This is a genomic window from Nonomuraea longispora (assembly GCF_004348345.1).
In the GTDB taxonomy this organism is placed as follows: domain Bacteria; phylum Actinomycetota; class Actinomycetes; order Streptosporangiales; family Streptosporangiaceae; genus Nonomuraea; species Nonomuraea longispora.
Genome location: NZ_SMJZ01000025.1, coordinates 1 through 56,229, shown reverse-complemented (window position 1 = coordinate 56,229; position 56,229 = coordinate 1). Strand labels below are relative to the sequence as shown.

The following is a 56,229-nucleotide window of genomic DNA, read 5'->3' as shown; positions in this document are numbered from 1 at the left end:
GCACGGTGAGACCCCGCCCATCAGCTCGACGGGCCCTTTGGACGACCCGCAGCGGGCCTGGGAGTTCAATCCCGACTACCAGCGTTTGGTCGTCGCATGGAACACCGTCCTGCCGCGGCTTGAGGAGCTCAAGACGGTCCTGGACAAGGCGTACGCGCTGGCCAAGAGCCCGCAGACGTGGGAGGCCCCGGTGGGTGAGCGCTACGTCAAGGACATCCGGGAGTGGCGCACCAGGCTGTCGGCCTACCGGCATGCCGTGTTGACGGCGATCAGTGATGAGGCCGCGGACACACCGAGGTGGGTCCAGACGACGGCGAACGCGCCGCACGCGTTCCAGTGACGGGGGAGTGCGGGCGTCTTCTTTCGTGAAGGTCGTACAGTGGGAAAATGGGTGCGGAACCCTACTACGGTCCCGACTTCGGGCTGCTGCGCAGGCAGGATCCCGAGCTCGCGCAGGTTCTGCTGGACGAGCTCGAACGTGTGCGCGTCGGGATCCAGCTGATCGCGAGCGAGAATTTCACCTCTCCAGCCGTGCTGGCCGCGCTCGGTTCGACGCTGACGAACAAGTACGCCGAGGGCTATCCGGGCAGGCGCTACTACGGCGGTTGCGAGGTCGTCGACCGGGCGGAGCGGCTGGCGATCGAGCGGGCGTGCCGGTTGTTCGGCGCCGAGCACGCCAACGTCCAGCCCCACTCCGGCGCCTCGGCGAACCTGGCCGCCTACGCGGCGCTGCTCCAGCCGGGCGACACGATGCTGGCGATGGCGTTGCCGCACGGCGGCCATCTCACGCACGGCTCGAAGGTGAACTTCTCGGGAAGATGGTTCGACGTCGTGTCGTACGGTGTGCGTCGTGACAACGAACTCATCGACTACGACGAGGTGCGGGACCTGGCGCTGCGGCACCAGCCGAAGCTGATCGTGTGCGGCGCCACGGCGTACCCGAGGCTGATCGACTTCACGGCGTTCCGCGGCATCGCGGACGAGGTGGGGGCGTGGTTGCTGGCGGACATGGCGCATCCGATCGGGTTGATGGCGGGCGGCGCGATCCCGTCGGCGGTGCCGTACGCGGACGTCGTGACCTTCACCACGCACAAGGCGCTGCGCGGGCCGCGCGGCGGCGCCATCCTGTGCACGCGGGAGCTGGCCGGCCGGATCGACCGGGCGGTGTTCCCGTTCGTGCAGGGAGGGCCGCTCATGCACGTGGTGGCGGCCAAGGCGGTGGCGTTCGCGGAGGCGGCGCGGCCGGAGTTCGCGGGTTACGCCAGGAAGGTGATCGCGAACGCGCAGGCGCTGGCGGAGTCGCTGGACGCGGAGGGCATGCGGGCCGTGTCCGGGGGTACCGACACACATCTGGTGCTGGTCGACCTGCGTGGGGCCGGGGTGACGGGCGTGGAGGCGGAGCGGAGGTGCGCGGCCGCGGGCATCACGCTCAACCGCAACGCGATCCCGTACGATCCCGAGCCGCCGGCCGTGACGTCGGGGATCAGGGTCGGCACGCCGTGTGTGACGACGCAGGGCATGGGGCCCGAGGAGCTGAAGGAGCTGGGGTCCCTGGTGGCCAGGGTCGTGCGTGATCCGGGCGCTGCGGAGGAGGTCAGGGCAAGGGTGGCGGGCCTTCTTGCCATTCATCAGCCATATCTCAGCGAATTTTGAGCGGGTCTGTGTCGTTTTCCGGTCACAGCGGGCCGGAGCATCCGGGAAACTAGGTTCGTGCGCGAATACCTCTTCATGGCGCTCATCTCGGCAGCGGTGACCTACTTGCTGGTGCCCCTCGTGCGCCGCCTCGCCATCGGCATCGGCGCCATGCCCGAGGTTCGCGAGCGCGACGTGCACACCACGCCGACGCCCAGGCTGGGCGGCCTGGCGATGTACGGCGGTCTGGTCGTGGGGCTGCTCGTGGCCAGCAGGCTCACCCACACGGGCGCGGCGCTGGCGGATTCCGACGGCGACGCGGTCACGGCGCTGATCGTCGCGGGCGGGCTCATCACGCTCACCGGCTTCCTCGACGACTGGTGGGGCATGGACGCCTTCGTCAAGCTCGCCGGGCAGATCGCGGCGGCCGGCGTGCTGGTCTTCTTCGACCTGCGGCTCCTCTACATCCCGCTGCCGCAGGACTGGGGCGGCTCCACCAGCCTCGACTACACACTCAGCACCGTCATCACCATCATGGTGGTGGTCGTGACCATCAACGCGGTCAACTTCGTCGACGGGCTCGACGGCCTGGCGGCGGGGGTCGTGTGCATCGCGGGCATGGCCACCTGGGCCTATTCGATCTTTCTGGCCGACGAGATCAGCGGCGGCCGCATCACGACGACGGCCGCCATCGCCGCCGTGCTCATCGGCGCGTGCCTGGGGTTCCTGCCGCACAACTTCCATCCGGCGAAGATCTTCATGGGCGACACGGGGGCCATGCTGATCGGGCTCGTGCTCGCCTCGTCGATCGTCACCGTGACGCCGCTCGACCCGGCGATCATCGAGGGCATGAACAAGGTGCCGGTGCTGCTGCCGCTGCTCCTGCCGGCGGCGGTGCTGGTGCTGCCGCTGGTCGACCTGATCACCGCGGTGGTGCGGCGCACCTCGCGCGGTCTGTCGCCGTTCGCGCCCGACCGCGGTCACCTGCACCACCGGCTGATGGACATCGGCCACTCGCACCGCAGGTCCGTGCTCATCATGTACGCCTGGGCGTTCCTGTTCGCCTTCGGCATCGTGGGCATGTCCACGATCGGCGTGCCGGTCCTGCTGTTCCCCGTGGTCATCGTGCTCGCGCTGGCCGTTCTGGTGCTGATGGCCCTGCCGCGCTGGCGGCGCAGGGGCGGGGCGCGCACGGCGTCGCGTGACGACCCTGACGACGACGGTCCGCCCACGGGCCCGATGCCGCCGGTTCCGCCGGAACCGCAGGTCAGGCGGCGCATGCCGCCTCCCGGAGACGGCCCGGCGTCTCAGGGCCGCTCGTCAGTCGAGGGCAATCCGGTCATTCCCGCACATCCAGGGCGTTCGTGATCGCGAACTAGAAACGGCAGGTAAAAGCGGCCTTCTGTGAGCTTGTGATATCTTTCACGAGCAGGGACTCCAGGCCTACCGGTTCTGGAGGTAGCAAACGCTCGCTTGACAACAGGCTGATGGAGCACCGATGCAGGCCAATGACGTGCGCGTCCTCAAAAGCGCCGCGATTCCGACCTCTGTGGTCGGGGTGGTCGCCGTGCTGGTCGCTTTCCTGTCGGCGGGCGGCAAGGGCGCGCTCGGCGCGGCCATGGGCGCCCTGCTCGTCGGAATCTTCTTCAGCATCAGCGTCGTCGTGGTGTCCTACGCTGCCCGGGTCTCCCCGCAGATGATGGCGATCGCCGCGATGGTCAGCTATCTCGTCAAGGTCCTGGCCATCATGGCCGTGCTGTCCGCCTTCCGTGACACCACGGCCTGGAACACGCAGGCTTTCGCGTGGTCCGTCGTGGTCGGCACCCTCGTCTGGACGGGCTTCGAGGTCCGCGCCTTCATGAAGACCAAGATGCTCTACGTCGACCCCGAGGCCGGCGCGCCGGGAAAGGGCGACGCATGACGCTCCTGCCCGGACGGGGTCCGATATGACTAGTCCTCTGTTCGCCTGCTATCGTCGGGCCCGCGATGAGCGCACAGGAACGCCGACCAGAAAACGACGGTCGCGACTTCGCCGACGCCATGTGGTCAGTCCCCAGCTCACTACTCGCCGGGATGGCTATCTACGGCGGCCTCGGATGGTTGCTGGACCGGTGGTTGGGCATGTCCGCGTTCTTCCCCATAGGCGTGGTCCTCGGGGTTGTGCTCGGAGGCTACCTGGTCTACCGGAAGTTCGGTCGCTAGCCCGGAGCAGCAACCACTTCGCTGAGGAAACTCTTGTGATCCACTACGACGTTGAAGGGAACGCCGCGTGAATGCGCTGACGGTCCTCCTCGCTCCCGCTGGCGATCAATTCGGGGCGCCTACGCCAGAAGAGCTGTTCAACCTGCCCCCCATCATTCCTGGGGTCTACTGGTTCACCAAGCCGGTGCTGCTGGCCATGCTCAGCGCCGTCCTCGTGATCGGTGTGACATGGGCGGCCTTCGCCAAGCCCAAGCTCGTGCCGCGAGGCGTCCAGAACGCCGTCGAGCTCGGCTACATGTTCGTCCGCGACCAGGTCGCCCGGCCGTTCCTGGGCAAGGACGCCGACCGGTGGATGGGCCTGCTGGTCAGCGTGTTCTTCCTGGTGCTGGTCTGGAACCTCATGGGCGTCGTCCCGGTGCTCCAGTTCCCCGTCGCCTCGCACATCGCCTTCCCGGCCGTGCTGGCCCTCGTGATCTACGGCCTCAAGGTCTATCTCGGCATCAAGCACCAGGGCGGCGTCGGCTACTTCAAGAACATGATGTTCCCTCCGGGCCTGCCCAAGCCGATCTACTTCCTGCTGGCCCCGATCGAGTTCCTGTCGAACATGATCATCGCGCCCTTCACGCACGCGGTGCGACTGTTCGCGAACATGTTCGCGGGCCACATGCTGCTGGCCTTCTTCAGCATGGTGGGCTTCTGGTTCCTGTTCGAGAAGCTGACCCCGCTCGGTGCGCCCGTCGGCGTCGTGGGCGTGGTGATGACCATTCTGCTCACGGGCCTGGAGATCTTCATCCAGTACCTGCAGGCGTTCCTCTTCGCCATGCTGGCCGCGATGTACATCGGCGGCTCGCTGCACCCGGAACACTGAGTAGCACAGACCGGCACAAGCCAGACCGGTGAGACTCCGCTCACCGGCCGTCCAGTAAAGGAAACAGTAATGAGCGTTCTCGCTGAGGTCTCCGGCAACGTCACCGCCATCGGTTACGGTCTCGCCGCCATCGGCCCCGGCATCGGCGTCGGCATCATCTTCGGTCAGGGCGTGCAGGCCATCGCCCGCCAGCCGGAGGCGTACGGCCTGATTCGCCAGAACATGCTCCTCGGCTTCGTCCTCACCGAGGCCCTTGCCCTGATCGGTCTTGTCGCGCCGTTCATCTTCCAGAACATCGGCGCGGCCTGACGTTCCCCACCTGACGAAAGGCTGCATCCATGACTATGGCAGCTACGCTCCTCGCGCAGGAGGAGGGCGCCAATCCCCTCATCCCGCACACGTACGAGCTCGTCGTCGGCATCTTCTCCTTCCTCGTCGTTCTCTTCGTCGTCGGCAGGATCCTCGTCCCGCGCATCCAGAAGACGCTGGCCGAACGTACGGACGCCATCGAGGGCGGCATCAAGAGGGCGGAAGAAGCGCAGGCCCAGGCACAGGTCCTGCAGCAGGAATACCGCGACCAGCTGGCCGAGGCCAGGCAGGAGGCGGCCAGGCTGCGCGAGGAGGCTCGCGAGCAGGCCGCGCAGATCAAGGCCGAGCTCCGCGAGGAGGCCCAGGCCGAGGCCCGGCGTCTCGTCGAGGCCGCGCACGCGCAGATCGAGGCGGACCGCCAGGCGGCCTTCGCACAGCTCCGCGCGGAGATCGGCCGCCTGTCGACCGACCTCGCCGGCCGCATCGTCGGCGAGTCGCTCGAGGACGAGGCGAGGCAGAGCCGCATCGTCGACCGGTTCCTTGACGAGCTGGAAAGCTCCAACGCGCAGGCGGTGCGTTAATGAGGGGCCTGAGCAGGACGTCGCTGGCCGAGGTCGAGGAGCGGTTCAACGCGGTCGCCGGCGGTGCCGACCTCGGCACGCTCTCCGACGAGCTGTTCGCGGTCGCGGACCTGCTCGACCGCGAGCACGGCCTGCGTCGTGCCCTGTCCGACCCGTCCAGGTCGGGCGAGCAGAAGGCGGGCACCATCCGCGCGCTGCTCACCGGCAAGATCAGCGAGGCGGCGTTGGCCACCGTCGAGACCGCGGTCTCGGCCCGGTGGTCGCGCGCCGGTGACCTGGCCGACGTGCTCGAACGGCTCGGCGTGGCCGCCGCGGCCGCGGAAGCGGAGAGCCAGTCCAGGCTCGACGAGGTGGAGGACGAGCTCTTCCGCTTCGGCCGCATCGTCGCCGCCAACCCGGAGCTGCGCCGGGCCCTCACCGACGCGGGCGCGCCGGAGGCGGGCAAGCAGGAGCTGCTGCGCGGGCTGCTCGACGGCAAGGTGGCCCCGACCAGCCTGCGCCTGATCAACCAGCTGGTGCTGCACCCGCGAGGACGTAGCCTGGAGACGGGCCTGGAAGAGGTCGGTCACCTCGTGGCACAGCAGCGCCGGCGCCTGGTGGCGGTGGTGCGCACCGCGGTCGAGCTGACCGACGCGCAGCGCCGGCGCCTCGTGGCATGGCTGAGCACCTCCTACGGCCGTGACGTGCACCTGAACGTCGAGGTGGACAAGCGAGTGCTCGGTGGGTTCTCGGTCCGCATCGGCGACGAGATCATCGACACCACCATTGTGGGACGAATCGAAGAAGTCCGCCGCCGGTTGGCCGGCTAAGGCGAATAGGGAGACAGAGTAGAGATGGCGGAGCTTACGATCCGGCCGGACGAGATCCGGGACGCGCTTGAGCGCTTCGTCCAGGCGTACGAACCGGAAGGCGCCGCGCGCGAGGAGATCGGGACCGTCGTCGACGCCGGCGACGGCATTGCCCATGTCTCCGGCCTTCCCTCGGCGATGGCGAACGAGCTGCTCGAGTTCGAGGGCGGCACGCGCGGCCTGGCACTTAACCTCGACACCCGCGAGATCGGTGCCGTTATTCTGGGTGCCTTCAGCGGCATCGAGGAGGGCCAGACGGTCCGCAGGACGGGCGAGGTCCTGTCCGTGCCCGTCGGCGACGACTTCCTCGGTCGCGTGGTCGACCCCCTCGGCAACCCGCTCGACGGCAAGGGCGCCATCCAGGCCGAGGGCTCACGGGCCCTTGAGCTGCAGGCCCCCTCGGTGGTCCAGCGGCAGCCGGTGAAGCAGCCGCTGCAGACCGGCATCAAGGCGATCGACGCCATGACGCCCATCGGCCGCGGCCAGCGCCAGCTGATCATCGGCGACCGCGGCACCGGCAAGACCGCGATCGCGGTCGACACGATCCTCAACCAGCGCGAGGCCTGGGCGTCCGGCGACCCTGAGAAGCAGGTGCGCTGCGTCTACGTCGCGGTCGGGCAGAAGGGCTCGACGATCGCGCAGGTCAAGGCCCGCCTGGAGGAGGCCGGCGCGCTGGAGTACACCACGATCGTGGCCGCTCCCGCCTCCGACCCCGCGGGGTACAAATACCTTGCCCCCTACACCGGCTCGGCCATCGGCCAGCACTGGATGTACCAGGGCAAGCACGTTCTGATCGTCTTCGACGACCTGACCAAGCAGGCCGACGCCTACCGCGCCGTGTCCCTGCTGCTGCGTCGCCCGCCGGGCCGCGAGGCCTTCCCGGGCGACGTCTTCTACCTCCACTCGAGGCTCCTGGAGCGCTGCGCCAAGCTCTCCGACGACATGGGCGGCGGCTCGATGACGGGCCTGCCGGTCATCGAGACCAAGGGCAACGACGTGTCGGCGTTCATCCCGACCAACGTCATCTCCATCACCGACGGTCAGTGCTTCCTCGAGACCGACCTGTTCAACGCGGGTGTGCGCCCGGCCATCAACGTCGGTATCTCGGTGTCCCGAGTCGGTGGTTCCGCGCAGGTCAAGGCCATGCGCAAGGTCGCGGGCACGCTGAAGCTGTCGCTGTCGCAGTATCGCGACCTGGAGGCCTTCGCGGCGTTCGCGTCCGACCTCGACGCGGCCTCCAAGGCCCAGCTCGAACGCGGTCAGCGCCTGGTGGAGCTGCTCAAGCAGCCACAGTACGAACCGTTCCCCGTCGAGCGGCAGGTCGTGTCGGTGTGGGGCGGCACCACGGGCGAGCTCGACGAGGTGCCGGTCGACGACGTGCGGCGCTTCGAGACGGAGTTCCTCGACTTCCTGCAGTCCTCGCACAAGGGCATCCTCGACACCATCCGTGAGACCAACGAGCTCACGGACGACACGGCGACCGCGCTGAAGGACGCCATCACGGAGTTCAAGAAGGGCTTCACCACCTCCTCGGGCGAGCTGCTGGTCAAGGACGAACCGGTGGCGCCGCTGGAGGCCGAAGAGGTCGGCCAGGAAAAGATCAAGAAGGTCGTCCGTCGGGCGGAGAAGTAGGTCATGGGTGCCCAGCTAAGGCTGCTGCGGCGGCGGATCAACTCGGTCAAGTCGACCGCGAAGATCACGCGTGCCCAGGAGCTCATCGCCTCTTCACGGATCGTGAGGGCGCAGCAGCGGATGCAGGCGGCGCTGCCGTACGAGCGTGAGATCACTCGCGCCGTCACCGGCGTCGTCAGCAACGCGGCCAGCGTCGATCATCCGCTGACCGTGGCGAAGGACAACCCCGTGAGGGCGGGTGTCCTCATCGTCACCAGCGACAGCGGGTTCTGCGGCGGCTTCAACGCCAACGTCCTGCGCGAGGCCGAGGCCCTGCGCGGGTTGCTGGAGGGCCGCGGCTTGGAGGTCGTGCCGTTCGTCACCGGGCGCAAGGGTGTCACCTGGCACACCTTCCGCCAGCGTGAGATGGGCGGCCAATGGGTCGGCTTCTCCAGGAAGCCGGCCTACGCCGACGCCAAGGAGATCGCGCAGACGCTGATCGACTCGTTCAAGGACGACAACGGGATCGACGAGATCCACATCGTCTCGACCGAGTTCGTCTCCATGCTGACCCAGAACGTCGTGGTCAAGCGGGTCCTGCCGCTCGAGGTCGAGGAGACCGAGGCGACGGAGACCACCGCGATCCCGCCCTACTTCGAGTTCGAGCCGACCGCGGGCGACGTTCTCGAGTCGCTGCTGCCGCGTTACGTCGAGTCCCGGATCTTCACGGCGCTGCTGCAGTCGGCGGCCTCCGAGGAGGCCGCGCGGCGGCGCGCGATGAAGTCCGCGACCGACAACGCCAACGAGCTGATGCGGCTGCTCACCCAGGAGATGAACCAGGCTCGCCAGGCGGAGATCACCCAGGAAATCAGCGAGATCGTCGGTGGGGCCAACGCGCTCGCTGACGCCGCAGCGGGGAAAGAGTGAAATGACTGCAGAGGCTGTTGAAACTGTGGAAGCCGCGGCGGCCGGCACAGGCCGCGTGGCACGTGTCACCGGCGCGGTCGTCGACGTGGAGTTCCCCGTCGACGCGATGCCCGAGATCTACAACGCGCTCAAGGTCGAGGTGACCCTCGGCGGCGAGACCAGGACCCTGACCCTCGAGGTGGCCCAGCATCTGGGCGACAACCTCGTGCGCGCCATTTCCATGCAGCCCACCGACGGCATGGTCCGCGGCCAGGCGGTGCAGGACACCGGCGGCCCGATCTCGGTGCCGGTCGGCGACGTCGTCAAGGGCCACGTGTGGAACGCGCTGGGCGAGACGCTCGACGTGCCCACCGCGTCGCTCAAGATCGAGGAACGGTGGGGCATCCACCGTCCCTCCCCGGCCTTCGACCAGCTCGAGTCTCGCACCGAGCTGCTTGTCACCGGCATCAAGGTCATCGACCTGCTCACGCCCTACGTGCAGGGCGGGAAGATCGGCCTGTTCGGCGGCGCCGGCGTGGGCAAGACAGTGCTCATCCAGGAGATGATCCGCCGCGTCGCCCGTAACTTCGGCGGCACCTCGTGCTTCGCCGGGGTGGGCGAGCGCACCCGTGAGGGCAACGACCTCTGGCTGGAGATGGAGGAGGCGGACGTCCTCAAGGACACCGCGCTCGTCTTCGGCCAGATGGACGAGCCGCCGGGCACCCGGCTGCGCGTGGCGCTGTCGGCGCTGACCATGGCCGAATACTTCCGCGACGTGCAGAAGCAGGACGTGTTGCTCTTCATCGACAACATCTTCCGCTTCACGCAGGCAGGTTCGGAGGTCTCGACCCTGCTCGGCCGTATGCCGTCCGCCGTGGGTTACCAGCCCACGCTGGCCGACGAGATGGGTGTGCTGCAGGAGCGCATCACCTCGACGCGAGGTCACTCGATCACCTCCATGCAGGCGATCTACGTGCCCGCCGACGACATCACCGACCCGGCCCCGCACAACGCGTTCGCGCACCTCGACGCGCAGACCGTGCTCTCCCGGCCGATCTCGGAGAAGGGCATCTACCCCGCGGTGGACCCGCTCGACTCCTCTTCCCGGATCCTCGACCCGCAGATCCTGGGCGAGGAGCACTACCGGGTGGCCCAGGAGACCAAGCGGATCCTGCAGAAATACCGCGAGCTCCAGGACATCATCGCGATCCTCGGCATCGACGAGCTGTCCGAGGAGGACAAGGTCACCGTGCAGCGGGCTCGCCGCATCGAGCGGTTCCTGTCGCACCCGATGTACGCCGCCGAGGCGTTCACCGGCCAGCCGGGCGAGACCGTCCCGCTGGACGAGACCATCGCCTCCTTCAAGGGCCTGTGCGCGGGCGAGTACGACCACCTCCCCGAGCAGGCATTCTTCATGGTCGGTGGCATCGAGCAGGCCGTGGCCAAGGCCAAGGAACTCGAGCGCCGCTAAATCGCCCCAGTTGAAGGGCGAGCTCTGCGAGCCCGGACCTACGGTGGTGGTACGGCCGCCCGCCGTGCCACCACCTGATCGGAAAGGAACCTACACAAGTGGCGAAGCTACGCGTAGGGGTTGTCTCACCCGAGCGTGAGATCTGGTCGGGCGAGGCCGACATGGTGATTGCCAAGACCGTGGACGGCGAGATCGGTATTATGCCGCAACACGCACCTGTGCTCGGCGTGCTCGTCGAGGGCGGCGTGCTGCGCATCAAGCGTGAGGGCGAGGGCGATCTCGCGGCGGCCGTGCACGGAGGCTTCATCTCCGTGGCCGACGACGAGGTGTCCGTGCTCGCCGAGGTGGCCGAGCTCGGTTCCGAGGTCGACGTCGCGGCTGCCCGTGACGCTCTCGACCGGGCCCAGGCCTCGATCGAGGCCAATCAGGAGGACGCCGACGCCGCGATCGAGGCCAAGCGCGCCAGGGCTCGGCTGCGCGCGGCGGGCGAAGAGGTTTAACACATATTCCAAACGGGGCTCAGGGGGCGGCATGATGGCGACGGTTGTAGTGGTCCTGGTGCTGTTCGCCGCCCTCGTGGTCCTGCGCTGGGTCACGCTGACCCGCTCGCGCGGCAGCGTGCCCTGTCGTCTGCGGGTGGGGGAGCGGGCCTGGCAGAGCGGCGTAGCCCGCTACGCCGACGGGGAGCTCCACTGGATCCCGCTTCTGGGTGTGCGACTGAGGCCGCGCCACGCGATCGCGAGGCGCGGCCTCGTCGTTTCTCCCCGCCGTGAGATCGAGGGCGGGATGTTCGCGGTGGACCTCAGTGGTAGCACGCGGGGCGTGTCCATCGCGATGAGCGCCGACGCGCTGACGGGCTTTCTCGCCTGGCTGGAGTCTGCGCCGCCCAGCGCCTACCTGGACGTCGCCTGAACCTGCCCTCGGGGCCTGGCGGTGGTGTTCAGCGGGTGCCGCCGGGCTTCCAGAGAATCTCGTTGCCCGCGTGGGCTATCCGGCAGGCGATGAAGAGCAGGTCCGACAGCCGGTTGAGGTATTTCGCGGTCAGCACGTTCATGTCGTCGTGCGCCTGCAGCGCGGCCCAGGCCGTACGTTCGGCTCTGCGCACCGTGACCCTCGCGACGTGCAGCGCCGCCGTGGCGGGGTCGCCGCCGGGCAGGATGAAGCTGCGCAGCGGTTTGAGGCCGGCGTTGAAGCGGTCGCACTGCGTCTCCAGCCAGTCGATGTACGACTGCTCCACCCGCAGCGGCGGGAAGTCGGGGTTCGCCACGACCGGCGTGGCCAGGTCGGCCCCCACGTCGAACAGTTCGTTCTGCACGCGTACGAGCACCTCCGCGAGGTCGGCGGGCAGGGTGCCGTGCGAGAGCGCCACCCCGAGGTGGGCGTTGGCCTCCTCCACGTCGGCGTAGGCGGCGAGCCGGAGGTCGGTTTTCGGGGCCGGGCTCATGTCGCTCAGCGTGGTGGTGCCGTCGTCGCCCGTGCGGGTGTAGATGCGGGAGAGGACGACCGGCTTGTCCTTGTCGGCGCGCGTCATGGCCTCAGCGTACTCGTGACAAATGTCATCGACATCGTACGCGGGATCCACATCGGGCCCGTGATTTCGGCGACTGGTTCGAGAACCCGGGTGAAAGCCACTATTGACCCCATGACGAAGGAGATGACCTGATGCTCGAGATCAACGAGCTGCGCAAGCGTTTCGCGGGCAGCCCCGGCTCCCCGGTAGCCAAGATCGCCTTGGACGGGATCAGCTTCACCGTACGGCCTGGCGAGATGTTCGGGTTCGTCGGCGCGAACGGCGCCGGCAAGACCACGACGATGCGCATCGTGATGGGCGTGCTCCAGGCGGACTCCGGCTCGGTGAGCCTGCGGGGCGAGCCGATCGGCCCCGGCGACCGGCGGCGCTTCGGCTACATGCCGGAGGAGCGCGGCCTGTACCAGAAGATGCGGGTCGGCGAGCAGATCGAGTACTTCGGCCGCCTGCACGGGATGAGCGCGGCAGCCGTCAAGAAGGCCACCGACGACCTGCTGGAGCAGCTGGGGCTGACCGAGCGCAGGAACGACGCGGTGCAGGCCCTCTCCCTGGGCAACCAGCAGCGGGTGCAGCTCGCCGTGGCCCTGGTGCACGACCCCGAACTGCTCATTCTGGACGAGCCGTTCTCCGGGCTCGACCCGATCGCGGTCGACGCGCTGGCCACGGTGCTGCAGGAGCGGTGCAGGGGCGGCGTACCGGTGATCTTCTCCAGCCACCAGTTGGAGCTGGTGGAGCGGCTGTGCGACTCCGTGGGCATCGTCTCGGCCGGACGGATGGTCGCCGCCGGTACGGTGGCCGGCCTGCGGGCGGCCGAGGCCGGCGAGCTGCGCGTGGTCGTCAGGGACCCGGCGCCCGGCTGGGCGGACGGGCTGCCGGGCACGGTCACCGTCGACGGGGACCGGCACATCTTGCGCTGTACCGGCGGCGACGACCAGGAGATTCTGCGCCGCGCCGTGAAGGCCGGGCGCGTCGAACACTTCGGGGCCGAGCAGCCGAGCCTCACCGACATCTTCAAGGAGGCCGTGGCGTGAACGGACTGATGCTGGTCGCCCGCAGGGAGATCATGACGCAGCTGCGGACCAAGGGTTTCGTCATCGGTCTGCTCATCACGGCGGTGCTGGTGGCGGCGGTCTCTTTCGCTCCCAAGGTGCTGGGCGGCGAGGACTCGTACACGCTGGGCACCGTCAACTCCCAGCAGCTTCCGCTGCAGGCCGCCGCGCCGGACACGAAGTTCGAGTGGCGGCAGTTCCCCGACGAGAACGCGGCGACGCAGGCGGTGGTCGACGGCGACGTGGACGCGGTGCTGGTCAACGGGACCAAGGTGCTGACGGACGGTCAGGTCGACGGCGAGCTCGGCGTGCTTCTGCAGAGCGTGAACCGGGAGGTCAAGCTGGGCGCCGCCGGGGTCTCCATCCCGCCGCTGCAGATGCAGTCCGTGGGAGCCGACACGCGGTACGAGTCGGCGCGCACCGGCATCGCCGTGGTGCTCGTCCTGGTGCTCTTCATGCTGATCATAGGCCAGGTCATGATGGTGGCCATGGGCGTGGTGGAGGAGAAGGGCAGCAGGATCGTCGAGATTCTGCTCTCCACCGTGCGGCCGTGGCAACTGCTCGGCGGCAAGATCGTGGGGCTGGGCACGCTGGGCCTGATCAACATGGTCACGATCCTGGTCGTCGGGCTCGGCTCGGCGATGGCCTCGGGCATCGCCACAGACTTCCCGCCCGGCATTCCCGGACTGGTGGCGGCGGTGCTGGTGTGGTTCGTGCTCGGTTACCTCTTCTTCGCCGCGCTGGCGGCGGCCTTCGGGTCGCTGGTCTCGCGGCAGGAGGAGGTGGGCTCGGTGCTGACACCGCTGACCATGCTCATCATGATCGCGTACTTGGTCGCCTTCTACGCGACCAACGACCCGACGGGCACGCTGGCCACGGTCGTGTCGTACATCCCGCCGTTCTCGTCCATGGTCATGCCGGTGCGGATGGCGGCGACCGAGGTGCCGCTGTGGGAGGTGGCCGTGTCCATGGGGGCGATGCTCCTGGCCGTGCCCGTGGTGCTGGCCTTCGGGGCCAAGATCTACGAGCGTGCGGTGCTGCGGACGGGAGCCCGCCTCAAGCTCGGCGACGTGCTGCGCGCGAAGTAGATGGATCCGATCAAGCGGGCGCGGCGGCTCACCTGGGCGATGATCGGCTCGGGCGTGCTGATGATGTGGGTGCTCATCGCCGTCTGGTCCGTGGAGGCGCACGTGGAGGGCGTGCTGTCGTGGTGGCGGGCCGGCCCTGCGCTGCTCGCCGCCGCCGGGTTGACCTGGTTCTGCCTGCGCATGGCCGACGCGATCCTGGACCGCCGCTACCCCACCAGGCAGGTGGTGGTGGCGGCGGTTCTCGCGTTGGTCGCGGCCGGCGCGGGAGGGGCTGACCCGATCGGCTGGGGTTTCGTGCTCATGGCCTGGCTGAGCGTCGCCATGCTCGGCGTCTCCACCCGCACGCTCGTCCTGCAGATGGCCGGGACCTGGGTGGCCGGTGTCACGCTGGCCCTGGTCACGGCGCCTGCCGGCATGTTCGCCGATCGCGGGTTCGGCTATTACGCCCTGCTCTACGGTCTCTGGTGCGTCATCCTGCCACCGTCCGGCAGGGTGTGGCTGCTGATCTGGAGGCTGGCCATGGAGGCCCATGAGGGCCGTGACGCGCACACGCGGCTGGCGCTGGCCGAGGAACGGCTGCGCTTCTCCAGGGACCTGCACGCCACCGTGGGGCACCAGCTGTCGGCCATCGCGGTCAAGACCGAGCTCGCTGTGCGGCTGTCGGACAAGGACGCCGGCGCGGCCAGGGCCGAGATGGTGGAGGTCAACACGCTGACCAGGAAGGCGCTCAGGGAGCTGCGCCAGGCGGTGCGCGGCTACCGTGAGCTTGACTTGGACGCCGAGCTGAATAGCGTGAAGGGAGTACTCGAAGCGGCGGGGGTCCGCTGCGAGATGCGCTTGCCCCACCGCGAGCTGCCTGACGGGGTTTCACCGGCCTTCGCCTACGCGGTCCGCGAGGCGGTGACCAACGTGCTCAAGCACAGCGTCGCGACGTTCTGCCACATCACGATCCGCTTCACCGAGGACGAGGCGGAGCTGGAGGTGCGCAACGACGGGGTCGCCGAGCGCCCGGGCGGCGACCTGGGGAGCGGCCTGGCGGGTCTGCGGGAGCGGCTGGCCGCCGCCGGCGGGACGGTGAACGCCCAGCCGGCGGGTGATGGCGAGTTCGTGCTGAACGCGGTCGTGTCACTTCCGATACGTGGGTAGGAGAGGTGTGCGGGAGGTCTCTCCGGCGCTGTTCGCGCTGGTCGGCGACCTGCTCGCAGCGTGACTGAGGAGGTGACATGCGCGTCCGGGGGAATCCGAGAGCCCAGGTGGTGCGGATAGGGGCCCGGCTCGACGCCGGAACGTCGGCGGGGGTGCGTGAGCACCTGCACAAGGCTCTCGACGCCGGTGAAGGCGACCTGATCCTCGATCTCTCCAAGCTCGAGATGATCGACGCGACCGGTCTCGGAGTGCTCGTGGGAGCGCATCGGCGCGCGCTGAGCGTGCAACGTCGCCTCGTTCTTCGGGGGGTGCCCCCGCGGATCATGCGGATACTCGCGGTGACCCGGCTGAATCGGGTGCTGCACGTGGAGGTTCCCGCTGCCGCGGTGGCCTGAGCTGACATATCGGAGCGGGCAACGATCAGCCGTTGCCCGCTCTTTCTTGGCTTAGACAAAATACAGATTACGGCTGTCCGTGATACCGCTCTGAATCGTCGCGCTAAAGAGCAAGATATGAGTCAGCCCGGGCCGAGACTGCGGTTGAAGATGTGCACCGCGACGGTGACGAGTTCGTCGATCGTCGGTTGGTCGTCGGAGAGCAGCCATTCGATGAGCAACTCCTGCAGCCCGCCAATGACGCCCAGCGCCACTAAGTGCCGATTGAGCGGGGTGGCCTGCGGGAAATCGGCGGACGCCTCCTCCACGAGCCTGGAGAACGAGTCCACCGCCCGCTGGCGGGACATGGCCAGCACGTCTCCCGATCTGCGCACCTCGACGTGCATGATGCGGGCCCGGCGCCAGTCGGCGGTGGCGAACTCGACGTACGCGCGGATCCCCGCCTCGACCCGGCCCGCCAGCGTGGGGGGCGCCTCCTGTAGCGCCTTGGCCACCACGGCCAGGCTTTCCTCGACGCAGCGTTCGTGCAACGCCTGAAGGAGCTCCTCGCGACCGCCGAAACATTCGTAGAAGGCCCGGTTCGAGATCCGCGCCTCCGAGCACAACCTTTCGATGGTCGTGGCCGCGAAACCCGGTTTCGCGTATAGCGTGTACGCGGCCGTCATCAGCCGCTCTCGTCTGTCCGCCAGCCTTTGCTCAGCCGACATTCCCCGGTAAGACCGGTTCACATTCCACCCGTCCAACATGATCGTGGCCCCCAGAGCACACAATTATGGACGGATGATCGGTCCTGGGAAAGAGCGCGGCGATTATCTCTTACGTCGTCCGTGCAAGAACGTGACAAGCCTGATCAGCCGCTCAAGTTCCGCGGGCCCCCGTGAGAACGATGTCAGGTTCATCCCGGGTATCGCGAAGCGCTGCCGTGAGATCGCTTTGGGCCTGGCGAACTCGCGTAGGCCGTCGGCTCCGTGGATCCGGCCGAACCCCGAATCGCCCAACCCGCCGAACGGCAACGCCGGCACCCCCGCGAACGTGATCACCGAGTTGATGGCGGTCATCCCCGTACGCATGCTGCGGGCCAGCTCCGTCGCCCGCCGCGCGTTCCTGGAGAAGACCGTGCCGCCCAGCCCGTAGGCCGAGGTGTTGGCCAGCTCCAGCGCCTCGTGCGCGTCTCGGGTGCGCCGCACGGTGATGGTCGGCCCGAACGTCTCCTCCCGCACCGCGGGGGAGTCCTCGGGCACGTCCTCCACGATCACCGGGTCGACGTACGGCGCCCGCACGGCGCCCGTGCCGCCGGCCACCAGGCGCCCCGACTTGGCCGCGTCGTCGATGTGCCGCTTGATGATGTCCACCTGGCCGGGCATCGTGATGGGACCGTAGTGCTCGCCCGCCCGCACGTTCGCCACCCGCTCGGACAACTCGCGCATGAAGCCGTCATAGACGGCGTCGACCACGTAGACGCGTTCGACGCCCACGCAGGTCTGGCCCGCGTTGGACATCGCGCCCCACAGGCAGGCGTCGGCCGCGGCCCGCAGGTCGGCGTCGGCGTCCACGATGAACGCGTCCTTGCCGCCGCACTCGGCCACGATCGGCGTGAGGTTCTCGGCGCAGGCCGCCATGACCCGCTTCGCCGTGGCGGTCGAGCCGGTGAACGCCACCTTCTTCACCCTCGGGTCGGCGGCCAGCGCCGCCCCCGTCTCGCCCAGCCCCGTCACGGTCTGCAGCACCGGGTGCTCAGGAACGGACTCCTCGAACAACTCCGCCAGGCGCACGCCGATGCCAGGGGTGAGCTCGCTCGGCTTGAACACGACCGCGTTGCCCGCGGCGAGCGCGTAGGCGATGGAGCCCATCGGGGTGAACACCGGGTAGTTCCACGGGCCGATCACGCCGACCACACCCAGCGGCAGGTATTCGAGGGTGGCGGTCAGGTTGAGGCCGATCATGCCGGTGGCGACCCGGCGGCGGCCCAGCACCTTCGCCGCGTTGCGGGCGGCCCAGTCGAGGTGCGTGATGGCGAGGACGAGCTCCAGCGTGGCGTCGCCGACCGGTTTGCCCGTCTCCTCGTGCACCAGCCGGGCCAGGGCCCTGAGCTCCCGGGTGACGACCGCCTTGTAGTCGAGCAGCCGCCGCCTGCGCTCGGCCGCCCCGATCGCGGCCCACCACCGGGCGGCCTCCTCCGCCCGCCCCACCGCCTGGCGCACGGCCTCGGGAGCCTGGTTGGGGTGGGTTCCGACGGTCTCGCCGGTCGCCGGATTGAGTGAGTCGAACGTCAGCGTCGCCATGGCGTCACCATAAACCGCCCACCACCCACTGACCACAATCACCCGCGCGGGCTGGAGGCCACCACTTACAGGGCCCGCAGAGCGCGCCGTAGCGGCGGGTCACCGCTGAAGGGTCAGAGGCCGTTTCCTGGAGGGCCGTCAGCCGAAGTGCGGCGGGTGGCCGGCCACGGCGGTGCCGTAAAGGAGCTGAAAGCCGGCCACGGCGGTGCCGTGAAGCAGCATTCAGAAGAGGGTCGGGTTCTCGGGCTCGATGCCGCGGAGAGAGTCGTAGTCGAGGGTGACGCAGTCGATGCCGCGGTCGGAGGCGAGGACGCGCGCCTGGGGTTTGATCTCCTGTGCGGCGAAGATGCCGCGCACGGGCGACAACAGGGGATCGCGGTTGAGCAGTTCGAGGTAGCGGGTCAGTTGTTCGACGCCGTCGATCTCGCCCCGGCGTTTGATCTCGACGGCCACCGTCGCTCCGAGCCCGTCGCGGCACAGGATGTCGACGGGCCCGATCGCCGTCATGTATTCGCGCCGGATCAGCGAGTAGCCGTCACCCAGCGTGGTGATGTGCTCGGCGAGGAGCTCCTGCAGGTGGGCTTCCACGCCGTCCTTGATCAGCCCGGGGTCGACGCCCAGCTCGTGGCTGGAGTCGTGGAGGATCTCCTCCATGGTGAGGACGAGCTTCTCGCCGGTCTTGCCGTGGGTGACCGTCCAGGTCGCGCCGTCCTCCTTGAGCTTGCACGGCGGGTTCATCCAGTTGAGCGGCTTGAAGGCGCGGTCGTCGGCGTGGATGCTCACGCTGCCGTCCGCCTTGATCAGCACGAGTCTCGGCGCCATCGGCAGGTGGGCCGTGAGCCGTCCGACATAATCCACGCTGCACCGCGCGATGACCAACCGCATGACGCCCCACCTTAGCGGCTCTGGAAAACTGGTCGCATGGCGTTCGAACGGGTGGGTGTGGCCGGGCTCGGCACGATGGCGGGCACCGCCGCGACGGCGAGAGCAGGGGCGGCCGCCGGCGTGAGGGGTTTTCCGCGCCGATGAGCCCGCGTCGCGCCCGCCGCAGGGAGTCCTCCCGCCCTTTCGGCTTCCCGACGGGCCTGGACAAGGTGGAGGAATGGCCCGACGGTTCCTGGAAAGTGCGCATGCTGACCGGCTCGTCCTCCACGAAAAACTACCGTTGCCCGGGCTGCGACCAGGAGATCCGCAGCGGCACCCCGCACATCGTGGCCTGGCCGGCCTGGCCGGGCGGCGACGAGGAACGCCGTCACTGGCACCAGGCCTGCTGGCGTAAGAGACTCGACCGCGGCCCAGGCCGCAGCCGTTACTGAGAGGACCCATGGTGGAGATTCGCGCGGCGACCGTGCTGCCGGCCCGGCGAGAGCCCATCGAGTTGCACACCGGCGACGGCTTGACCCTGGTCGGCGAGCTGGCCCTGCCCTTAGACCGGCCTCCCGCGGCCACGCTTGTCACGCTGCATCCGCTGCCCACTCACGGCGGTTTCATGGACAGCCATGTCTTCAAGAAGGCCGCCAACCGGCTGCCGGCCCTCGCCGACCTGGCGGTGCTGCGCTTCAACACACGCGGCACCTCGTCGGAGCGCGGCACCTCTGAGGGCACGTTCGACGGGGGCCAGGGTGAGCGGTTCGACGTCGCCGCCGCCCTTGAGTACGCCGAGTTCCATGATCTGCCGCACGTGTGGGTGGTCGGCTGGTCGTTCGGCACCGAGCTGACGTTGAAGTGGGCGCACGATCCCCTGGTGGAGGGCGCGATCCTGCTTTCGCCTCCGCTTCACCGGGCCACGGACGACGACCTGGACGCCTGGGCGAGGTTCGGCCGGCCGCTGGTCGCCCTGGTGCCGGAGTTCGACGACTACCTGCGGCCCGAGGAGGCACGTGAGCGGTTCGCCCGGGTCCCGCAGGCTGAGGTCGTCGGGGTCGACGGGGCCAAGCACCTGTGGGTGGGGGAGCCGTACGTGCGCGTGGCGCTGAACGAGATCGTCAGGCGGGTGAACCCGGGGGCCTGCCCGCTCCCGACGGAGGTCTGAGACCGCCTTGGCGGATACCTCCATGTGTGCAAGATCACTGAAGATTTTTTTGAGCAGAATGAGCAGAAGTCTGGACCAATCGAATCAGCCGGGGTGAGAATCCGATCGTCAACCGAAGATCGTGGAGACGCCGGGTGCTCTCGTCCCGCGCGTAACCCCTGCTCAGGGTGGGCGAGGAACGTATGCGGGTGATCCGTGGCGTGGCCGCAGCGGCGTTATCGGCGACGATCTTAGTGGTTCCTCAGGGGGCGTCCGCGCAGCAGCAGCCGCTGCCGGTGGCAGCCCCTTCGGACGTCACGCAGAACGTCGGGGCGGACGTCCCAGTGGAGACCGAGGGGGCCGCGCTCGTGATGGCCCGGCGCGCGGGCGGGCCGGTCGAGGTCGGTTCGATGCGCAGTGAGACCCGCCAGGTGTTCGCCCAGCCCGACGGCAGGCTCACCATGGAGCTGCACGTCCGGCCCGTACGCGTGCGCAAGGGCGACCGCTGGGTCCCCGTCGACACGACGCTCCGCGTGCGCCCTGACGGCGCCGTCGAGCCGGTCGCCACGGCGGCCGGCATGACGTTCTCCGGCGGAGGCAGCGGCCCGCTGGCCGACCTGTCACGCGGAGGCAAGTCGATGCGGCTGGGGTGGACGGGCCCGCTGCCCAAGCCCACGCTGCAGGGCGACACCGCCACCTACGCCGAGGTCATGCCGGGCGTGGACCTCCAGGTCACCGCGGACGTGGACGGGTTCTCCCATCTCCTGGTGGTCAAGTCGCGGGCCGCCGCGGCCGGGCTGACCGAGCTGACGTTCCCGCTGACGGTCTCGGGCCTGTCGCTGAAGGCCGACAGAGCGGGCAACCTGGAGGCGGTCGACGACAACGACGGCACGATCTTCGTCGCGCCCACCCCGAAGATGTGGGACTCCGAGGGCATCACGAGCCCGCAGGCGCTCAAGGAGGGCCGCTCGCCCGAGGCGAGGGAGGCGACGATGGACGTGCGGCTGGCGGGCGGCCGGCTGCGGCTCAGGCCCGACAGGGACATGCTGACGGATCCGGGGACGCGCTTCCCCGTCTACCTCGACCCGTACTTCTCCGCCGCCCGCAACGCCTGGACGGCCGTCTGGAGCAACTGGCCCAACTCCAACTACCTCAACTCCAGCGACGTCGCCAGGGTGGGCCACGTCGAGTCGCAGAAGAACCGCTCGTTCTTCCAGATGAACACCGGCTCGGCCATCCACGGCAAGGAGATCCTCAAGGCCACGCTGCGCACGTACGAGACGTGGTCGTACTCGTGCAGCGCCCGCAAGGTCGAGGCGTGGGCGACCAACACCATCAGCAAGAGCACCACCTGGAATAAGCAGCCCAAGTGGGTCACCAAACTGGACACGAAGAACGTCGCCAAGGGCTGGGGACCGAAGTGCCTGCCCGGCGGGGTCGAGTTCGACGTCACCCCGCAGGTGGTCGACGCCGCCGCCAAGAACTGGCCCAACGTCACCATCGGCCTGCGCGCGACCAGCGAGACCGACCAGTACGCCTGGAAGAAGTTCAGGAACAACCCGAGCCTGGTCGTCGAGTACAGCTCTGCGCCCGACGCACCCGTGGCCGCGGACCTGTGGTCGGACCCGGGCGGCGCGTGCGTCTCCGGCGACGGCCGCCCGGTGATCGGCACCGACACGCCCAAGTTGTGGGCCAAACTGACGGACGCCGACAACTCGGTCAGGGGCCGGTTCGAGTGGTACGACGACGGCGGGGTGAAGTCGGGCGAGTTCGTCACCCCGCTGGGCTCGTCGGGCGGCGCGTTCTCCGCCACCATCCCGAACAGCCTGTTCTCCGACGGGGCGCTGATCCGCTGGCGGGTGCGCGCCGAGGACGGCACGGCCACCAGCGCGTGGAGCCCCTGGTGCGAGGCCACCGTGGACGCCACGGCCCCCGGCAAGGAGCCGCAGGTCTCCTCGCCCGACTACACGGAGAACGGCTGGAGCGACGGCGTGGGCCTGCCAGGTACGTTCGCGTTCGCGCCGAACGGAGTCCCCGACGTCGCCGCCTACCTGTGGGGCCTCGACACGACCCCCAAGGCGGAGACGCGGCCCGGCGCTGACGGCACGGCCTCGATCGTGCTCACGCCGCGCCACAGCGGCCCCAACGTGCTGGCGGTGCGCAGCAAGGACCGCGCCGGCCACCTCGGCCCGATCCGCACCTACGTCTTCAACGTCAACACCGGCAGGCCGCCGAGCGGGCACTGGACGATGGACGACGGCCAGGGCGCCGTGGCCGCCGACGCCACCGGGGCCCACCCCGCGACGCTGCACGGGGCCACCTGGACGTCCGGCAGGACCGGTTCGGCGCTGGCGCTGGCCGGCACGTACGCCCAGACGTCCGGCCCCGTCGTCGACACCTCACGCAACTTCACCGTCAGCGCCTGGGTCCGCCTGACCGGCACGGCCGGCTCCGCGACGGCCGTCACCCAGGAGGGCGGCCGGACGGGGGCGTTCGCGCTGCAGTACGCCAAGGCCGACAACCGCTGGGCGCTGAGCCTGGCGGGCGCGGACGCGGACGACGCGACGGTGACCCGGGCCCTGTCGCAGGCCGCGCCCCGGCTCGGCGAGTGGACCCACCTCACCGGCGTCCACGACACGGCGGCCGGTCAGGTCTCGCTCTACGTGAACGGCAGGCTGGAGTCCACGGTCGCCGTCTCACCACCATGGAACGCCACAGGCCCCCTGACGATCGGCCGCGGAAGGGTCGGCGGGGCGGCTTCGGACCACTGGCATGGGGACGTCGACGAGGTGCGGGTGTACGCCCGCGCCATGTTCGCCGACGAGGTCGCCGATCTGGTCAACAGCGCTGCCACGCTGGTCGGCCACTGGAGGCTGGACGAGCGGTCCGGCTCGTCGGCCGCCGATTCCTCGGGCCGGGCGACCGCCGCGTCGTTGTCCGGAGCCGCCTCGTGGACGGACGGGTGGCTGGACGGCGCGCTCGCGCTGGACGGCGTCGACGGCCACGCCCGGACGAGCGCCCCGGCCGTCAACACCAGGACGGGCTTCACCGTCGCCGCCTGGATCCAGCTCGACTACCTTCCCACCCGCGCCACCGCGGCCGTGGCCCAGACCGGCAGCCGCGCCGCAGGTTTCCAGCTCGGCTTCGACCAGGGGCGGTGGGCCCTCGGCATGGCCGCCGCCGACACCGACGACGCCGCCCTCGTACGCACCCGCTCGGACGCCGTTCCCGTCCCCCTGGAGTGGACGCACGTGGCCGGCGTGTACGACTCCCTGGCCGGTGAGCTGCGCATCTACGTCAACGGCCGCCTGTCCACCACCACCGTGACCGACCACATCAGTGCCTGGAACGCCACCGGCCCGCTGCATCTGGGCCGGACCAGGACCGCGGGTGTCCTCACCGGCTACTGGCCGGGTGCCCTTGACGACGTCCGCACGTACGACGGTGTGCTCAGCGCCGAGCAGATCGCTCAATTGGCTGCCCAGTAAGTCCCCGACCGACCCAGTAAGCCCCCCTAGCAGCACCTCACTGGGAGAGATCATGGACCCGCATAGCGAGTTAGACCTGCCCGAATCCCGCTGGAATCGTTTTCAGCAACCCAGCGAACCGGGCAATCCAGACATCCCAGACTCCTCATGGAACAGGCTCGTCGAGCCGAAACCGGAGTCCCGCTGGCCGCGACGGCTGGCCACAGTTCTCTCGATCGTCCTCGTCGTGCCCATGGCGTACGCCATGCCCGCCCACGCCGAACCCCGGCAGGCCCCGCCCGTGCAGAAGGAGACGCCGGTCAAGGGGGAGAAGGTCCCGGTACGCCCGCCGATGGCCGACCCGGTGCAGAAACAGGCGTGGCAGGCGCCACCGGGCGTCTCCTGGCCCAAGCCGCAGACGGCCGAGCTCGGAGGCGCGGGCGCGAAGGCCCAGGCGGCCGGCTTCCCGGTACGGCTGGCCGCCCGGAAGGGCGTGAGCGCGGCGGCCCCGGTGAAGGTCGAGATTCTCGACGCCGAGGCGACCGGCCGGCTGGGCCTGGCGCTGCGCGTCTCGCCCGGCGAGGGGGCCACGGCCAAGGCCGCCGAGGCCAGGACCCGCCTGGAGATCGACTACTCCGGTTTCCGCCACGCGTACGGCGGCGACTACGGAGCCCGGCTCCGGGTCGTCGAGCTGGCGGAGTGCGCCCTCGACGCCAAGGCCACCGGCTGCCCCCAGCCGCAGCCGGTCAAGAGCGAGAACGACACCAAGGCGGGCACGCTGACCGCCGAGGTGGCCACGGCCGGCCTGTACGCCGTGACCGCCGCCGCGTCGGGCCCGTCGGGCGACCACGCCGCCACCGGGCTGGCCCCCTCGGCCAACTGGAGCGTCGGCACCCAGTCGGGCGACTTCAGCTGGACGTACGACATGCGCACGCCTCCCGCGCTGGGCGGCGAGGAGCCGGACCTGTCGCTCGTCTACTCCTCGCAGAGCGTGGACGGCCGTACCGCCTCCACCAACAACCAGCCGTCCTGGGTCGGTGAGGGCTTCGAGCTGAACCCCGGCGGCTACATCGAGCGCCGCTTCAAGTCCTGCATGGTCGACGGGAAGAAGACCGGCGACCTGTGCTGGGACCAGGACAACGCCACCCTGTCGCTCGGCAACTCCTCCATGGAACTGGTCAAGGACGCCGCCACCAGGCAGTGGCGGCCCAAGCGTGACGACGGAACCAGGATCGAGCAGCTCACGGGTGCCACCAACGGCGACAACGACGGCGAGTACTGGCGCGTCACCACCGCCGACGGCACGCAGTACACGTTCGGGCTCAACCGCCTGCCCGGCTGGGTGAGCGGCAAGCCGGAGACGAAGTCTGCGCAGACGGTGCCGGTGTTCGGCAACAACAAGGGCGAGCCGTGCTACTCCGGCACCCCGGCCAACGCCTGGTGCCGGCAGGCGTACCGGTGGAACCTCGACCTCGCGGTGGACCCGCACGGCAACGCCACCAGCTACTGGTACGCCCAGGAGAGCAACTACTACGGCCGCCACATGAAGCCCGAGCAGGGCACCCAGTACGTGCGCGGCGCCTACCTGACCCGCATCGACTACGGCTACCTGAAGGGCGAGCTGTTCACCAGGGCGCCCGCCGCCCGCGTGGTCTTCGACGTGGCCGAGCGCTGCCTGCCCAGCGGCACGGTCACCTGCGCGGCCGACCAGCTGAAGAAGGACACCGCCAAGCACTGGCCGGACGTCCCGTTCGACCAGATCTGCAGCTCGGGGCAGAAGTGCACCGACCGCCTGGCGCCGACGTTCTTCAGCCGCAAGCGGCTGGCCAAGGTCACCACCCAGATCCTCAACGGCTCCGGCCAGTACGCGGCGGTGGACTCCTGGACGCTGGCCCACCAGTTCCCCGCCACCGGCGACGGCATGAGCCCGGCGTTGTGGCTGGCCTCGATCCAGCAGACCGGCCACGTGGGCGGCACGATCACGCTGCCCAAGACCACGTTCATCGGCGTCCAGCTGCCCAACCGGGTCGACTCGGACGAGGGCCGCGCCCCGCTGGTCAAGTGGCGGGTGCAGGCCGTCAACAACGAGTCCGGCGGTGAGCTGCGCGTCCACTACTCGGCAGCCGAGTGCGAGCCCGGCAAGCTGCCCGCCGCCGACAAGAACGACAAACGCTGCTATCCGCAGCGCTGGGCCCCGCCGGACGAGGCCCAGGTCACCGACTGGTTCCACAAGTACGTGGTGACGCAGACCGTCGAGGCGGACCGCGTCGCGGGCTCGCCGAGCGTGGTCACCGACTACGAGTACCTGGGCGGCGCCGGCTGGCGCTACGCCGACAACAACCTCGTCAAACCCGAGCACCGCACCTGGGCCGACTTCCGCGGGTTCGGCCGCGTCCGGGTCCGGCAGGGCGACGGCCAGGACACCGAGCGCGCGCTCACGGAGTTCCGCTACTTCCGCGGCCTGCACGGTGACAGGCAGGCCGACGGCTCCAAGCGCAGCGCGCAGGTCGAGGACACCGAGGGCGGCAAGCTCGACGACCTCGACCAGCTGGCCGGGTTCGAGCGGGAGGAGATCCTTCACGACGGCGACGGCGGGCCCATCCTGACCTCGACCGTCGAGGAGCCGTGGTCGCTGAGGACCGCCGAGTCCACGCAGGGCGGCATCACCAAGACCGCGCACATCGTCGAGGCCAAGTCCATGGTGACCCGGACCGCCCTGGGCGGGGGCAAGTGGCGGCGTACCGGTGAGGAGCGCGCGTACGACGCCAAGGGCCTGCTCACGCAGGTGGAGGAGAAGGGCGACCTGGCCGCCGCCGGCGACGACCAGTGCACCCGCTACACCTACGCCCGCAACGACTCGGCCTGGATGCTCGACTACACCAGCAGGATCCAGAAGGTCGCGGCGAGCTGCGACACCGCCGTGTCCACGCTCTCCGCCGCGGAGGTGATCTCGGACGAGCGGGTGCAGTACGACGGCAAGGCCTTCGGCGAGGCCCCGAGCAAGGGCGACGTGACCCAGGTGCAGCAGCTCGTGTCCGGGGACGGCAAGACGATCACCGACCGCGCGCACACCTACGACGCCTACGGCCGCGAGACCAGCGAGACCGACGCGGCCGGCACCCGATCCGTCACCACCTACGTCCCGGCCGCGGGCGCCCCCGCGACCGAGGTCCGGCAGACCAACCAGCTCGGCCACGTCGAGCGCACCCTCCTCGAACCGGCCTGGGGTGAGCCGGTCACCGAGATCGACGCCAACAACCGCCGCGTCGACATGGAGCACGACGCGCTCGGACGCCTGGTCAAGGTCTGGCAGCCCGACCGCAGCAAGGCCGCCGGGCAGTCGCCCAGCACGGAGTACTCGTACCTGATGCGCAACGACGGCCCCAGCGTCGTCACCACGAAGACGCTGCGCGCCGACGGCGGCTACACGTCCAGCCACGAGCTGTACGACGGCCTGCTGCGCGAGCGCCAGACCCAGGAGCCCGCGCCCCGAGACGACCAGACGGACGACCCCGCGCTGCGTGAGGGCCGCACGATCACCGACACCTTCCACAACTCGCTCGGCGAGCAGCACAAGTCGAACACCGGCTACTTCGCCACCGGGGCGCCCTCCACCGAGCTGCTGGCGGTGGCCGACACCGACGTGCCGACACAGGTCGTGTCGTCGTTCGACGGCTCAGGCGACGTGACCACCCAGGTCCTCAAGGCGAAGGGCGTGGAGAAGTACCGGGTGAGCGCCGAGCAGGAGGGCGACAGGATCCACGTGACGCCGCCGCCGGGCGGCACGGCGACCACCCGCATCGGCGACGCCGAGGACCGCCTGATCGAGCTGCGCCAGTACAAGGGCGCGACCCCGACCGGCGAGTACGAGTCGACGAAGTACACCTACGACCACGCCGGCCGGCTGGCCACGGTGACCGACCCGGCCGGGAACGTGTGGCGCCACCACTACGACATGCGCGGACGGGAGATCAAGACCGAGGACCCCGACAAGGGCGTCACCACGATGACGTACAACGACGCCGACGAGGTCGTGTCGACCACCGACGCGCGCGGCAGGACGCTCTGGTACGTCTACGACGAGCTGGGCCGCAAGAAGGAGCTGCGCGACGGCTCGGCGACCGGCCCGCTGCTGGCCGAGTGGAAGTACGACGGCCTGGCCAAGGGCCACCTGCACGCCACCGTCCGCTACGTGGGCGGGCAGGCGTACAAGGCGGAGATCAACTCCATCGACACCGACTACCGCACGCTGCGCCAGACGGTCACCATCCCTGAGCGTGAGGGCAGGCTGGCCGGCTCCTACCAGCTCAACACCCGCTACACGCTCGACGACCAGGTGCAGTCGGTCAGCTTCCCGGCCGCCGGCGGCCTGGAGGAGGAGTCGGTCGTCTACGGCTACGACGAGCTCGGCCAGCCGGCCAGGGTCACCGGCCTGTCGACGTACGTGAACACGACCCGCTACTCGAAGCTGGGCGAGACCCTGCAGTACGAGCTGGGCTCGGGCAACAAGAAGACCTGGCTCACCTACACCCACGACGAGTCCACCCGCAGGTTGACGAGCATGCGGCTGGACAGGGAGGGCGCCGCCGACACCGATCTGGACCTGAGCTACTCCTACGACGCCGTCGGCAACATCACCAAGATCGCCGAGCGGGCCGGCGGCCAGGACACGCAGTGCTTCACCTACGACCACCTGCGCCGCATGACCTCGGCGTGGACGGCCACCGACGACTGCGCCTCCGGCTCCCCGCGGTCCGGCGCGATCGGCGGTGTGGCCCCGTACGCGGTCAGCTACGCCTACGACGTCACGGGCAACCGGATCAAGGAGACCAAGCACGCCTGGGGCGGCGCGCCCGAGACCGTGCGCACCTCCACCTACCCGAAGCCGGGAGAGCAGCGGCCGCACGCGCTGCTGAGCGCCGGTTCGGACCTGTTCGAGTACGACGCCACCGGCAACACGACCAGGCGCAAGGTCGGCGGCTCTGACCAGACCCTCGTCTGGGACGCCGAGGGCAACCTGGAGTCGGTGACGGAGGCGGGCAAGACGACGTCCTTCGTCTACGACGCGGACGGCGAGCGGTTGATCCGCAGGACGCCGGCGGACGCCACGCTCTACGTCGACGACATGGAGTTGCGCTTCGACTTCGCCAAGGACGCCGTCGAGCAGACCCGCTACTACACCATCAACGACCAGCCCATCGCGGTGCGCACTCCGGACGACCAGGTGTACTTCCTGGTCAACGACCATCAGGGCACCGCGCAGGCGGCGGTCAACGCCGGCAACGGCGACCTGGCCGTACGCAGGCAGACGCCGTTCGGCGAGGACCGGGGCTCGCCGCCGCCATGGTGGCCGGGCCAGCGCGCCTTCGTCGGCGGCACCAAAGATCCGACGACCGGGCTCATCCACCTCGGGGCCCGCGAGTACGACGCGCGCAACGGCCGTTTCCTGTCGGTGGACCCGGTCATCGACGACCTCGACCCGCAGCAGCTCAACGCCTACGCCTACGCCAACAACAGCCCCGTGACGATGAGCGACCCCGACGGCCAGCTGTTCTGGTTCGCGGCCGGCATCGCGGCCCGTCTCGCGATCCGGTGGGCGGCCAGGCGGGCGGCCCAGGCGGCCGCCAGGCGGGCGGCGCTGGCCGCGGCCAGGCGTGAGGCGGCCAGGCGGGCGGCGATCGCGGCGGCCCGGCGCCGTGCCGCGGCGCTGGCGAGGAAGAAGGCCGCGGCGGCGGCCAGGAGGAAGGCGGCTGCCGCGGCGCGCAAGCGGGCGCTGGCGGCGGCGCGCAAACGAGCGGCGGCCAAGGCCAGGAAGGCGAGGGAGGCGGCGGCGCGGCGCCGTGCCGCGGCGGCGGCACGGAGGAAGGCGAGGAAGGAGGCCCGCGAGGCGGCGGCGAGAAGGCGTGCCGCGGCGGCGGCCAGGGCACGGAACAGGCGCGCCGGCCGGGTCCCGCGCGGCATCCAGCGGGCGCGCTCGCGCCCGGCGAGCCGGCCGACGAGCCACCGGTCGACGCAGCGGCAGTCGCCGCCGAAGGTGAACAGGAAGCCGGCCCAGCCACGGCCGAGCCACATCTGGCGCAACGACGGTACGCAGCAGCCGACCCAGTCCTACACGGTCTACGGCAACGGCCGGATGTATCCCCAGGGCCGGCCTCCGTCGAACGTGGGCCGTCCCAGCGGCAGCGGACAGGGTGAGAAGCAGATCTTCAAGCCGGAGAAGATCGAACCGGAGAACACACGGCCTGGCACGATCGCCGAGACGGGCGGTCGGGTCACCCGCTGGATCGACCAGGGCGGCCTGGGAGACGCCCTGGACATCTTCCTCGGCGGCTTCTGATCCTGACCCGGTGCGAGGGCCGGCCCGTGGCTGAGGGCGGCTCTCGCACCGGCCGTACCGCGTCCGTAGAATGAGGTTCGGTTCCCGGGTGGAGGAGGCAGCGTGGGCGCGTTCGATCTCACGGGCAGGCAGGCCTTGGTCACCGGGGCGTCCAGGGGGATAGGGCGGGCCATCGCGCTCGCCTACGCCGAGGCCGGGGCCGACGTGGCGCTCGTTTCCCGGTCGGCCGACGTTCTGGCCGGGACCGGCGAGCAGATCGAGGCGCTCGGCAGGCGCGCGCTCGTCGTCCCCGCCGACCTCACCGACCGCGACGCCGCCGCGGCGGCCGTGGCGGCGGCGATCGACGGCCTCGGCCATCTCGACGTCATCGTCAACAACGCCGGCGGCTCCAACTTCATGGTCGAGTTCAAGGACCTGCGGCTGCGGGGCTGGGACAAGATCATGCGGCTCAACCTCGACACCGCCATGGCCGTCTGCCACGCCGCCGCGCCGCACCTGCTGGAACGGGGTGGCGGCGCGGTCGTCAACGTGGCGTCGATGGCTGCGCTCGGGGCGCCCTTCCTGGCCCCGTACGCCGCGGCCAAGGCCGGGCTGGTGGCGTTGACGAAGACGCTGGCCGTGGAGTGGGCGGCGGCCGGGGTGCGGGTCAACGCCCTGTGCCCGGGGTGGACGGCGACCGACCTCAACCGCAACCTCTGGGAGGACGACGCCGCCAACGCGGCCACGGTGTCGGGCGTGCCCATGCGGCGGTGGGGGACGGCGGAGGAGATGGCGCAGCCGGCGGTGTTCCTGGCGAGCGCGGCGGCGGCGTACATGACGGGGCAGGTGTTGTTCGTCGACGGGGGAGCCACCGCTGTCGCGGGGTAGGTGTGCGACGGAAATATGGCCTTTGGGTGACTCTGGGGTAGTTGAGGGGGAAGCGGTCGGGGTTAACGGGGATATCGTCCTATGACATTGAGTGATTGTCGCCGTGAACCGGGTTACCGTGGGGCCCGTGCAGCTCTATAAGAGATCGGCCGGGACGGGGATCCCGGTGGTCCTGCTCCACGCGTTCCCCCTGTCGTCGGCCATGTGGCTGGCGCAGCGGGAAGGGCTGGCCAAGGTCTGCCGGGTCATCACACCTGACCTGCGGGGCTTCGGCGGTTCGCGGCTGGGCGACGACGAGCCGTCACTCGACCTGATGGCAGACGACGTCGCCGGGCTGCTCGACGATGAGGGCATCGACAGGGCGGTGGTCGGCGGGCTGTCCATGGGCGGCTACGTGACCATGGCCTTCTGCCGCCGGCATCCCGACCGAGTGCTCGGCGCGATACTCGCCGACACCAAGGCGGGCGAGGATCCGCCGGCGGCCAGGGACAACAGGGAGCGCATCGCCAGGGCCGTGCTGGAGGAAGGCAGCGAGGTGCTGGTCAGCGAGGTGCTTCCGGCACTCATCGGGCCGACCACCAAGGAGCGGCGGGCCATGGTGTTCGGGCGGGTCAAGGGGCTGCTGCAGTCGGCTCCGCCGGGCGCCGTCGCCTGGGCGCAACGGGCGATGGCCGCGCGGCCGGCCTCGTTCGAGACGCTGCGGGCGCTGAAGGTGCCGCTGCTCGTCGTGGTGGGAGAGGAGGACGAACTGTCACCACCCGCCGACGCCGAGGAGATGGCCCGCACCGTACCGGAAGGACGGCTGGAGATCATTCCGAAGGCCGGTCACCTGAGCGCGGTGGAGCAGCCGGAGGCCTTCAACACCGCGGTGATGGAGTTTCTCAGGGCGGAACTCGGCGGGCGTGGCTGAGGTCTGGAGGATGCCCCAGGGATCCGGCTCGGCGGGCCTGAGCGCGCGGCTCAGGCCCCGGCCTGGCGGGGCAGCACCACCTCACGGATGATCAGTGAGATCGCCGCCGCGACCGGGATGGCCAGCAGCGCGCCGACGATGCCGAGCAGCGCGCCCCCGAACAACGCGGCGATCACCGTCACGGCCGGCGTCACGTCCACCGAGCGCTTCATCACCCTCGGGTAGATGAAGTAGTTCTCGACCTGCTGGTAGAGCACGAAGAAGACCGCGCACGCGATTCCCGCGGGCACCGACTGCAGCAGCGCGACCCCGCTCACGAACACCGCGCCGATCGTGGCGCCCACCAGCGGCACCAGGTCCAGCATGGCCACCACCAGAGCGAGCGCCAGCGCGTAGTGCACGCCCGCGATCGACAGGAAGATCCAGGCCACCACGCCCGCGATGACCGAGATCAACACATTGCCCGCCACGTAACCGCCGATGCCGGTGAGGATCTCCTCGCTGATCGCACGCGTACGCTGCCGGCGCGAGGCCGGCACCAGCTTGAGCAGGTAGTCCTTGATCGTGTGCAGCGAACCGAGGAAATAGAGCATGAGCACCAGCAGCGTCACCGTGGTGAACACGCCGTTCAGCACCACCAGACCCGCACCCATGATCCCTGTGGCCAGCGACGGCCCGAGCGTGCTCGTCACGAACGTCCGCAACTGCGGGAGGAGCTGGTAGTCGGCGTCGAGCTGGCGCAGCGTCGGATGGCTGCTCAGCTCGGTGATGTAGCCGGGCACCGCCTCGATGAACTCCGACAACTGCTTGCTCACGGGCGGCACCACGGCCAGCCCGAACAACACGAACGCCACGATGACCCCGGTGAAGACGATCGAGATCGAGGCGCGCCTGGCCAGGCCACGGCGCTGCAGGGCCTCCACGGCCGGGTTGAGCCCGACGGCCAGGAACATCGCCACCACGACCAGGATGATCGTACTCATCGAGTTGACCACCATCTGGGCGATCGCGATGGCCGTCAGCACCCCCAGCCCGCCGACCAGCCCGAACAGGAACGGGCCCCGGGCCAGCGGCTTGCCCGGCAACCCGTACGGCTGCGCCCCCGCCTCCCCACCGCGCCCCTCACCCGCATCGCCGTGCCCGACCTCCGCCGACCGCCTTTCGGCCAAGGCGTCGTTCCCGACGGCCACAGGCCGTTCCGCGGCCGCGGTGTCGTAGCCGCCACCCGCGGACGGTCCCTCGGCCGTCACAGAGGAGTGCTGAGGCGTGGGTTCGGTCCCGTCGCCCGCCGGCCGATCCTCGGTGGCGGGTTCGAGCCCGGTGGAGGGCTCGGCCTTGGCGGGCTCGGCGTCTGTGGACATGGGAACTCCATCGGGGGTCGTCGACGTGCCGTGCCGAGCCCGCGCGAGACAGCACGCCTGCCCGGCAACAAAGAGAGAGCCTAGCGACGATCACGCCGCCAGGCTCTCTCAGCCGTCACTCAGCCCCCGTGCGAACTCCGGCTATTCCTGCCACCACTCGGCGTCGTCCTCCGCCTTGGCCTCGGCCTTGGTGGCGGCCTTGGTGGCGGGCGCCGGCACCGGCTCCGCGGAAGAGGCCTCGACCACGGGCGCGGCGATCGCCGGCTTGGCCGGGGCGGCCGCGACCGCGGACTCGTGGGTCTCCTGACCCGGCAGGGCGGCGCCGCCGAGCAACTGGCGCAGCTGAGCCAGGTGGCTGGTGATGCTGTCGCGCTGGCGGGTCAGCTCGTCGACCTGGCGCTGCATCGCCGTGCGGGTGCGCTCGGCTTCGTTCTTCGCCTCGGTGACGATCGTCTCGGCGCTCGACTTGGCGTCGGCCACGATGGTCTCGGCGCTCTTGCGGGCGTTGGCGACGAGCTGCTTGGCGTGCAGGTCGGCCTCGCGGCGGGTCTGGTCGGCCTGCTGGGTCGCCTTCGTGGCCCTCGACTCGGCCGTGGCGGCGCGCTGCTCGGCCTCGGCGACCAGCTTCTGCGTGGCGGCCTGGGCGGAGGCGTGGCGCTCGGCCTCCTGGCGCTCGGCGTCCTCGCGGCGGGCGGCGAGCTGGATCTCGAACTCGGCCTCGTCCTGCGCCCGCTTGGCCTCCGACTCCTCCAGCACCCGCTGGGCCTGCGCGCGCATCTCGTCGGCCTGCCGCTTGGCGGTGGTCAGCACCTCGTCGCGCTCGCGCTTGGTCGAGGCCCGCAGCTGGGCGACCTCGCGCTCGGTGGTGGTGCGGAGCTTGGCGATCTCCCGCTCGGCGTCGGCCCGCTTCTCCGCCACCTCGTGGTCGGCCGTGGCCCGCAGCTTGGCGGCCTCGCGCTCGGTGGTGTTGGTGAGCTCGTCGGCCTCGCGGCGGGCCGTCGAGCGGATCTCCTCGGCATCCCGCTCAGCGGAGGTGCGCATCTCGTCGGTCTCGCGCGTGGCCTGGGCGCGCTTGTCGGCGGCCTCGGCCTCGGCGGCGGCCCGCAGGTCGGCGGCCTCTACCTTGGCGGCGGCCTTGATCTCGTTGGCCTCGGACCTGGCGGCCTGCACGAGCTCGGTGGCCTGCTCCTCGGCCAGGCGGAGCAGCTGCTCGATGCGGGCGCCGAGACCGGAGTAGGTCGGGCGCTCCTGCTCCTGCAGCTGGCGCTGGGAGTCGGACAGATCGCGCTGCAGGCCGGCAACCTGCTCACGCGCCTGGCGTAGCTCTCCGTCGACCTGCTTCAAGTGATCATGGACCTGGTGCCGGTCGTAACCACGGAGCACCACGTCGAACTCGCGCGCTGGGGCGTCCTCGAAAAAGTTGTTGAGCTGGGCGTCGATGTCGGACTGCATGGAGGCTCGATCCTGGGTTGTCGAGACGGCTACACGGGCCGGACGGGGGGTTCGGGGCATCCGATCCAGGAGCCTGTGCCTCGCGGCAGGCTCCATGTCCGGTGGAAGGTCAAGCGTACTCCGCTGGTGCCACCTGCGAAGCCCCGTCCAACTTTCTGCGTGACTAGTTACATATGCACGTTTTTGGGGTTTTCTAGCGTCTGGCCGCCTGAACCAACTCGGTCAGCATTCCGCCCACGTCTTTGGGATGCAGGAACGCGATCCGGGAGTCCATCGACCCGTGTCTGGGACGCTCGTCCAGGAGCCTCACTCCTCTCTCGCTGATCTTACCCATGGCGTCCGTCACATCTTGTACGCCGAATGCCACGTGATGGACGCCCTCGCCACGCTTGGCGAGGAATTTTCCCACAGGGGAGTCCTCGGTGAGAGGCTCCAGGAGCTGAATGTAGGAGCCCCCGCCTTCGCCGTCGGAGATGTGCAACATGGCCTCCTTGACACCTTGCTCCTCGTTGACCTCGCGAGCAACAACCGTCAGGTCGAATGTGTCAGAAAAGAGACTGATCTGCTCTTCGAGGTCACGGCAGGCGATACCGATGTGGTCGATCCGCAGGAACATATGTGGCCCACCTCCATAGCGAACGGTCACCTACTCGTGGGTATGGTGTCAAAGAACCAGATGGCGAGCACAGGAGGCCCGTGTCCATGTCCAGTTCCGTCATCGTCGCCGGAGCTCGCACCCCCATCGGCAAACTGCTGGGCGCCCTGTCCGGGCTGACCGCCGTCGACCTGGGGGGCATCGCCATCAAGGCGGCGCTCGAACGGGCGGGAGTGGCGCCCGAATCGGTGGAATACGTGATCATGGGCCAGGTCCTCCAGGCCGGCGCCGGCCAGATCCCCTCCCGCCAGGCCGCCGTCAAGGCAGGCATCCCCATGACCGTCCCCTCGCTCACCGTCAACAAGGTCTGCCTGTCGGGCCTCGACGCCATCGCCCTGGCCGACCAGCTCATCAGAGCGGGCGAGTTCGACGTCGTGGTGGCCGGTGGCATGGAGTCGATGACCAACGCCCCCCACCTGCTGCCCGGGCTGCGCAAGGGCGTCAAGTACGGCGGCGCCGACGTGGTCGACTCCATGGCCCACGACGGCCTGTTCTGCGCATTCGACCAGTGCGCGATGGGCGAGTCCACCGAGCGCCACAACGCCAGGCTGGGCATCGGCCGCGAGCGGCAGGACGCCCTGTCGGCCCGCTCGCACCAGCTCGCCGCCGCCGCCATCAAGAACGGCGTCTTCGAGGACGAGATCGTCCCCGTGCAGATCCCGCAGCGGCGCGGTGAGCCGGTCGTCGTCAAGGACGACGAGGGCGTACGCGGCGACACGACCGTGGAGACGCTGGCCAAGCTGCGCCCGGCCTTCGCCGCCGACGGCACCATCACCGCCGGTTCCGCCTCCCAGATCTCCGACGGCGCCTGCGCCGTGGTCGTCATGTCGAAGTCGAGGGCCGAGGAGCTGGGCCTGCCGTGGCTGGCCGAGATCGGCAGGCACGGCAACGTGGCGGGCCCCGACGCCTCCCTCCAGTCCCAGCCCGCGAACGCCATCAAGCAGGCCATGGCCAAGCAGGGCGTGACGGCCGGCGACCTGGACCTCGTGGAGATCAACGAGGCCTTCGCCAGCGTGGTCCTGCAGTCGGCCGAAGAACTCGGCATCCCGCTGGACAAGGTGAACGTCAACGGCGGCGGCATCGCCCTCGGCCACCCGATCGGGGCGTCCGGGGCTCGGATCGTGCTGTCGCTGGCGTACGAACTGAAGCGGCGAGGCGGCGGTCTGGGAGTGGCGGGCCTGTGCGGTGGCGGCGGCCAGGGAGACGCGCTGCTCATCCGCGTCCCATAGGCGGCTTGCCGGAACGCAAGGTCCTCGCATCGGGGGACGGCACACGCCATCCGTAGCGGCAACCCGTCAGTCACCAGGAGGCCGTCTGCCTACGCGGTTGCCCTGATGTGTGGCAGTCGCCGGTGCTTCAGGGCGGTTGGCATACGCCTGAAACGGGCTGTGGGCGCTCCCGTGTCGACGTTGCCCTGGTGTTTCAGGGCACAGCTAGTCACCGTTCGAGGTGGCCATGCCGCGAGCGATGGCGTTGATCGTGGCGTCGAGCACGGCGTCGTGGGTGTCGCCGTACATGTGCTGGTTCATGGCGATCAGCCCGATGGTGCCCATCACGCCCATCACGATTTCGGGCTCGACATCCCTGGTGATCACCCCCTGGGCCTGCCCTTTGGCGATGTACTCCAGCAGCGGGGCCATGATGTACGGCGTGACGCGGGCGATCTCGTGTGCGCCGATCCGTCTGGACACTGCCTGGAGCTCGTCAGGATGGGTGAACAACCGCCGGTAGAACGGATCCTCGGTCAGCACGGTCGTCATCGCTCGCATCACCTCTACCAGGGATTCCACGCTCGGAGGACGGAGGAACACGGCACTGTGCCGTTCGGCGATGAGCGGGGCCCGGCGGATCATGACCTCCTTGTAGAGGGTCTCTTTGGAGTCGAAGAAGGCGTAGAAGCTGGCCTTGGAGATCCCGGCCGGCGCGACCAACTCCTCCAGGGAGGTCTTTTTCAGCCCCTGGGATGCATACAGTCGTTCGGCGGCATCCAGCAGGCTGGCGGTGATCCGCGCCCGCTCCTCGGCAGTGAAAGCGACAGCCACGATATTTACCTATGTCCAATCGGGATATTGGGCTACAGCTTAGCGGGCTCCGGTCGCCTCGCTGCACGTGAACCCGTGCGCCGACAGCAGGCGGGAACGGCAAGTGAGTGGCCGATGAGCGCCGAAGGCGTCACCGGCCACGGGGATCGATCAGGCTGGCGCCGACGCCTACTGCACGGTGCCGGCCCGCTTCTGCTCCTCATACAGCACGCCGAACCGGTCGATGCGCCAGAGCTGGCCCATTGCCATCAGCGTGGCGCCGAAGGCGGTCGGCCAGATCTCAAGTGAGACGAGCCCGTAGGCGATCAGCGAGATTGAGGCCGGGCCGCCCACCACGATCAGCAGGCGCTGGATTCGGCGATGATCGGCCGTGACCGGCCACTTATTGGGTTACATGGCTAGCACGCTCCTGCCCTCCCGGAAGCCAAGCCGGGCTCTCGCCCTGCCGCACCGGCCGGGGCAAGGTCGCCGTCCAGCACCCACAGCGCCCGGTTCCGGCTCGTGCTCCCGGCGCAAGCGCGTCGATCACGACGGAAACGTTCACGACGATCATTGCGCTGTCACCATCCGAAACGCGGACTCTGTTGCCCCGCGCGTGCGCGCGGCCAGGGCCTCCCGCACCGGCTCGGGCACGTCTCGGATCTGGATCGTGACTGACAGGCATGCGTCATATGGACGCACGCACCGCCTGACGGGCCCCGGACAGCGCGATGCCCCGGTCCGAACAGGAATTGGACCGGGGCGCCGTAACGCACTGCTCAGGCCCTCACCAGGAATTCGAGGGCCCGGGCACGCCCCCTCAAGGGGGCTGTTCAGCCCGGCCGCGAGGGAGGCTGCGGCCGGGCTGCTTGTGGGCGGTCATGAGGCCAGGAACCTGGCGAGGGCCGAGCGGTGGCGGCGCTCGCCCCGCGGGCCCCTGCGCGCCTCCATGACCCGCCGCTGCTCGGAGGCGGCGCGGCGCAGCTCAGACGCGCGGTGCTGCATCACGGTGTATTCGAGTTCGGCGTTCATCCGAGTGCTCCTCTGCTTCGTTGCCTGCACTCTCAAGATTCGTCCTAAGGCCCTCCCCGCCACATCGGGCGGATGCCTTATCTCCGGACGCGGGCAGGTACTTAAGAGGGTGAACGCGCGGCTAAGGCCCACTGAGGGGTGCTTACGGCTCGCCGGTGAACTCGACCGTCACCTTCGTGAACCCGAGCGACTTGAGCATGCCCGACAACATCGCCTTGGTGTTGACGTCGGCCCTGGCGCGCAGGTCACTGGCCACGGCGGCCTCGGTGATCTTCTTCTCGGCCAGCAGGTAGAGCTCCCGCTGGTCGCTCGGCGAGCCCGACAGGAAATCCTGCACCCGGTCGAACAGACCCCGCTGGTGCGCGAACACGTAGGAGCGGCCGTTGTCCAGGTTGGGCTTCTCGAGCTGGGCGTGCGGCAGGCGGATGGTCGCCTGTGTACGGTCCGGCGAGACGGTGACCGCGTTGGTGCCCATGGCGGAGAAGTCGACGTACGCGTCCACGCCGCCCGCCCCGACGAACAACGTACGGGTGCCCTTGATGGCGTCGGGCAGGAAGCCGGCGTCCTTCTCCAGGTCCACGACCACCTGGAAGGTGCCGGTCGCCGCCTCGAAGCGGCTCATGTCCTTGATGGACTGCAGCAGCGCCGGCTGGCTGCGGTCGATGGTCCGCCCGCCGAACGGGTCGAGCCACGACCAGGCCAGGCGGCCGCCCACCACGAGCAGGACCGCCAGCACCAGGAACGCGGCGAGATATCGCCACCTGCGGCGCCGCCCGGGAGTCACCTCGGGCAGCGTCGTACGCGAAGTCGTCATGGCAGCATGAGTACCCGCCTGGCGATCACCATCGCCAGCCGATCGGTGACATCTCCGGTTCTTTCGCGTCAGCGGACCTGTACGCGACCGCGACCGCGGGCGCCGACGTGAGCGTCGCGTCCGGAGAGGACGCCCCCGGCACCCGCTCCGGAGGTGAGGCGCTCGCGCCGGGGGCGGAGGACGCCGCCGGGGTGCCGTCGGCGTCGGGGTAGACGGGATAGACGTGGCTCGACGAGGGCGTGGGGCGTACGGGCGAGGGCGCCACCTGCGCATGGGCGGGCCCGCCGCCGAAGTGGGTGCCGGCCAGGCGGCAGCTCTGGAAGTCGCTGTAGAACATCCGCAGCCACTCCCTGCGCTGGTGCTCGGTCAGGCCCGAGAACCAGGACGCCGCGTACTGGTGCTCGGGCAGCGGCCCTCCGGGCAGCGGCTCGCCGCGCAGCCACGCCATCACGATCTCCCTGTAGCCGTCCGCGACCGTGCCGGGGCACCGGGCGGCCAGCGACTCGATGTACTCGTACGCCGCCTCCTCCGCGAACCCCGCGGACAGGTCGGGCACGTGGATCGGCGCGAGCCCGTTGGACGGTTTCAGCTCGTCGTCCAGCGGCCGCTGCTCCACCCGCGTGAACGCGGCAGGCGTGCCCGCCAGCCTGGAGGCGATCTGCGTGAACGACGCCCCCAGCTCGGTCAGCCCCGCCCGCATGCCCGGATGCACGCACACCGTGATCGGCCACTCCTGGCAGCTGTAGGCGATCTCCTCGGCGGCGGCCGGCTTGGAGTGGGTCAGGACGCGCGAGACGCCCATCCCCGCGGCCAGCACGGCCAGCAGCGCGCACGCCAGCACCAGAGCCTGCCTGGTCACCAGCGCCGCCCAGCCGAGCAGCAGCGCCGCCGTGAGGCCGAGCAGCCAGATCGTCTGGTCGAAGAACGCGGCCCCGCTCAACCCCTGGAACAGGTCGTACGGCTCCCCGGTGCCCGGCGCCAGCTTGTCGGCCCACCCGCGGTCGTCGGCCAGCCACGAGAACACCCCATAACAGGCGAGGCCGGCGACCGGCGGGGTGAAGGGGTGCGGCAGCACCCAGCCGGCCACCCACCCGATCACGGAGTAAAGGGCCAGCCCCGCCATGCCCATGCCGAGGCCCGCCAGGCTCAGCCGGCCCGCCTGGTCGGTGAGGACGGTCTTGACGGCCAGCACCAGCACGGTCGCACCGAACGACCCCAGCACCACCACCACGATCGCCAGCGGTGCCTTGAGCGCCCTCCACGTCGTGAGCGAACGCCCGCGCAGTGCCTTGCGCTTGCGCAACGCCACCCACGCGGCGAAGGCCGCGGCGACCGGCCCGGTCAGCCGGAGCGATCCGATGACCGCCGCCACGATGTTCTCCCAGGCGTCGACGCCGGGTATCAGGACGTTCCACGCTGCGACCAGGCCGACAGCGAGCAGCACGGCCACAGTGACGGCCGCGCTCTGCTTCAGCTCCTCCCGTGAAACGCCCCCGTGCTCACGCACCCGTTTTCCCGTTGAAGTTCATCAAGCACCCCCCGTGCCCCTCGGCAAGGCGGAAACGATCAGTCCGGCCGGTCCCCACAGGCTGATGGACTTGGCGTCCGCGTCACCATTCGTAGGAGAACCATAACTGAGCGTGATGATTGATGTCCGGACTCTTGGCCAAGCGGAGAGGCCTGTCGCTGGGAGTAGCCAGACGAACCGGGACGACCGGCGCGCTACCGTATCGCTGTGACGCAGCCCAAGCCTCTCAACCTGCCGTTCGACCCGATCGACCGCGCCGCGGAGAGCTGGCGGGCCCACTTCGGTCCGTCCGCGGCCATGGCCGCGGTGACGTCGATCATGCGAGCGCACCAGATCCTGCTGTCGCAGCTCGACGCGCTGCTCAAGCCCTACGGCCTGACCTTCGCGCGGTACGAGGCGCTCGTGCTGCTGACGTTCAGCAGGACGGGGGCGCTGCCCTTGTCAAAAATCGGGGAAAGGTTGATGGTCCACCCCACCAGCGTCACGAACACGGTGGACAGGCTGGAGAAGTCCGGGTTCGTCCGGCGCTTGCCCAATCCCCGTGACGGGCGCGGCGTGCTCGCCGAGATCACCGAGCCGGGGCGCGACGTCGTACGCCGGGCCACCGGCGACCTGACGGCGGCCGAGTTCGGCCTGTCGATGTACGCCGAGGACGAACTCCAGGCGATGTTCGACCATTTGCGCACCCTTCGGGTGGCGGCTGGTGACTTCGCCGGGTCGTCGATGCGGCAAGATGAGGAGCATGGCGGACTTCTCTAAACCCGGGTCGCTCTACGGAGCCGTGGACCTGGGCGCGCGCAAGCAGGCACTGGAGGCTCAGGCACGGCGGGAGGCCGCAGGTCCCCAGGCGGCCGCGGCCTCCGTCGTCGATGTGACCGAGGAGACGTTCACGAGTGACGTCATCGACAAGTCGATGACGTTGCCCGTCGTGCTCGACCTCTGGTCGCCGAGGTCCCCGGGCAGCGTCCAGCTCAGCCCGGTGCTGGAGAAGGTGGTCGGCGACCTCGGCGGCAAGGCCGTGCTGGCCAAGGTCAACGTCGACGCCAGCCCGCAGATAGCGCAGGCGCTGCGCGTCCAGGCCGTGCCGACCGTGCTGGCGATCTTCCAGGGCCAGGCCGTGACCGGTTTCCAGCAGGTGCTGCCCGAGCAGGAGGTGCGGCGCTGGCTCGACGAGCTGATGGGCGCGGTCGAGCAGTTCTACCAGGCCAATCCCGACGCCCGGCCCGCCGAGGCCGGCGAGCCGGCCGAGCAGGAGGAGCAGTCCGGGCCTCCCACCGACCCCGACATGGCGGCGGCCGAGCAGGCGATCGACCGCGGCGACTTCGACGCGGCCATCGAGGCCTACCAGCGGCTGCTGGCCCGCGCGCCGGGCAACGAGGACGCGAAGATGGGGCTGGCCGGGGTCGCGCTGCTCAAGCGCACGTCCGAGGCCGACCCCGCCGACGTCCAGCGGCGCGCGCAGGAGGACCCGGCAGACCTCGACGCGCAGCTGCTCGCGGCCGACTTCGAGATGATGTCGGGCGCGATCGACCAGGCGTTCGAGCGCGTCATCGCCGTGGTCAAGCGCACCTCGGGCGACGAGCGCGACAAAGCCAGGCGGCATCTGCTCGGTTTGTTCGAGGCTTTGCCGGCCGAAGACCCATCCTTGGCCAAAGCGCGTAGAGCGTTGGCGAGTGCACTGTTCTAACCTGAATTCATGCGGGTCGTCACCATATCGGCGACATACGGCACGGCCGGCAGCCAGATCGGCCCGGCCGCGGCCGAGCGCCTCGGCGTGCCCTTCATCGACCGCGCGATCCCCAGTGCCGTCGCCGAGGAGTTGGGCTGCACGCTGGAGGAGGCGCTGGCCCACGACGACCGGGCCGAGCACGGCATCGGCCGGCTCTTCTCCGGGGCGATGCGGCTGCCCACGGTGACGTTCGGCGGCGTCGACATGTATGTTCCGGGCGCGATGCCCCTGGCGCCCGAGGAGTTCGTCAGCCGCACCGAGCGCGTGCTCAAGGAGACCGCGCGCCTGCAGGGCGGCGTGTTCCTGGGCAGGGCGGGGGCGCTGGTGCTGGGCGACCACCCCGGCGCGCTGCACGTGCGGCTGGACGCCCCTCTGACCCGCAGGGTGCGGCAGACGGCCACGCTGGGGCAGCTCAGCGAGCGCGAGGCCCGGCAGATCATCGAGGACAACGACCGGGCGCGGAGCGCCTATGTGCGCCACTTCTACCGCACCGACCCGGCCGACGCCCGGCTCTACCACCTGGTGATCGACAGCACCACCATTCCCGTGGCCACGTGTGTCGAACTGATCGTCATGGCCTCCGAGGCGCGGGATTGACCGGATGACCTCTAACATGGATGCATTCTTGGTCAGTCCCGAAGGAGCGATTGACGTGGCGACCGTCCCCAGTGTGTCGTACTCCATCACCGTGCGCCTCGAGGTGCCCGCAGGTGGCAACGCCGTGAGTCTGCTCACGCACGCCGTAGAGTCGGCAGGGGGTGTCGTGACCGCCCTCGACGTCACCAACGCGGGTCACGAGAAGCTGCGCATCGACGTGACCTGCGCCGCCAGGGACACCGATCACGCCCAGGCCATCGTCGACCAGCTCGAGGCGATCGAGGGCGTTGTCATCCACAAGGTGTCCGACCGCACCTTCCTCATGCACCTCGGCGGCAAGATCGAGATGGTGTCGAAGGTGCCGCTGCGCAACCGTGACGAGCTGTCCATGGCCTACACGCCCGGTGTTGCGCGCGTGTCCATGGCGATCGCGCGCAACAAGGAGGACGCGCGGCGCCTGACCATCAAGCGCAACACCGTGGCGGTCGTCACCGACGGCTCCGCCGTGCTGGGGCTGGGCAACATCGGGCCCGAGGCGGCGCTGCCCGTCATGGAGGGCAAGGCGGCGCTGTTCAAACGGTTCGCGGGCATCGACGCCTGGCCGATCTGCCTGGACACGCAGGACGTCGACGAGATCGTGCGCACGGTGCAGGTGATCGCGCCGGGGTTCGGCGGGATCAACCTGGAGGACATCGGCGCGCCGCGCTGCTTCGAGGTGGAGCGGCGGCTGCGCGAGCTGCTCGACATCCCGGTCTTCCACGACGACCAGCACGGCACGGCGATCTGCGTGCTGGCGGCGCTTACCAACGCCCTGCGGGTGGTCGACAAGAACATCGAAAACGTCAAGATCACCATGGCGGGCGCGGGGGCGGCGGGCTACGCCGTGCTGCGGCTGCTGCTGGCGGCCGGGGCGCGCAACGTGATCGTGTGCGACTACCTCGGGGCCGTGCACAAGGGGCGCGATGACCTCGACGACTCGCTGCGCTGGATGGCCGACAACACCAACGCCGAGGGCTACGCGGGCGACCTGCGGGGCGCGGTGAAGGACGCCGACGTCTTCGTGGGCGTCTCCGCGCCCGGCATCCTGACCGGCGACGACATCGCCTCGATGGCTGAGGACCCGGTCGTGTTCGCGCTGGCCAACCCCGAGCCGGAAGTGTCGCCCGACGACGCCCGCGAGCACGCCGCCGTGGTGGCCACCGGGCGCTCCGACTACCCCAACCAGATCAACAACGTGCTGGCCTTCCCGGGGGTCTTCCGCGGCCTGCTCGACGCTCAGGCGTCCGTCGTGACGGAGGAGATGTTGCTGGCCGCCGCGGGCGCGCTCGCCGCCGTCGTCACGCCCGAGGAGCTGGGGCCCAACTACATCGTCCCGAGCGTCTTCCACCCCGACGTGGCCACCGCCGTCGCCGCCGCCGTCCGCGAGTCGGCCGGCGGGCGCGCGCGGGGCTTCACCGAAGCATAAGATCATCTTTCGTTACGGCACAGCCGAGGTCACGCCGGCCGCCGCACGTGGCTGAGAGACGGCCCGGCCGTGGGTGCCGTCGCGCAGGTCACGGAAGTGCCTGAGCAGGGCTTCGTTGATGGGAGTGCGCGTGCCCTCCCCCTGCCCCATGGGGTCGTCAGGCCACCTCAGCGGGCCTCAGACGGCCTGGCCGAGCAGCTTCTCGATCCTGGCGCGCACGTCGGGTGTGTCGAGGCCGCGTACCGTGAGCGTCGTGCGGCGGCGTACGACGTCGTCGACCGTGGCCGCCCACTCGCGGTCACGGGCGTAGACCGCCTGAGCCCAGATGTCCGGCCCGTCGGGGTGGATGCGCTCGCCGAGCGCCGGGTCCTCGCGGATGAGCCGGGACAGGTCGAACGCGATCGAGCCGTAGTGCGTGGCCAGGTGCCTGGCGACCAGCGGGTCCATGCGCGTGCCCGGGTCGCGGTCGGTCCACAGCCGCATGGCCACCGCGTCGGGGCTGGCCAGCCCCGGCAGCGGCACCGCCGGCAGGATGTCGGCCAGATCGTCGCCGAGCGGCTGCCCCGGCAGGCGGGCGAGCGTGGCGAGCACGTGCCTGCCGATGTGCCGGTAGGTCGTCCACTTGCCGCCGGCGACGGAGAGCATGCCGCCCGAGCCGCTGGTCACGACGGTCTCCCGTTTGGCCGCGGCGACCTGCCCGGGGCCGCCGGGCAGCACGCGCAGCCCGGCGAAGGCGTAGGTGATGTCCTCGCGCCTGAGCTGGGAGTCGCGTACGGAGTGGCCCGCCTCGTCGAGGATCTGCGCGATGTCGGCCTCGGTGGCGCGGACCGCGGCCGGGTCGCCCTCGTAGGCCTCGTCCGTGGTGCCGAGCAGCAGGTGGTCCTCCCACGGGATGGCGAAGGACACCCGGTATTTGTCGATGGGCGTGGTGAGCGCGGCCTTCCACGGCTCCTGCCGGCGCAGCACCAGGTGGGCCCCCTTGGACAGCCGGATGCTGGGCGCGGCGGAAGGGTCTTCCATGCGCCGCAGATGGTCGACCCACGGCCCGGTGGCGTTCAGCACGAGCCTGGCCGACACGCCGAACTCGGTCCCGTCGAGCCGGTCGCGCAGCTCGGCGCCCGTCACGGTGCCGGACGTCTTGCGCAACCCGACGACCTCGGCGTGGTTGAGCACGACCGCGCCCGCGTCCACCGCGGCTCGTACGGTCATGACGGCGACCCGGCTGTCGTTCATCTGGTGGTCGCCGTAGACGGCGGCGGCCCGCAGGCCCTCGGAGCGCAGGGCGGGCACCCTGGCCATGGCCTGCTGCGGCGTGATCACGCGGCCCATGCCGTCGCCGAACACCGACAGGGCGGAGTACAGGAACACCCCCGCCCCCAGCTTGGCGGCGCCGTGCGGGCCGCCCTTGTAGATCGGCACCACGAACGTCAGCGGCTTGACCAGGTGGGGTGCGATGTCGGCGGCCAGCGCGCGCCGTTCGCGGTGGTTCTCCGCGACCAGTCGCACGTTGCCGGTCTGCAGGTAGCGCAGGCCGCCGTGGACGAGCTTGGAGGAGGCGCTGGACGTGGCGCCGGCGAAGTCGCCTGCGTCCACCATCGCCACCCGCAGCCCCGCCTGCGCGGCCATCCACGTCACCGACGTGCCGAGGATGCCGCCGCCGATCACGAGCAGGTCGTAGGCGGTGCCGGCCAGCTCGTGCCTGGTTTCCGCGCGGTCGGTGCCGATCGCGAGTGTCATGGTCTGCTCCCCTCGTCCTGCTCGACCCAGCCGAGAGTGCGCGCCACGGCCTTCTTCCAGTTGCGGTATTCGCGTTCGCGTACGGCTTCGCCGATCGCGGGACGCCATTCGGCGGCCTTGTGCCAGTTGGCCCGCAGGCTCTCGACGTCGGGCCAGTAGCCGGTGGCCAGGCCGGCCGCGTACGCGGCGCCCAACGCGGTGGTCTCGGCCACCATCGGCCGGATGACGGGCACCGCGAGCACGTCGGCGAGCGTCTGCATGAGCAGGTTGTCGGCGGTCATGCCGCCGTCGGCGCGCAACGTGGTCAGGTCGAGCCCGGAGTCGGCGTTCATCGCGTCGACCACCTCGCGGGTCTGCCACGCCGTGGCTTCGAGCACGGCCCGTGCCAGGTGGCCCTTGTTGACGAACCCGGTCAGTCCCGCGATCACCCCGCGCGCGTCGGAGCGCCAGTGGGGCGCGAACAACCCCGAGAACGCGGGCACGAAATAGCAGCCGCCGTTGTCGTCGACCGTCTTCGCCAGCGTCTCGATCTCGGCCGCGCTGGAGATCAGGCCCAGGTTGTCGCGCAGCCACTGCACCAGGGAGCCGGTGACCGCGATGGCGCCCTCCAGCGCGTACGTGGCCGGGCCGGAGCCGATCTGGTAGCCGACGGTGGTCAGCAGGCCGTGCTTGGAGACGACCGGCTCGTGACCGGTGTTCATCAGCAGGAAGCTGCCGGAGCCGTAGGTGCTCTTGGTCTCGCCGGGGGCGAAGCACGTCTGCCCGAACAGCGCGGCCTGCTGGTCGCCGAGCGCGGAGGCGACCGGGACGCCGCCGGACGTGCGGCCGTAGACCTCGGCGGACGGGCGGATCTCCGGCAACATCGCGCCCGGCACGCCCATCGCCGCCAGCAGCTCGTCGTCCCAGCCCAGCGTGTGGATGTCCATCAACATCGTACGGCTGGCGTTGGTGACGTCGGTGATGTGGCGGCCCGTGAGGTTCCACAACAACCAGCTGTCCATCGTGCCGAACAGTACCTCGCCCCGCTCGGCCCGCTCCCGCAGGCCGGGGATCTCGTCGAGCAGCCAGCGGATCTTCGGCCCGGAGAAGTAGGTGGCCAGCGGCAGCCCGGCACGCTCCTTGAACAGGCCCTCGTGCTCGGCCAGCGCCCGGGTCAGCGCGTCGGTGCGGGTGTCCTGCCAGACGATCGCGTTGCAGACGGGCCTGCCGGTCTCGCGGTCCCACAACACGGTGGTCTCGCGCTGGTTGGTGATGCCGAGCGCGGCGATCTGCGCGTTCTCGATGCCGGCGCCGCTCACGGCCTCTCCGAGCAGGCCGCGCACCGCCTGCCAGATCTCGTCCGCGTCGTGCTCCACCCAGCCGGGCCTGGGGAAAATCTGGCGGTGCTCCCGCTGGGCGACGGAGATGATGTTGCCGGCCTCGTCGAAGACGATGCACCGGCTGGACGTGGTGCCCTGGTCGATGGCTGCGACGTAGTGCGGTCGAGGCACGAGCTTCCTCGCTTGGATCAGGGTTCGACAATGTCGAACGACGTGAAGAATGTTATGCGGTCGTCATAGGGGTGGACAAGTCAGCGGGCGAGGGCGCGCGTGATCGCGCGGGCCGCGTCGCGCACGTACGAGACGTACTCCATGTGCAGGGCTCCGTCCGGGGCCAGCCGCTCGACCGCGCCGCGGATGCCGATGGCGCCCACCACGATGCCGCGCGCGTCCTTGATGGGCGCGGCGATGGCCACCTCGCCCTCCGTGAGCTCCTCCCTCTCGGCCGCCCAGCCGCGCGCCCTGACCTGGTCGAGCTCGGTCTCCAGGGCTTTGGGGTCGGTGAGGGTGGCCTTCGTGTACGCCCGCAGAGGCGCGGCCGGCGCCTCGCCGTAGGGGTCGTGGGCGAGCAGGACCTTGCCGAGTGCGCTGGCGTGCGTCGGCAGGTAGGTGCCGACCTGGAGGGTCTGCATGCTGTCGTCCGGCCTGAACACGTGGTGGATCACCAGAACGTGCCCCTCGTGCAGGGTGCCGATCCAGGCGCTCTCCCTGCTGCGTCCCGCCAGGGCGTCGGCCCAGTTGATCGAGCGGGTCCGCAGCTCGTTGACGTCGAGGTAGCTGCTGCCCAGGTGGAGCAGCGTGGCGCCGAGGCGGTACTTTCCCGTCGCCAGGTCCTGTTCGACGAACCCCACGCGGACCAGCGTGCGCAGGATGCCGTGCAGCGTCCCTTTGGGCAGGCCCAGCGCCTTGGCCAGCTCGGCCACGCCGAGCTGGCGCGGACCCGAGGCGAGCAGCCGCAGGATGGCGGCCGCCCGCTCGACCGATTGAATCGTCTCTCCCACACCTCGCACCCTAGTGCAGAGCGGTTCGATAATGCCGAACGCAGACCCTGCGGCGGTGAACAGCCGCACCGGTCGGCCGCAAAGTGCCCGCCCACCAGCGGCGCGGCAGGTCGGGTCGGCCTACAATGTCGCAAGCGGTGAACCCGGCAGACCACGACGCCCCGTTCAGCCCCGCGCCCGAGCCCGGAATGCCCCCTCAGTAAAGACATGGCAGGGAGAGCCCGGCGGGCACGCGATGGCGGCGGCGAGTCCCCCGGGATCACTCGCCATGAGCACAACCCCCGGCGAGGTCGCCAGCCCTCCCCGTGACCGAGGAGAGCCGAGCACGCCATGCCGACAAGGAGATGCCTGCGCCGCCTGACCAGGCCGCAATCCCTGCCCGCGTGCAGGGGCACCTGGTACGCCGCGGGCCGTGCAATGCCGGGGCCGTCAAAACATGCACCACTAACGGGATAGGGGTCCCGTTAACCGGGCATGCCGGTATACGGTGAGGAGTTTAGATGGAACAACCTTCCCGTTTGGCGGGAACCGTGCGGCCGGGGGGCCGCACCGCGCGGGTACGCGCCGCCGTACTCGACGCCACCCAGGACATCCTGGTCGAGCACGGTTTCCACGGCCTGACCATGGACCAGGTGGCGGCCAGGGCGGGCGTCGGCAAGACCACGGTCTACCGGCGTTGGGGGAGCACTCCCAGGCTGGTGGCCGACCTGATGAAAGAGCTGGCCAACCAGTCGTCGCCGCACGCCGACACCGGCGACGTCGAGTGTGACCTGCTGGCCAACGCGGTGTCCGTCTGGGAGGCGGTCACCGACGGACGGCTCGGTGCCACGTTGCAGGCAGTGATCGCCGCCGCGACCTGCGACGAGGAGGCCGCCGACGCGCTGCGGACCTTCTTCGCCCGCAGGATCGAGGAGTGGGCCACCGTCGTGGACCTGGCCGTCAAGCGGGGCGAACTGCCCGAGGGGACCGACGGCGGTGAGTTGATCAGGGCGATCTCCGCCCCGCTCTACTACCGCCTGGTGGTCACGAGGGAGCCGGTGACGCGCTGGGACGCCGAACGGTCGGTGTCACGCACGCTGGCCGCCGCGCGGGCCGGCGCCTTCGTGCCCTGACGGGCTCGGTCCCGTGAGACCGCCGGTTTCACGGGGCTGAGCGGGGCCAGATCGATCCGTACCACCACAACACGCCCCCCATGATCACGAGCCCGCCCGCTGTGGCCAGCTTGGCCATGAGGTCCACGGGCGGGCCCGTGAAGGGGAGGCGGTCGAGGTGGTGGCCCCAGGGGCAGTCGTTCTCGATGTCGGTCGAGTCGATCAGCGTGTCGGGGTGGTGCTCGGCGACCGAGTACGCCTCGATCTCGGCGCGACTGCCCCTTTTCACCCGCACCTGCTTGACGATCGTCTTGCGTGCCGGGATCGAGCCGCTGGCCACGGTTCTGCCGTCGGCCCGCAGGTCGTACCGTGCCAGCTGGCGCGTCACGTTGCGGAGCGTGACGGTGGCCCGGCCGGAGCGGCAGGCCACGTCGTCGACCGTCATCGTGAACGGGTCGCCCGGATCCAGTCGCGGCCAGGCCCAGGCGGTGGCGGGGAGGAGCAGCGCCACGGTCATGGGCAGCGTGGCCAGGACGATACGAGTACCGATACGCATGCGCTCCCCCCGGGCTGTGATCTTTGCTACTGAATGTGCCCAAGTGAGCACTAAAAGTAACATCGGCTCACTGAGGGAGCGCACGCCCCCGGATACACGCCATGATGGATGTATGGCGGAGGCGATCTACGTCGGCGGGTTGTTGGTGGCGACGCCGCTTCTCGACGACCCCAACTTCCGGCGTAGCGTCGTGCTGATCCTGGAACACGACCACGACGGCGGCACTCTGGGTGTGGTGCTCAACAGGCCGAGCGACATCTCGGTGACGCAGGTGCTGCCCGTGTGGGATCCGCTGGTGACGGGGCCTCCGGTGTTGTTCGAGGGCGGGCCCGTGCAGACCGACAGCGCGCTCGCGCTGGCGGCCGTCCCGAGCGGGGAGGAGCCGCTGGGCTGGCGCAGGCTCCACGCCGGCACGCCGGCCGTCTCGCGGCTCGGCACGGTCGACCTGGACGCGCCGCCCGAGATCCTGCAGGGGGAGATCGCGCAGATGCGCATCTTCGCGGGGTACGCGGGCTGGACGTCGGGTCAGCTGGAGAGCGAGATCGCCGAGGGTGCATGGTACGTCGTCGACTCCGAGGTCGGCGACACCTTCCACGCCGATCCGGGCTCGCTCTGGCGGCACGTGCTGCGGCGCCAGCACGGCGAGCTGGCCTTCGTGGCGACCTGCCCGGACGATCCGACGATGAACTGAGCCCCGCCGCTCAGAGGTCCCATCCCGGCCGCAGCGAGCGCTCGGCCAGCTCGATCGTCTCGGCCATGCGGCCGGTGATCTCCGGCATCCCGCCGTCGCGGCGCGGGCACTCGAAGCCGACGCGCATCGCCGACATGGCGAAGGCGACGATCAGGTGGGAGAGCTGGTCCGAGTCGGCGTCGGTTCCCCTGCGGGCGGCGACCAGCTCCGCGAGGCGGCGCTCGGTGCCGGCACCCCTGGCCACCGACTGGCCGATCAGCTGCGGGTTCTCGTCAAGGACGCGGCGGAGTTTGAGGAACCTGCGGTGCTCGTCCTCCGTTGAGCCTTCCATGTCGCTCAGCACCGCGCGCACCGCGTGCATGAGTGCCGTGAACGGCGGCTCGCCCTGCGGGCGGGAACGCATGGTCTCCATCATGAGCCCCTCGCCGTGGTCGTGGAACCACAGCACCAGATGGTCCTTGCTGGTGAAGTAGCGGAAGAAGGTGCGGGGGGAGATGTCGACGGCCCCCGCGATCTGCTCGACGGTGGTCGACTCGTATCCTTGTTCGAGGAACAGGTCGAGTGCCGCGTCGAGGATCGCCAGGCGCGTCTTCTCCTTCTTGCGTTCACGCAGACCCACAGTGGTCACTCCCTCGAAACTTTTCTGTCATAGTGTGCCATAAGTCATAGTCCGCCAAGTGAAAGTCGGTTGTCACAAGTCATCGGCTGTCATAGATTGCTGAGGCTTGCGATACCTATGCCCCTATGCGGGGCTTATGTCATTCAGGGGGACTCATGGCTCACGCGAAGGCGGTCGGCGTGCCGTCGCCGCCCGGTCCGGACCGGACGGCGGCCGGCCGCAATCCGTGGCTGGTGCTGCTGGCGGTCAGCCTGGGCGTCATCATGGTGATGCTCGACGGCACCGTGGTGGGCATCGCCAACCCGGTCATCCAGGCCGACCTGAAGGCCTCGCTGTCGGACCTGCAGTGGGTGACCAGCGGCTACCTGCTGGCGCTGGCGGTGTTCCTGATCACGGCGGGCAAGCTCGGCGACCTGTTCGGGCACAAGCGCGTCTTTCTCATCGGGGTGGCCGGCTTCGCGATCACGTCCGTGGGCATCGGCCTCAGCGCCGAACTGGCCGGCGTCATTCCCGGCCTCTCGCCCGTCGGCGCGCTCATCGGGCTGCGGGTGCTGCAGGGCCTGTTCGGCGCGCTGCTCCAGCCCGCGGCGCTGGCGCTGCTGCGTGGAGCGTTCCCAGGGCCGAGGCTGAACCAGGCGATGGGAGCCTGGGGCGGCATCATCGGCCTGTCCAGCGCCGCCGGACCGATCGTGGGCGGTGTGCTGGTCGAGAACGTGAACTGGGAGTCGGTCTTCTTCATCAACGCGCCGGTCGGGATCATCGCCCTCGTCATGGGCATCTTCCTGATCCAGGACAACCGCGCCCAGACCATGGCGCGGATCGACTGGCTCGGCGTGCTGCTGCTGTCGGGCGCGATGTTCTCGCTGGTGTGGACGATCATCAAGGCCCCCGACTGGGGATGGGGCGACAGCACGACGCTGAGCTTCCTGGGCGCGTTCGCGGTGCTGATCGGCGCGTTCGTCTTCTGGCAGCACCGGGCGCAGAAACTCGGCAGGCAGCCGCTGGTCCCGCTGTCGCTGTTCAGGAACGTCTCGATCTCCATCGGCACCGTGCTGATGATGATGGTGGCGTTCGCGATGTTCGGGGCGATGTTCTTCCTGGGCTTCTTCTTCCAGGGCGTGCACGGCCTGAGCCCGCTGGAGGCCGGTCTGCGCATGTTGCCGATGAGCGCCGGCATGATCGTCGCCTCGCCGCTGGCGGGCCTGGCGATCGGCAGGCTCGGGCCGAAGATCACGATGGCGGCCGGTCTGCTCATCACCGCGTTCGCCATGTTCCTCATGTCCCAGCTCAGCATCGACGCGTCGTTCCTCGCCAGCGCCATCCCGTTCGTGCTGCTGGCCTTCGGCATGTCGCCGGTCTTCGTGGGCGCCACGGAGATCATCGTGGGCAACGCGCCACTTGAGCTGAGCGGTGTCGCGGGCGGTGTCCAGCAGTCGGCCATGCAGGTCGGCGGCGCGCTGGGCACCGCGATCCTGGGCGCCGTGATGGCCGCCGAGATCTCCGGCACGCTGCCCGGCCACCTCGGCCCCGCGGCGCAGGCCATCCCGCCCGCGCAGCTGGCCGGGCTGGAGAAGGCGGCCGCCTTCGGCGCGGCTCCTCCCGGGCTGCCGCAGCCGATCGTCGACGCCGTGCACCACTCGTTCATGGACGGCATGCACCTCGCCTTTCTGGTGAGCACCGGCATTGCCGTGCTGACCGCCCTGCTGACGCTGTTCGTCAAGGCGGGGCGCAAGGCCGAGGGCGTACAGGTGCACGTGGGCTGACCCCCTGAGCGGCCCGCTGCGGCCCTCGCCCTCGCGGCGGGGGCCACGGCGTTCGGTGCAGGACGCGGTCGCGAGCGGGCATAAACTCGGTGGGGTGAGCAGCACGAAGATCCTCCCAGAGCAGGAGACCACGCCGCGGACCTCGCACGGCGACGGCGATCACGAGCGCTTCGCCCACTACGCGGACAAACACAAGATCACCGAGAGCATGGTGACGGGCACGCCCATCCGCGCCCTGTGCGGCAAGATCTGGGTGCCCAGCCGTGACCCCAAGAAATACCCGGTCTGCCCGGAGTGCAAAGAGATCTACGAAGGCCTTCCCTCCGGCGGTGGCGAGGGTGACGACAAGCAGTGAGTGTTGCTGAGCGGTGATCCTCCACTGAACAGCTACGGTCTGTAGCCATGTCGGTGCATTCCGCAGTGGGAGGATCGTATGGCTCGGCGTGCGACCGCCGTCTCGTTGGCATGCCTGCTGGCGATCTGGTTCGCCCCGCCGCTGCGGGCCGGTGCCGCCCACGCGGCCGTGTGCGGCCATCGCGCGCCGGAGGGGCCAGGGCCGCGCTCGCCCCAGCCGGGAGACGTGGCCAAGGTCCAGTCCGAGCTGGCCCGGCGCCTGGCCGGCGTCACGCCGCCGACCCAGATCACCGTGCCCACCGTGGTGCACGTCATCACGCGGCCTGACCGCCAGGTCTCCGACCAGGCGGTCGAAGCGCAGATCACCGTGCTCAACTCCGCGTACGCCGGCCGCTTCGGCGGCGTCGACACCGGCGTGCGGTTCCGCCTCGACGGCATCGAGGTCAGGCGGAACGCCGCCTGGTTCGGCGATCCGGTCGGCCACGAGCGGGCCATGAAGAGCGCGCTGCACCAGGGCGGCCCCGGCACGCTCAACCTCTACGTCGCCCAGCTCAGCGAGCAGATGCTGGGCTTCGCCAGCTACCCCTACTGGTACACCGACGATCCCGCGCTCGACGGCGTCGTCATCGACTGGCGCGGCCTGCCCGGGGGTGCGATGACCAACTACAACCGCGGCTTCACCGGCGTGCACGAGATCGGCCACTGGCTCGGGCTGTTCCACACGTTCGAGAACGGCTGCAAGGAGCCGGGCGACGGCATCGACGACACACCCGCCCAGGCCAGGCCGACCAAGGGGTGCCCTGAGCGCTCCGACACCTGCGCGAAGGCGGGGCTCGACCCCGTGCACAACTTCATGGACTACGCACACGACCGGTGCATGTCGGAGTTCACCCAGGGGCAGGCCAGGCGGATGCACGAGATGTGGGCGGCGTACCGGCAGGCCGCGCCGGGCGCGATGCGAGGCTGAATACGATGTGCGAGTGACAGCTCCGAAGGCACTCGACACTCCCTACCAGCCGCCGCGGATCTTCGGCGCGCGCTACCGCACCGCGACCCTCGGCATCCTGCTCGTGGTCACGCTGGTGGCTTTCGAGGGCATGTCGGTCGGCGTCGCCATGCCGGCCATCGCCGACGAGCTGGACGCGCTCGACCTCTACGGGATCAGCTTCTCGGCCTTCCTGATCGCCAGCCTGTTCGCCAACGTGGTGTCGGGCCTCTGGTCGGACCGGCACGGCTACCCCTTCCCGTTCGTGGCGGGAATGGTGTTGTTCGTCGTCGGGATGGCGCTGGCCGGGGCGGCGTCGACGGCGGTGATGTTCCTCGTGGCGCGGGCCGTGCAGGGGCTGGGGGCGGGCTCCACCATCGTGGCGCTGTACGTGATGATCGCGCGGGTCTACCCCGTGGAGTCGCGGCCCAAGGCGTTCGCGGCCATCTCCGCGGCCTGGGTGGTGCCCGCCATGGTCGGCCCGGCCGTGGCCGGGTTCGTGGCCCAGAACTGGGGCTGGCGCTACGTCTTCTACGGCATCATCCCGCTCGTGGTGCCCGCACTGCTGATGCTGCTCCCGTCGCTGCGCAGGCCGTCATCGCCGGACGAGGCGCCGTCCGGCGGGCCGAGGTCGCGGCCGGTGGCCATGACGCTGGCCGCCACCGCCGCGGCCGCCGGCGCCGGAGTGCTGCTGCACGGCGTCGATCGGCTGCACCTGCATCCCGTCTCAGGAGCGGTGGAGACGGCGGCCGGGCTGGCCTCGCTGATGTACGGGCTGTTCCGACTGTTGCCTCTCCGGGCGCTGCGGTTCGGGCGCGGGCTGCCCACGACCGTGATGATGCGGGGCTTCTTCTCGGCCTCCTTCTTCGGCGTCAACTCCTTCATCCCGCTGGCGCTGCAGGAAGTGAAGGCCTTCGACCTGTCGAGCGCGGGCTTCGCACTGACGACCGGGGCGCTCGGCTGGTCCGCCGGCTCCTACCTGCAGAGCAGGAAGGAAGGGGCGGCGCACCTGCGGATCCGGCTCGGCACGAGCTGCATCGCCGTCGCGATCCTGCTCTGCCTGCTGGCCGTCCTGCCCGGGACAAGCGGGTGGATCGCCGTGCCCGCGTGGATCCTGGCCGGCTTCGGGATGGGGTACGGCATGACCACGGTCAGCATCACGGCGCTGAAGCAGTCGCCCGTCAACGAACAGGGGGCCAACTCCGCGGCGCTGTCGGTGACGGACATGCTGGGCTCGGCGCTGGCCATCGGCGTCGGCGGCGCGCTGGTCAACCTGATCGGGCACTCCTCCGCCGAGATCGCCACCGGGTTCGTCGTCATCTCGATCCTCATGGCCTCGATCGCCCTGAGCGGCACCGTGCTCGCCGGTCGCACCCGTTGAATTCCGCCCCACCTGTCACAACGGCAACGGATCGCCTGATCGCCGTCGCCAGGAGTGATAGGACAGCGGGACAAGGAGGTGTCATGGAGGGTGATCACCGTGTCTGGCCACCGCGGATGGGGGCCCGGCATCGCCGTACTCCTCCTGAGGACCGTACGTCTCCTGAGTCCGACACCCCTCCCGACGGCGCCCCCGCAGAGGGCGGAGGGGCCGTGTGGGGCGCTCACCGCGGCGCGAGGCCCCGGCGGGGCAGAAACCCCTTCGAGAGCGTCCGGGACACCACCGCCAGGACCGAGCGGCCTCCTGACCCCCCTCCAGGACCCGTCCATGAAACGGGCTGGGGAGGTCTGCCGGGGCCTGAACCCGCGTCGCCGCGGAGGCGGCGGGAACGGTCCCATCCGCTGGACCTCGGTCCTGACCTGGAGGACGAGGAGCCCTGGAACCCGCGCATCCGCGGCGCCGTGGAAGCCGGCCGGGGCAACGGGCGTGGCGCGGGCCGCGCTCCGGCGCAGGAGGGCGAGTCCCTGCCGCCGTCGGCCAGGCTCCGGGGTTCGCCGATCGCCCCGGGGC

At 69.9% G+C, this 56,229-nt stretch carries 52 protein-coding genes and 1 pseudogene; 35 read left to right on the top strand and 18 right to left on the bottom strand.

What is annotated here, in order from left to right; translation table 11 throughout:
* From E1267_RS09765 to E1267_RS09700, 14 genes are all read left to right on the top strand, one after another.
* On the top strand, positions 1-340 hold a 340-nt coding region (locus E1267_RS09765), incomplete at its 5' end, for a hypothetical protein (RefSeq protein ID WP_132331975.1).
* 47 nt (positions 341-387) lie between these two features.
* Positions 388-1,653, top strand: a complete 1,266-nt coding sequence (locus E1267_RS09760; RefSeq protein WP_132331973.1) for a serine hydroxymethyltransferase — start codon at positions 388-390, stop codon at positions 1,651-1,653.
* A 57-nt stretch (positions 1,654-1,710) separates the two neighbouring features.
* Positions 1,711-3,000 (top strand): glycosyltransferase family 4 protein, encoded by a 1,290-nt coding sequence (locus tag E1267_RS09755; protein ID WP_132331971.1) that lies wholly within the window; start codon positions 1,711-1,713, stop codon positions 2,998-3,000.
* A gap of 130 nt (positions 3,001-3,130) precedes the next feature.
* Positions 3,131-3,553, top strand: coding sequence for a Cg1360 family ATP-synthase-associated protein (locus E1267_RS09750; RefSeq protein ID WP_132331969.1), 423 nt, complete (start codon positions 3,131-3,133; stop codon positions 3,551-3,553).
* 65 nt (positions 3,554-3,618) lie between these two features.
* The gene (locus E1267_RS09745) at positions 3,619-3,834 is read left to right on the top strand and encodes an AtpZ/AtpI family protein (RefSeq protein WP_236667649.1); all 216 of its coding nucleotides are present in this window, start codon (positions 3,619-3,621) and stop codon (positions 3,832-3,834) included.
* A 67-nt stretch (positions 3,835-3,901) separates the two neighbouring features.
* A complete protein-coding gene (atpB, locus tag E1267_RS09740; protein WP_330849231.1) occupies positions 3,902-4,702 on the top strand; it encodes a F0F1 ATP synthase subunit A in 801 nt (266 codons plus the stop codon).
* Positions 4,703-4,771: 69 nt separating this feature from the next.
* Entirely contained in the window at positions 4,772-5,011 is a 240-nt protein-coding gene (atpE, locus tag E1267_RS09735; protein ID WP_132331967.1) for an ATP synthase F0 subunit C, read from the top strand.
* Between the two features lie 29 nt (positions 5,012-5,040).
* Positions 5,041-5,592: a F0F1 ATP synthase subunit B gene (locus E1267_RS09730; RefSeq protein ID WP_132331965.1), complete on the top strand. Its 552-nt coding sequence runs from the start codon at positions 5,041-5,043 to the stop codon at positions 5,590-5,592.
* Positions 5,592-6,401, top strand: a complete 810-nt coding sequence (locus E1267_RS09725) for a F0F1 ATP synthase subunit delta (protein ID WP_132331963.1) — start codon at positions 5,592-5,594, stop codon at positions 6,399-6,401. The genes E1267_RS09730 and E1267_RS09725 overlap by 1 nt, the downstream gene beginning before the upstream one ends.
* A gap of 24 nt (positions 6,402-6,425) precedes the next feature.
* Positions 6,426-8,072, top strand: coding sequence for a F0F1 ATP synthase subunit alpha (gene atpA, locus E1267_RS09720; RefSeq protein ID WP_132331961.1), 1,647 nt, complete (start codon positions 6,426-6,428; stop codon positions 8,070-8,072).
* Positions 8,073-8,075: 3 nt separating this feature from the next.
* Positions 8,076-8,978, top strand: a complete 903-nt coding sequence (locus E1267_RS09715; RefSeq protein ID WP_132331960.1) for a F0F1 ATP synthase subunit gamma — start codon at positions 8,076-8,078, stop codon at positions 8,976-8,978.
* Position 8,979: 1 nt separating this feature from the next.
* Positions 8,980-10,428, top strand: coding sequence for a F0F1 ATP synthase subunit beta (atpD, locus tag E1267_RS09710; RefSeq protein WP_132331958.1), 1,449 nt, complete (start codon positions 8,980-8,982; stop codon positions 10,426-10,428).
* A 98-nt stretch (positions 10,429-10,526) separates the two neighbouring features.
* On the top strand, positions 10,527-10,928 hold the full coding sequence (locus E1267_RS09705) for a F0F1 ATP synthase subunit epsilon (protein WP_132331956.1): 402 nt from the start codon (positions 10,527-10,529) through the stop codon (positions 10,926-10,928).
* Between the two features lie 31 nt (positions 10,929-10,959).
* On the top strand, positions 10,960-11,340 hold the full coding sequence (locus tag E1267_RS09700; RefSeq protein ID WP_132331954.1) for a DUF2550 family protein: 381 nt from the start codon (positions 10,960-10,962) through the stop codon (positions 11,338-11,340).
* 28 nt (positions 11,341-11,368) lie between these two features.
* On the opposite strand, the gene E1267_RS09695 is transcribed toward E1267_RS09700, so the two are convergent.
* Positions 11,369-11,959, bottom strand: a complete 591-nt coding sequence (locus E1267_RS09695) for a cob(I)yrinic acid a,c-diamide adenosyltransferase (RefSeq protein WP_132331953.1) — start codon at positions 11,957-11,959, stop codon at positions 11,369-11,371.
* 131 nt (positions 11,960-12,090) lie between these two features.
* Here E1267_RS09695 and E1267_RS09690 point away from each other — a divergent pair, with 131 nt between their 5' ends.
* From E1267_RS09690 to E1267_RS09675, 4 genes are all read left to right on the top strand, one after another.
* Positions 12,091-12,987, top strand: coding sequence for an ABC transporter ATP-binding protein (locus tag E1267_RS09690; RefSeq protein ID WP_132331951.1), 897 nt, complete (start codon positions 12,091-12,093; stop codon positions 12,985-12,987).
* Entirely contained in the window at positions 12,984-14,093 is a 1,110-nt protein-coding gene (locus E1267_RS09685) for an ABC transporter permease (RefSeq protein ID WP_132331950.1), read from the top strand. The genes E1267_RS09690 and E1267_RS09685 overlap by 4 nt, the downstream gene beginning before the upstream one ends.
* Complete coding sequence (locus E1267_RS09680) at positions 14,094-15,239, top strand: sensor histidine kinase (protein WP_132331948.1); 1,146 nt, start codon at positions 14,094-14,096, stop codon at positions 15,237-15,239. It abuts the gene before it with no gap.
* Between the two features lie 77 nt (positions 15,240-15,316).
* On the top strand, positions 15,317-15,634 hold the full coding sequence (locus E1267_RS09675) for an STAS domain-containing protein (protein ID WP_132331946.1): 318 nt from the start codon (positions 15,317-15,319) through the stop codon (positions 15,632-15,634).
* Positions 15,635-15,756: 122 nt separating this feature from the next.
* On the opposite strand, the gene E1267_RS09670 is transcribed toward E1267_RS09675, so the two are convergent.
* From E1267_RS09670 to nucS, 3 genes are all read right to left on the bottom strand, one after another.
* Complete coding sequence (locus tag E1267_RS09670) at positions 15,757-16,299, bottom strand: TetR/AcrR family transcriptional regulator (RefSeq protein ID WP_246063668.1); 543 nt, start codon at positions 16,297-16,299, stop codon at positions 15,757-15,759.
* A gap of 144 nt (positions 16,300-16,443) precedes the next feature.
* Complete coding sequence (locus E1267_RS09665) at positions 16,444-17,916, bottom strand: aldehyde dehydrogenase family protein (protein WP_132331943.1); 1,473 nt, start codon at positions 17,914-17,916, stop codon at positions 16,444-16,446.
* A 222-nt stretch (positions 17,917-18,138) separates the two neighbouring features.
* A complete protein-coding gene (nucS, locus tag E1267_RS09660) occupies positions 18,139-18,801 on the bottom strand; it encodes an endonuclease NucS (protein ID WP_132331941.1) in 663 nt (220 codons plus the stop codon).
* 140 nt (positions 18,802-18,941) lie between these two features.
* Here nucS and E1267_RS09655 point away from each other — a divergent pair, with 140 nt between their 5' ends.
* From E1267_RS09655 to E1267_RS09630, 6 genes are all read left to right on the top strand, one after another.
* Positions 18,942-19,232 (top strand): ATP/GTP-binding protein, encoded by a 291-nt coding sequence (locus E1267_RS09655; RefSeq protein ID WP_132331940.1) that lies wholly within the window; start codon positions 18,942-18,944, stop codon positions 19,230-19,232.
* An 11-nt stretch (positions 19,233-19,243) separates the two neighbouring features.
* Complete coding sequence (locus tag E1267_RS09650; protein WP_132331981.1) at positions 19,244-19,948, top strand: alpha/beta hydrolase; 705 nt, start codon at positions 19,244-19,246, stop codon at positions 19,946-19,948.
* A gap of 275 nt (positions 19,949-20,223) precedes the next feature.
* Positions 20,224-23,415, top strand: coding sequence for a LamG-like jellyroll fold domain-containing protein (locus tag E1267_RS09645; RefSeq protein WP_246063666.1), 3,192 nt, complete (start codon positions 20,224-20,226; stop codon positions 23,413-23,415).
* Between the two features lie 232 nt (positions 23,416-23,647).
* Positions 23,648-29,731: an RHS repeat-associated core domain-containing protein gene (locus E1267_RS09640; protein WP_246063670.1), complete on the top strand. Its 6,084-nt coding sequence runs from the start codon at positions 23,648-23,650 to the stop codon at positions 29,729-29,731.
* A 102-nt stretch (positions 29,732-29,833) separates the two neighbouring features.
* On the top strand, positions 29,834-30,598 hold the full coding sequence (locus E1267_RS09635) for an SDR family NAD(P)-dependent oxidoreductase (RefSeq protein ID WP_132331934.1): 765 nt from the start codon (positions 29,834-29,836) through the stop codon (positions 30,596-30,598).
* 127 nt (positions 30,599-30,725) lie between these two features.
* Positions 30,726-31,508 carry an alpha/beta fold hydrolase gene (locus E1267_RS09630; RefSeq protein WP_165959534.1) on the top strand — a complete coding sequence of 261 codons (783 nt, stop codon included), beginning with the start codon at positions 30,726-30,728 and terminating at the stop codon, positions 31,506-31,508.
* 50 nt (positions 31,509-31,558) lie between these two features.
* Here E1267_RS09630 and E1267_RS09625 read toward each other — a convergent pair whose 3' ends face one another.
* The 3 genes from E1267_RS09625 to mce form a co-directional block, all read right to left on the bottom strand.
* Positions 31,559-32,869, bottom strand: coding sequence for an AI-2E family transporter (locus tag E1267_RS09625; protein ID WP_246063663.1), 1,311 nt, complete (start codon positions 32,867-32,869; stop codon positions 31,559-31,561).
* 141 nt (positions 32,870-33,010) lie between these two features.
* Positions 33,011-34,321 carry a DivIVA domain-containing protein gene (locus E1267_RS09620; RefSeq protein ID WP_132331933.1) on the bottom strand — a complete coding sequence of 437 codons (1,311 nt, stop codon included), beginning with the start codon at positions 34,319-34,321 and terminating at the stop codon, positions 33,011-33,013.
* 193 nt (positions 34,322-34,514) lie between these two features.
* Positions 34,515-34,937, bottom strand: a complete 423-nt coding sequence (gene mce, locus E1267_RS09615; RefSeq protein WP_132331931.1) for a methylmalonyl-CoA epimerase — start codon at positions 34,935-34,937, stop codon at positions 34,515-34,517.
* An 86-nt stretch (positions 34,938-35,023) separates the two neighbouring features.
* Here mce and E1267_RS09610 point away from each other — a divergent pair, with 86 nt between their 5' ends.
* Positions 35,024-36,205 carry an acetyl-CoA C-acetyltransferase gene (locus E1267_RS09610; protein ID WP_132331930.1) on the top strand — a complete coding sequence of 394 codons (1,182 nt, stop codon included), beginning with the start codon at positions 35,024-35,026 and terminating at the stop codon, positions 36,203-36,205.
* Positions 36,206-36,409: 204 nt separating this feature from the next.
* Here E1267_RS09610 and E1267_RS09605 read toward each other — a convergent pair whose 3' ends face one another.
* The 5 genes and pseudogenes from E1267_RS09605 to E1267_RS09595 all read right to left on the bottom strand — a co-directional run bounded on the left by E1267_RS09605 (position 36,410) and on the right by E1267_RS09595 (position 40,350).
* Complete coding sequence (locus E1267_RS09605) at positions 36,410-37,018, bottom strand: TetR/AcrR family transcriptional regulator (protein WP_165959533.1); 609 nt, start codon at positions 37,016-37,018, stop codon at positions 36,410-36,412.
* 168 nt (positions 37,019-37,186) lie between these two features.
* Positions 37,187-37,387, bottom strand: a pseudogene (locus E1267_RS44185) (hypothetical protein); the annotation flags it as partial.
* Positions 37,388-37,876: 489 nt separating this feature from the next.
* Positions 37,877-38,029, bottom strand: a complete 153-nt coding sequence (locus E1267_RS44180) for a hypothetical protein (RefSeq protein ID WP_165959531.1) — start codon at positions 38,027-38,029, stop codon at positions 37,877-37,879.
* Positions 38,030-38,171: 142 nt separating this feature from the next.
* A complete protein-coding gene (locus tag E1267_RS09600; protein ID WP_132331926.1) occupies positions 38,172-38,843 on the bottom strand; it encodes a DUF4230 domain-containing protein in 672 nt (223 codons plus the stop codon).
* A 25-nt stretch (positions 38,844-38,868) separates the two neighbouring features.
* Positions 38,869-40,350, bottom strand: coding sequence for a hypothetical protein (locus E1267_RS09595; RefSeq protein ID WP_181957772.1), 1,482 nt, complete (start codon positions 40,348-40,350; stop codon positions 38,869-38,871).
* 228 nt (positions 40,351-40,578) lie between these two features.
* On the opposite strand from E1267_RS09595, the gene E1267_RS09590 reads away from it, so the two are divergent.
* Genes E1267_RS09590 through E1267_RS09575 form a run of 4 tightly spaced genes read left to right on the top strand, consistent with a single transcriptional unit; the run spans position 40,579 to position 44,162 of the window.
* Complete coding sequence (locus E1267_RS09590) at positions 40,579-41,130, top strand: MarR family winged helix-turn-helix transcriptional regulator (protein ID WP_132331924.1); 552 nt, start codon at positions 40,579-40,581, stop codon at positions 41,128-41,130.
* Positions 41,114-42,058, top strand: a complete 945-nt coding sequence (locus tag E1267_RS09585; RefSeq protein ID WP_132331923.1) for a tetratricopeptide repeat protein — start codon at positions 41,114-41,116, stop codon at positions 42,056-42,058. Before E1267_RS09590 ends, E1267_RS09585 begins: the two co-directional genes overlap by 17 nt.
* A 9-nt stretch (positions 42,059-42,067) precedes the next feature.
* Positions 42,068-42,697, top strand: a complete 630-nt coding sequence (locus tag E1267_RS09580) for a cytidylate kinase-like family protein (protein ID WP_132331921.1) — start codon at positions 42,068-42,070, stop codon at positions 42,695-42,697.
* 55 nt (positions 42,698-42,752) lie between these two features.
* Positions 42,753-44,162, top strand: a complete 1,410-nt coding sequence (locus tag E1267_RS09575; protein WP_132331919.1) for an NAD-dependent malic enzyme — start codon at positions 42,753-42,755, stop codon at positions 44,160-44,162.
* Between the two features lie 12 nt (positions 44,163-44,174).
* On the opposite strand, the gene E1267_RS44175 is transcribed toward E1267_RS09575, so the two are convergent.
* The 4 genes from E1267_RS44175 to E1267_RS09560 form a co-directional block, all read right to left on the bottom strand.
* Positions 44,175-44,312: a hypothetical protein gene (locus E1267_RS44175; RefSeq protein WP_165959529.1), complete on the bottom strand. Its 138-nt coding sequence runs from the start codon at positions 44,310-44,312 to the stop codon at positions 44,175-44,177.
* Between the two features lie 27 nt (positions 44,313-44,339).
* Positions 44,340-45,899 carry a glycerol-3-phosphate dehydrogenase/oxidase gene (locus E1267_RS09570; protein ID WP_132331917.1) on the bottom strand — a complete coding sequence of 520 codons (1,560 nt, stop codon included), beginning with the start codon at positions 45,897-45,899 and terminating at the stop codon, positions 44,340-44,342.
* On the bottom strand, positions 45,896-47,389 hold the full coding sequence (gene glpK / locus E1267_RS09565) for a glycerol kinase GlpK (RefSeq protein ID WP_132331915.1): 1,494 nt from the start codon (positions 47,387-47,389) through the stop codon (positions 45,896-45,898). The genes E1267_RS09570 and glpK overlap by 4 nt, the downstream gene beginning before the upstream one ends.
* An 80-nt stretch (positions 47,390-47,469) precedes the next feature.
* Positions 47,470-48,219, bottom strand: a complete 750-nt coding sequence (locus E1267_RS09560; protein WP_132331913.1) for an IclR family transcriptional regulator — start codon at positions 48,217-48,219, stop codon at positions 47,470-47,472.
* Positions 48,220-48,719: 500 nt separating this feature from the next.
* On the opposite strand from E1267_RS09560, the gene E1267_RS09555 reads away from it, so the two are divergent.
* Positions 48,720-49,331, top strand: a complete 612-nt coding sequence (locus E1267_RS09555; RefSeq protein ID WP_132331911.1) for a TetR/AcrR family transcriptional regulator — start codon at positions 48,720-48,722, stop codon at positions 49,329-49,331.
* Between the two features lie 28 nt (positions 49,332-49,359).
* Here the strand turns inward: E1267_RS09555 and E1267_RS09550 are convergent, their stop codons facing one another.
* Positions 49,360-49,866 carry a hypothetical protein gene (locus tag E1267_RS09550; RefSeq protein WP_132331909.1) on the bottom strand — a complete coding sequence of 169 codons (507 nt, stop codon included), beginning with the start codon at positions 49,864-49,866 and terminating at the stop codon, positions 49,360-49,362.
* A gap of 112 nt (positions 49,867-49,978) precedes the next feature.
* On the opposite strand from E1267_RS09550, the gene E1267_RS09545 reads away from it, so the two are divergent.
* The gene (locus E1267_RS09545; RefSeq protein ID WP_132331907.1) at positions 49,979-50,557 is read left to right on the top strand and encodes a YqgE/AlgH family protein; all 579 of its coding nucleotides are present in this window, start codon (positions 49,979-49,981) and stop codon (positions 50,555-50,557) included.
* Between the two features lie 10 nt (positions 50,558-50,567).
* Here E1267_RS09545 and E1267_RS09540 read toward each other — a convergent pair whose 3' ends face one another.
* Positions 50,568-51,176, bottom strand: a complete 609-nt coding sequence (locus E1267_RS09540) for a TetR family transcriptional regulator (RefSeq protein WP_165959530.1) — start codon at positions 51,174-51,176, stop codon at positions 50,568-50,570.
* Positions 51,177-51,331: 155 nt separating this feature from the next.
* Between E1267_RS09540 and E1267_RS09535 the strand changes: the two genes are divergently transcribed.
* From E1267_RS09535 to E1267_RS09520, 4 genes are all read left to right on the top strand, one after another.
* The gene (locus E1267_RS09535; RefSeq protein WP_132331903.1) at positions 51,332-52,939 is read left to right on the top strand and encodes an MFS transporter; all 1,608 of its coding nucleotides are present in this window, start codon (positions 51,332-51,334) and stop codon (positions 52,937-52,939) included.
* Between the two features lie 94 nt (positions 52,940-53,033).
* Positions 53,034-53,294, top strand: coding sequence for a DUF3039 domain-containing protein (locus tag E1267_RS09530; protein ID WP_132331901.1), 261 nt, complete (start codon positions 53,034-53,036; stop codon positions 53,292-53,294).
* A gap of 78 nt (positions 53,295-53,372) precedes the next feature.
* Positions 53,373-54,260: a zinc metalloprotease gene (locus E1267_RS09525; RefSeq protein ID WP_132331899.1), complete on the top strand. Its 888-nt coding sequence runs from the start codon at positions 53,373-53,375 to the stop codon at positions 54,258-54,260.
* A 13-nt stretch (positions 54,261-54,273) separates the two neighbouring features.
* Positions 54,274-55,659: an MFS transporter gene (locus E1267_RS09520; protein WP_246063661.1), complete on the top strand. Its 1,386-nt coding sequence runs from the start codon at positions 54,274-54,276 to the stop codon at positions 55,657-55,659.
* Positions 55,660-56,229 lie beyond the last annotated feature (570 nt).

What these genes read in the sequence shown, in the direction of transcription:
- E1267_RS09665 (WP_132331943.1), bottom strand. Translation starts at nt 17,916, where the DNA reads ATGGCGACGCTGACGTTCGACTCACTCAATCCGGCGACCGGCGAGACC.
- E1267_RS09700 (WP_132331954.1), top strand. Translation starts at nt 10,960, where the DNA reads ATGATGGCGACGGTTGTAGTGGTCCTGGTGCTGTTCGCCGCCCTCGTG.
- E1267_RS09525 (WP_132331899.1), top strand. Translation starts at nt 53,373, where the DNA reads ATGGCTCGGCGTGCGACCGCCGTCTCGTTGGCATGCCTGCTGGCGATC.
- mce (WP_132331931.1), bottom strand. Translation starts at nt 34,937, where the DNA reads ATGTTCCTGCGGATCGACCACATCGGTATCGCCTGCCGTGACCTCGAA.
- atpD (WP_132331958.1), top strand. Translation starts at nt 8,980, where the DNA reads ATGACTGCAGAGGCTGTTGAAACTGTGGAAGCCGCGGCGGCCGGCACA.
- E1267_RS44180 (WP_165959531.1), bottom strand. Translation starts at nt 38,029, where the DNA reads ATGAACGCCGAACTCGAATACACCGTGATGCAGCACCGCGCGTCTGAG.
- E1267_RS09680 (WP_132331948.1), top strand. Translation starts at nt 14,094, where the DNA reads ATGGATCCGATCAAGCGGGCGCGGCGGCTCACCTGGGCGATGATCGGC.
- E1267_RS09675 (WP_132331946.1), top strand. Translation starts at nt 15,317, where the DNA reads ATGCGCGTCCGGGGGAATCCGAGAGCCCAGGTGGTGCGGATAGGGGCC.
- E1267_RS09760 (WP_132331973.1), top strand. Translation starts at nt 388, where the DNA reads ATGGGTGCGGAACCCTACTACGGTCCCGACTTCGGGCTGCTGCGCAGG.
- E1267_RS09655 (WP_132331940.1), top strand. Translation starts at nt 18,942, where the DNA reads ATGAGCCCGCGTCGCGCCCGCCGCAGGGAGTCCTCCCGCCCTTTCGGC.
- E1267_RS09535 (WP_132331903.1), top strand. Translation starts at nt 51,332, where the DNA reads ATGGCTCACGCGAAGGCGGTCGGCGTGCCGTCGCCGCCCGGTCCGGAC.
- E1267_RS44175 (WP_165959529.1), bottom strand. Translation starts at nt 44,312, where the DNA reads ATGGGGCAGGGGGAGGGCACGCGCACTCCCATCAACGAAGCCCTGCTC.
- E1267_RS09640 (WP_246063670.1), top strand. Translation starts at nt 23,648, where the DNA reads ATGGCGTACGCCATGCCCGCCCACGCCGAACCCCGGCAGGCCCCGCCC.
- E1267_RS09570 (WP_132331917.1), bottom strand. Translation starts at nt 45,899, where the DNA reads ATGACACTCGCGATCGGCACCGACCGCGCGGAAACCAGGCACGAGCTG.
- E1267_RS09610 (WP_132331930.1), top strand. Translation starts at nt 35,024, where the DNA reads ATGTCCAGTTCCGTCATCGTCGCCGGAGCTCGCACCCCCATCGGCAAA.
- atpA (WP_132331961.1), top strand. Translation starts at nt 6,426, where the DNA reads ATGGCGGAGCTTACGATCCGGCCGGACGAGATCCGGGACGCGCTTGAG.
- E1267_RS09670 (WP_246063668.1), bottom strand. Translation starts at nt 16,299, where the DNA reads ATGACGGCCGCGTACACGCTATACGCGAAACCGGGTTTCGCGGCCACG.
- E1267_RS09600 (WP_132331926.1), bottom strand. Translation starts at nt 38,843, where the DNA reads ATGACGACTTCGCGTACGACGCTGCCCGAGGTGACTCCCGGGCGGCGC.
- E1267_RS09555 (WP_132331911.1), top strand. Translation starts at nt 48,720, where the DNA reads ATGGAACAACCTTCCCGTTTGGCGGGAACCGTGCGGCCGGGGGGCCGC.
- nucS (WP_132331941.1), bottom strand. Translation starts at nt 18,801, where the DNA reads ATGCGGTTGGTCATCGCGCGGTGCAGCGTGGATTATGTCGGACGGCTC.
- E1267_RS09730 (WP_132331965.1), top strand. Translation starts at nt 5,041, where the DNA reads ATGACTATGGCAGCTACGCTCCTCGCGCAGGAGGAGGGCGCCAATCCC.
- E1267_RS09690 (WP_132331951.1), top strand. Translation starts at nt 12,091, where the DNA reads ATGCTCGAGATCAACGAGCTGCGCAAGCGTTTCGCGGGCAGCCCCGGC.
- E1267_RS09625 (WP_246063663.1), bottom strand. Translation starts at nt 32,869, where the DNA reads ATGTCCACAGACGCCGAGCCCGCCAAGGCCGAGCCCTCCACCGGGCTC.
- E1267_RS09695 (WP_132331953.1), bottom strand. Translation starts at nt 11,959, where the DNA reads ATGACGCGCGCCGACAAGGACAAGCCGGTCGTCCTCTCCCGCATCTAC.
- E1267_RS09750 (WP_132331969.1), top strand. Translation starts at nt 3,131, where the DNA reads ATGCAGGCCAATGACGTGCGCGTCCTCAAAAGCGCCGCGATTCCGACC.
- E1267_RS09715 (WP_132331960.1), top strand. Translation starts at nt 8,076, where the DNA reads ATGGGTGCCCAGCTAAGGCTGCTGCGGCGGCGGATCAACTCGGTCAAG.
- E1267_RS09580 (WP_132331921.1), top strand. Translation starts at nt 42,068, where the DNA reads ATGCGGGTCGTCACCATATCGGCGACATACGGCACGGCCGGCAGCCAG.
- E1267_RS09545 (WP_132331907.1), top strand. Translation starts at nt 49,979, where the DNA reads ATGGCGGAGGCGATCTACGTCGGCGGGTTGTTGGTGGCGACGCCGCTT.
- E1267_RS09745 (WP_236667649.1), top strand. Translation starts at nt 3,619, where the DNA reads ATGAGCGCACAGGAACGCCGACCAGAAAACGACGGTCGCGACTTCGCC.
- E1267_RS09550 (WP_132331909.1), bottom strand. Translation starts at nt 49,866, where the DNA reads ATGCGTATCGGTACTCGTATCGTCCTGGCCACGCTGCCCATGACCGTG.
- E1267_RS09620 (WP_132331933.1), bottom strand. Translation starts at nt 34,321, where the DNA reads ATGCAGTCCGACATCGACGCCCAGCTCAACAACTTTTTCGAGGACGCC.
- atpE (WP_132331967.1), top strand. Translation starts at nt 4,772, where the DNA reads ATGAGCGTTCTCGCTGAGGTCTCCGGCAACGTCACCGCCATCGGTTAC.
- E1267_RS09725 (WP_132331963.1), top strand. Translation starts at nt 5,592, where the DNA reads ATGAGGGGCCTGAGCAGGACGTCGCTGGCCGAGGTCGAGGAGCGGTTC.
- E1267_RS09585 (WP_132331923.1), top strand. Translation starts at nt 41,114, where the DNA reads ATGGCGGACTTCTCTAAACCCGGGTCGCTCTACGGAGCCGTGGACCTG.